This window comes from Shewanella sp. CAL98-MNA-CIBAN-0140 (assembly GCF_040309905.1).
In the GTDB taxonomy this organism is placed as follows: Bacteria; Pseudomonadota; Gammaproteobacteria; order Enterobacterales; family Shewanellaceae; genus Shewanella; species Shewanella psychromarinicola.
Genome location: NZ_JBEOPI010000015.1, coordinates 57,672 through 105,736 on the forward strand (window position 1 = coordinate 57,672; position 48,065 = coordinate 105,736).

Here is a 48,065-nt window from a genome sequence, read left to right on the forward strand (position 1 = left end):
TAATCAAACCATATGAGTTGCCCCAATAATGGTAACAGGGGGCTAAGGATAGTGCGCCTTTTGACAATATCAATCAAAAAATTGTAAATGAAGTTGATATTCTTCACTGACATCTTGGTTGATTTCGATAGATAAACATATTCGTTTGATAGGATTTATATGACAGTGCCAACAACGCTTCCCAAAAAAGCGGTTAATACCGTCACATTTAAACCTGCTGATGCAAGTCAGAAACCGCTGTCAGATCGTAAACAAACTCAAACTGATAGCGCTTCTTTGCCGGTGCAAACGTCAAATGAAAAATCCGTTTTATCAACGTCATCTTCCACAAAATCAGATTTAGCCCCAGTATTACTCGCGGTCAAGGTTTTGCAACCACCAGCAAGCGCACAAGTCAGCATCACCATTGAAAATCAACAATATCAACTAAACAAAACCGCTGAACTGCAAAAATTATTACAACAAACAGCCCAAGTCGTGATTGCAAGCGATCAAGCTAAACTTTTGGCACGCGCCGCGTCCAGCGTAAATCAGCCCCAGGGCAAAGTCGAAGTCATCAATAACCCAGTTCCTGCGTCAACACCTCTGACGGCTTCAGCGGGGTCAACCATCACATCGCCAGCCCAAACGGTCGCGACTCAATTAGTGCTTTTAGCACAACCCATTCAGCTTGCCTTACCACAAGCGCTTGAGGAACTAGCAAAACAAAATGGTGTTTCAACACAACAGCTTACAACGTTAGCAACAAGGCCTCAAGGTTATCCACTGCCTACAGCCGTAATAGACCAAGACCAAAATCAACTAACGTTTGCCGGTGGCACAAGCATCAAACTATCACCAAATACCGCCCTACATCCTGGCCAATATTTAGCCAAAGTCGTGGTGCAACAGCAGCAACTACAACTTGCTCTAACACCCGTCATTGCAGAAGTAAGCGTAAATTTAACTAAACTCACAACAACGCCGCAAGCAGCCATGTCGCCTCAAGCGACAAACATCATCATCACTAAAAATGAACCGGCACAAATCCTCAGCCAGTTTCTAAAAAAACTAGAATCTACACCATTGCCAAAAATTGATAATGCGATTAAAGGAAATGATAGCCAACAAAAAGTTCCCTATGGATTAACCGCGGCATCGGTAACACAGCAACAAACCCAATCCACACTATCGGCACAGCAAGCGAGTCTAACCAAAAACACTAGCAACATGGCACCGCAGGCTAATCTACCCAACACCACTACCGCCAATACGGTACAGCAAGCTAATCTAGCCAACACCACTTCCAACACGGCACAACATGTCACGCTACCGATAACATTATTAGCGCAACAGCACACAACCAAATCTAGCACCGCACCCGCCATCCTAAATAGCGCGAAAAATGAGCTACCCAACACGTTAAGTAGCGATCCAGCACCAATAGAAGTATTGAATAAAGCCTTATCAAAAGCAGGTGCGATGCCAATAAAACAGCAGCTAGCTCAACAAATTCCTCATAATCTCGCCAGCGAACTGTTTAAACACTTACCTCAAATAAGCCCTCACCCATTAAGTGCATTAAGCGATCCGGCATTACTCAGCAGTGAACTGCACAGTTTAGCGGCGCTAAACCTCGCCCACACCTCGCTGAGTCATTCAGGGAGCTCACACCCCTCACCACTCTTTTCTGGTAGTGCCATCACAACCCTATTCCAATTACTATTAGGGGTGAAATCAAAATCAACAGGGGCGGGGATCAGCGAAAAACTTCAGGCCCACTTTGCGCAATTGCAACAACGGACCTTGAGTAAACTCAGCGCTAATTCAGGATTATTAGCGGCATTAGACAAGCTAGGTGGCGCAGACTCAATGGCACAATTAGCAAGTAGTATTGCACTTTACCAACAGGCAAGCACCGATCCCAATCAGCCCATGACATGGTACTTTGCCCTGCCCTACTCAATTAACCAACGCGATGAGCAATTTGAAGGTAAGTTTGAACAAGAAAATGATCCAGACAAAGATAAAAAAGCAGGATGGAAACTGCAACTCAAATTTAACTTAGCTCAAGGGTCATTATTGATTTGTGCGCATAAACAAGCTGAAGTGCTGGATATTCAATTTAAAGGCAATAACCAAATGCTACTGGCGAAAGTAGAAAGCTTTAACCAAGCATTATCAGATAAAATCACTCAAATAGGTTTTACCCCCGGTAAACTCACTACTCAGTTGGCCCAAATTCCAGCAACCTTATTACCTGGCGATCACTATTTAGTCAAAACTAGAGCCTAATAGAGAATATGATGAAAGATGACCCCAAAAAAATCCAGCAAGCTGTTGCACTCAGTTTTGATGGTAAAAGTGCTCCTAAAATTACTGCTACAGGTAAGGATTTAGTTGCCGAAGAGATGATATTAATCGCCAAAGACGCGGGGATCCATATCCATCAAGATCCACACTTAAGTGAGTTTTTACAACTGTTAGAATTAGGTGACGAAGTGCCTAAAGAGCTGTATTTATTGATCGCAGAGCTGATTGCATTTGTATACATGCTGGAGGGGAAATTCCCTGAACAATGGAATACTCTTCATCAAAAAATTGTCGCTCAAGCTTAAAAGGTGCTGCCAAAATAGCCTGAGGTTAAATAGGTTAATGGTTTAAAGAGGTTAACCCAGTACCAATGGGTAAGTCAGATTCACAGTTTCCAGTTTGGACATTCAAATTCTGGTTTATACCATTATATATGGGTACAACTTCACCAGTTAGCAACCTAAGAAAGGGCTTAAATGAGTAATAAAATTCACCTTTTCAATTAATAAAATACTGATTTTAAGCCAAATTCAGATATTAACTGAAGCGTTAACACGAGAAATAGCCATGAAGACCCACCTTAAATTGATATCTGTACTGAGTATTTCGTCTATCTTTCCTGCATATGCTCAAGTGGTGAGTTTTGATGATTACGGACCTTTACAGGTATATGCACAATCACCAATGCAGTCTATCAATCTCAGTCCACTTTTGCGCTCTGGCTTTTCGTTGCCTCAAGGGCAAAAAGAATGGTACATCACAGCTAATGCAGCCAGCATCTGGTCAGAATCAGACGAACTATTAGCAGACTACTATCAAAATGCGATTCGCAGCGGCCTTAAATGGCAAATCACAGACGATTTACTGTTTGATGCCAATTACACTTGGCAGTTTAGCGGTGATAATCATCTAGACTCATTAACGATGTGGTTCCACGATGCTGCTGGTTTTGATCAAAATGGTCGTAACCAGCAAGCTAAACACCAAAATCAAATCCGATCTGAAAAATACGCTATCGATATTGATAATTTTAGTGGCGAAACCCTCAATAATGCTCTTAGTGCATATTTAGGTTATCAATTATTACAAAATGAGCATCATGGTATTTCCGTTGGGGGTACCTTGTACTACAAATATGTCGATTCGGGCCCATTTGCCGATGAAAGTTTTCAGCAAAGCGTACAAATTAATTACGGCTTCCATAATGGCAATCACCATGTTAATTCAACCCTAGGTGTAAGTTTCCAGCACAATAAATACCCACTCTCGCAAAACGCCTATGAATCACATTACTTAATGCTGGGACTGGGTTATGAATACCGTACAGGCCGTCATGGCTGGTTAGCTGAATACCATCGCTATGATGGGATGGTGAGCTGGGATGAAAACTTCTCCGAAGCGTCTAATGAAGCCTTACTGGGTTATCGTTATTATTTCAATCGTAGCGCACTCGAGATCACCATGGTTGAGAACTTTTTAAACATGGATAACAGTGCTGACATCGCTTATACATTTGGTTATCGCCATAAATTTTAACACCCTATTCTAGGGCGGACTGCGTCCTGCTAGGAACGCTTCGCTGCTAGAACGGACTTCGTCCTGCTAAGAACAGCTTCGCTGCTAAGATTGAGTCGCTGCGCGACTAGGCTGTTGATTTTATAGCCTCTAGCCGCGTAGCGTCCTAGCAGCCCAGCGCTCTAGGCTCTTGCTAAGATTTAATAGCCTCTAGCCCCATAGCGTTCTAGGCTCTTGGCTTGTCATCTAGAGTCTCTTCTATTTGACAACCTAACACTCTATTTCTGCCACGCTCTTTTGCTAAGTACAATTGTTTATCAGCGGCTTCAATCAAGGTTTTATTCGGCATATCATACATTGGCACCATGGTAGAAACCCCAGCACTAATAGTCACAAAACCTGATACATCGGAATTAGCATGAACAATGTTAAGTGACACAATACTGTCAACAATTTGCTGAGCGACATAGGTCCCCCCAGTTAAATCGGTATTCGGTAACACACAGATAAACTCTTCGCCACCAAAACGCGCGACCAAGTCATAAGGCCGATTGACAGTGTCTTGTATCTTCTGTGCAACAGCGCGTAAGCAAGCATCGCCTTCGGTGTGGCCATAGGTATCATTAAAGTGCTTAAAAAAATCGATATCCAATAAAATAATACTTAAGGGCTGTTTCTCACGCGCACATTGTAACCAGCTTACCGACAGTACTTGCTCAAACTTAAGTCGATTAGCAACACCGGTTAATCCATCTAACAAGGCAATAGAACGCAATAAATCAGTATTTAATTTCAATAGAATTTGATTTTTAATCCGCGCTTTAGTAATAACAGGATTAATCGGTTTATGAATAAAATCAACCGCCCCTAATTGAAATCCCCTAGCCTCTTTATCTTCATCAAAATGAGCTGTCACAAAAATAACCGCAACATCTTTAGTCTCGGGATCTTTTTTTAAATGCGCACACACATCAAATCCATTGATCATCGGCATTTCAATATCTAACAACACAATGTCTGGTTTAACTTTATTGCACATATCAATGGCTTGGTGACCATCGCGAGCCATATAAATGTCATAATCAGCTTGCAAGAGTTGATGCAATATTTTGATATTGACAACCTGATCATCAACTAACAGTATTTTACCTCTAACGGGCTCTACCCCAGAAATATACTCATCTATGAACACGCATTACTCCTTAATTATCGATTTTAATGTATCGATAGCATCCAGAAACTCTAGTTGGCTCACTTGGTTTTTTAATCTTAACCACAGCTTATCTGGCACCACTTTGTTTAACAGGCGCTCAAGGTACTCAATGGCATCTAAATTTTGCTCAAGCAATAATTCCATTAATCGATCGACTTTATCCGATCCGATAGATTGTATCGGCAATACTGCTTTATCAGCTAGGGTGCAGGGCCTTAATACCGCACTTTCGTCTGGAAATAAAGTATCTAACATCTGCAAACTATCATTAATCAGGTCGTGCATTTGGCTCAGATAATCAACTGAATCAACATTAACGGCATTGTTTATATTTTGCTCCAGCGAAGCGGCAAAAGCGGCCAGTCGCTTAGCACCAATATTGCTCGAGGTACCTTTAATAGTATGGGCAATACTACCGATAAGATTGTCATCATGTTGTGCAAACGCTTGAGTAAGCGACCGTAATTGATCTGACATTTCTGATGCAAAAAGATGTTTCACATCAATAACAAACCCACGCTCACCACCAAAACGACGTAAAATAGAGTCGGGATTTTCTATAATCAGATCATCGTCGCCCTCGTTAAACACTTCAGGTGACCTAATATGCAGATTATTGACCGGCAGATGATAGTAAGCGTTGTTTTCTTGGTTCAACAGGTTAAGCATACAAGGTAATAAACTCGTCATATCTATCGGCTTACCAATATGATCATTCATACCCGCCTCAAGGCATAATACTTTATCGGCAAGAGATGCGTTGGCCGTCATAGCTAAAATAGATAAATCATTAAATCGGCCATCAGCACGAATAAGACGAGTAGCCTCTAGCCCATCCATATCGGGCATCTGCATGTCCATGATCACAATATCAAATTGATTATTCGACTTAGTAACCCACTCTACGCCCTCAATACCGCCTTTAGCCAATGTCACAATCGCACCTTGTAGTCGCAATAATTCATCAATAACTTGACGGTTAAGCTGGTTATCTTCAACCACTAATACCCTGACACCTTTTAATGCCACATGGGTTATTTTTTTAGATTGTATAGGTCGATCTAAACCATTAATGGCTTGGTAAACCGTCTCAAGCATTAAATTAGCCGTTACTGGCTTAACCAACAAACTCACAAACGGCTGTTGATGATATAGCTTGGTTTGTTCTATCACCTCAGCGCCATAAGCCGTCAACATAATAATGGCAGGAGCTTTACCGGCAGCAAACATCGTGTGAATATGATTGGCAGTGTCTAAGCCATTCTTATCTGGCATGCGCCAATCCATAATAATGACATCATAATGGTTAGTGGCATTTACGCTTTGCTCAATAAGATTCATAGCTTGTTTACTGTTATGCGCTTCATTAACATAAGCGCCATGGGCCATTAAGGTTTTTGATAAAATTTTACGACTCATCTTACTGTCATCAACAAGCAGAATATTCTTACCCTGCAAATCGATATCAAAATCGTGGTTGTTTACTTCAACAATATTAAACGTCAAATCAAACCAAAATCGACTTCCCTCGCCAATATGACTCGTTAGGGCTAATTTACCGCCCATTAACTCCACTAGGCGTTTAGTAATCGCTAATCCCAACCCCGTACCGCCAAATCGTCTTGAGGTTGATGATTCTGCTTGAACAAAACCTTGAAAAATCTTATCCCTTTGTTCCGGAGTAATTCCGATACCAGTGTCTGTGATAGAAATGATTAAATTCACTTGGTTTGCATCAAATTTATTGCAGTGCACACTGACAATCACGTGACCTTCTGACGTAAATTTAATCGCATTACCGGCAAGATTTAACAACACTTGGCGTAAACGAAGCTCATCACCTTCAATCAAGTACGGAATGGCAGGGTCTAAATCAAAAATAACTTCTACATTTTTATTGTGTCCATTGGTCGCCAATATCACCGCTAATTCACGCATTAAGGTTTCGAGTTGAAACGAGTGCAAATAAAGTTCTAACTTACCGGCATTAATTTTGGAAAAGTCTAAAATATCATTTAATAGTCCCAATAATGACTTCGCAGCAATCTCTGCTTTAGTGACATAATCAACTTGTTGGCGACTCATATCAGAATGTTGAATAAGCTGTAGCATGCCTAACACGGCATTCATCGGGGTACGAATTTCATGGCTCATATTGGCTAAGAAAGCTGATTTTGCGGCACTGGCCGCATCTGCGGCTTGCTTGGCTAAACGCAAGGTTTGCTCTAATTCACGTTGATCAGTAATATCACGGTTAATCCCAATCACGCGCAACGGCTTACCTGATTTGTCGTAACTAATTTGGCCTCCCGCCTGTATATAGCGAATTTGATTCGAACGGGTAATAATTCTAAATGTCGGCTCATAAGGTTTATTTGAGTCAATGGTTTGCTGTAAAGCAAGTTCAGCCATATCAAAATCATCAGGATGAATTCGTTGTTGCCAATGCTGGTAACTTAACGCCTCTTCCTTAAGTGATAATGGATAATCGTACATTGCAAACATACGATTATTCCACTGCAAGATATTAGTATCTAACTCTAAATTCCAAATACCCAACTCTGCTACCTCAGCCGCTTTAATCAGTTGATTACTGGCAGACACCAACTCTTCTTGTTGCTTAAGCATCGTATCAATGTTCACTGCAACGCCTAAATAGCCAATAATCTCTCCGCTTTGATCACGCATAGCCGAAACCGACAACGATACTTGGCACTGAGACAAATCTTTACGAATATAGGTCCAAGTCCGCGTTTCAGGCCCTTGAGTTCTTGGTTTATACACAAACACATCAAAAGCGCTAACCTCTTCACCAAACTCTTCGCTTAACTCTATACTGCGTTGCTGAACTTCAGCAGCAAGATGTAATATCGCAGGGCTTTGTTTACCGACAACCTCTTTGGCATTATACCCGAGCAACAACTCTGCACCACGATTGAAAATGTTAATAATACCGCCATTATTAGTTGAAATAATGGCAATTTCTGTTGCTGCTGCAAGCACATTAGTGAGTAAAGAAGCGAGTTTATTCTTTTCAAGCTGGGCATTTTTACGTTCAGTAATATCAATCCTCAGAGCAATGCAGCGATCAAGATTACCGTTCTCATCCATAACTGGCGCAATCACCGTATCAAGCCATTTAACATTACCCTGGCGATCGCGGTTACAAATTTCATCATGCCAAGTCTGGCCAGCGTTAATGGTTTGCCACATGTTTTTCCAAAACGTATCATCATGTTCATTCGACTTTACAATAGAATGTTTCTGACCAATCATTTGTTCGCGAGTAAATCCAGATGTTTGGCAGAAATAATCATTTACCGCCAAAATAACGCCATTTTTATCCGTCTCAGAATAAAGTAGCTGCTGATTAATATTATCAAGTAAGGTTTTATTTTCTGACAGAGCGTGTTGTAACGCGTGAGTCCGTTCGGTGACTTTACGCTCAAGACTGGCATTAATGCTTAAAATTTGCTTTTCCGCATTCTGTTGTACTGTGATATCTCGAATAGTCTGGCTGACTCCGATGATTTTGCCGAACTCATTATAAATAGCCAGTGACGTCATCGAGGTTGACAGTAATACATTGTCTTTTCGTTTATGCTCGCAGACAAAATTTAACAATGATTTACCGTGAAGCACCTGATTAAACTCTTCAGCTTCTGCATCATAGCCCTCTTTAGGTACAATAACCGTGGTTTTCTTGAAACCAATCACCTCATGTTTTTCATAACCAAAAATAGATACCGCACCATCATTCCAACTGGTGATGATACCATCACAATCGAAACTTATAATCGCATCGAGCGAATGTTCTAGAATATTAGCACGCCTTTCATTATCCTTTAAAATTAGCTGCTTACGCCCTAAAGTATAGCCGTAAAAACTAAGCAACCCAGCCAGTAATACACTGACAATTAAGCCATAACTAAAAACAATATTAGGTGATGCTAAATGTAAACCACTAACAAATTCGGGATAAGCCACTAATGAAATGCTCCATTTACGCCCAAATATATCGCGATCTAATGCAGCAGAAAAAGACGATAACGGATTGGCATCACCAACATGGGTTTCATAAAACATGACACTGTTTTGAGTATCGGTCACATCATTAATCAATAACTTGGTCGTCTGGCGGGATAAATTGATCTTCTCAAAAACTTCATTAGCTACTAATGGTGCATAACTCCAACCAAAAGCTTCTGCCGCCCGTAACTCAGGGGTCGGTGGCGTAAAACCGGTACGGTAAATGGGCATTAAAATTAAAAAAGCTTGCAACGGATGACCTGTCGCCTGGACTAACGTGATCGGCCCCGTTAAGCGTACTTCCCCGGTTAAATATGCTTGTTGGGCGGCATTTTTACGGTTTTCCTCAGAGGCAATATCTAAACCGACGGCGGCAAGATTACGCTCAACGGGTTCGATATAGTCAATCAAATATCGTTCATCATCATGAGGGCTAAGCTGACGGACACTATACTTTGGCCAATCATCAATTTTAGCTCTGGCAACAAAATTCGCTTCATCGGCTGCAGGCACTCTCCGGATATAACCAAACCCTCGAGCACCGGGGAATTCACTTTTAAAATCACGTGTTAAGCTATATTTTTTAAAGAATTCACGTGAAATATTATCTTCACCAACCGTATAAATAATCCCTCGAGCACCTCGTAAACCATATTGATATAGTACGATACGATCAACAATATTATTGGCAACTTGCTCAATCACCGCTTCAAGAGAGCTAGTAATGATGGTTTTATTTTGATGATTAACACTTAGGGCTGTAACAAAACTAATGACTAAGCCAGAAGCAAATACTCCAATACCCAATTTAAACGCATTTTTATAACTTGATAGTCTAGTCATGTTTATTAGTTGTTAAGAGTCATGAACATTAACTGTGAACGACAAAAGAGTTTTTTACAAGCTAGACATTGAAAAACATAGTGTTTTCAAACCCTATGATGGTGACAGAGGTGACAAGCGATATTGAGAGAGAACAAGCGATAATGCAGCGCTCTTGGCTTGTCATCGCTCATCTAAATGCTAGGACGGACTACGTCCTGCTAGTGTCGCTACGCTGCTAGAGCGGACTTCGTCCTGCTAAGATCCTAGGGCGGACTACGTCCTGCTAAGAACAGCTTCGCTGCTAAGATTTTATAGCATCTAGCCGCGTAGCGTCCTAGCAGCGCAGCGTTCTAGGCTGTTGATTGTATAGCCCTAGCAGCCAAGCAGCCAAGAACCTAGAAGCGATTGACTAGAACGGGGCGTCTATATCAACCACGGCAATGAGTTTATGGTTAACAAACTCCTTGATGCCCAGACCCACAAGTTCACGGCCATAGCCTGAACGTTTAACGCCACCGAAGGGCAAGTCCGCCTTGGCCATGGTAGGGTGATTGACGAACACCATACCCGTGGTTATACGCTTAGCCACTTCTGCGCCATGCTTTGGATTGGCGGTAAAAACAGACCCGCCCAGACCAAACGGTGAATCATTTGCAATCTGCACTGCATCATCTTCATCCTTGGCACGAAACAACATAGAGACCGGACCGAAGAATTCCCAATAGCGCGCAGGGTTGTCTTGTGAAATATCAGTCAGAATGGTCGGCTGAACGAAATTGCCTGAATTGGGAACGATTGGCCCTACTTCCGTTGCCGTAGCACCAAAAGCAACCGCCTGGCGTATCTTGTCCTTAATTTCTTCTGCGGCCGCCTTGGAAGAAAGTGGCGCCAAGGTGGTGGTTGGTTCGAACGGATCACCCGCTTTGAGTTTCGCAACACCGGCGATATAGCCTTCAAGAAACGTATCATAGACGTCATCAACAATGATCATCCGCTTAGAGGACACACAAACCTGGCCACCATTCCAGTGCCGCCCTAAGACCGCCCAGTCAATGGTTTTTTCCATCTCAGCATCGGCGAGAACCACGAATGCATCTGCACCGCCAAGTTCAAGTGTCGATTTCTTCAACGCTTTGCCTGCCTGCGCGGCAACGACTGCACCGGCGCCTTCCGACCCAGTCAATGCCACGCCATGGACGCGCGGATCATTGATAATGGTTTCGAGTTGCGACCGTGTGGCATAAAGATTCTTAAACACACCCTCAGGCAGACCAGCGTCCAGCATCAATTTTTCGAACGCGGCAGCAGCCTGCGGAACATTAGACGCATGCTTGAGCAACAGGGTATTACCTGCCGACATTTGTGGTGCGGCAATGCGGACCACCTGATAGAACGGGAAATTCCATGGTTCTATCGCCAATAATACGCCCAGCGGTTCAGCGTAAATTACCGCTTCTCCTTCAGCCACTGGCAGCTTTTGAGGTGCCAACAGCGTCTGTGCATTCTCTGCATAGTAGTCGAAGATATCCGCCGACAGCGCAACTTCGGCTTTAGCTTCGGGCACAAGTTTGCCCATCTCAACAGTGAGCAGATTGGCGAAATAATCAACGTCACGGCGTAATATTTTAGCCGCAGCGTGCATCACGCGTGCGCGCTCAACAAACTCGCTTTCCTTCCACGATAAAAAAGCAGTGTGCGCTTTTTCAATCGCTTGGTTAACCTCAGAGTCGGTTGCGTCTGGGAATGTTTCCAGAAGATCGCCCGTGTAGGGGTTACGTGTTTCATAAGTCATAATAGTTACCTTTCTTGGGTATGTGTTAACGGGGGGACAGATGTTTCAAAACCGGCCCCCTGTCCTGTATTGCAAAGGCTAGTGCCTGCTACCCTTTCTGGTTCTGGTTCTGGGTCGAGGTCAGTACCATCAAGATTTTCATGTATTATCCTTTCAAGTTTGGCCAACGTGGATCACGCGCTTGCCGATGTTTTCACCTTTAACAAGATCGATGAATGCCTGGGAGGCATTTTCCAGCCCCTCAATTATCCTTTCTCGGTATTTTATTTTGCCGCTTTCAACCCAACCGTTCATTTCCTTGGCGAAGTCTGGATAGATATGACCAAAATCGTCAAAAATAATGTACCCGTGCACCTTGATCTTCTTGCGCAGCATCTGACCGATCAGCCAGTTCATCCGCTCCGGTCCCGCAGGCATGTTAGTGGCGTTGTATTGCGACACCAGTTTGCTGGGCGGGATCTGTGCATTTGGATTCAACAGTGGGGTAACCACATCAAGGATCTTGCCACCGAGATTATCGAAATACACATCGATGCCGTCAGGGATAGCCTTGGCAAGCTGGTCGGCAAAGTCAGGTGCCTTGTGGTCGATGCAGGCGGTGAAGCCCAGCACGTCCACCGCATAGGCGCATTTTTCAGCGCCGTCCGCAGTGCCAACAACACGGCAACCCAACAGCTTGCCGATCTGGGCAGCAGTGGCGCCGACCGGACCGATCGCAGCCGTCACGGCGATAGTCTCGCCAGCCCAAGCCGTAAAGCCTGCCATTCCCAAAATGCCCAGCGTCCAAGAAGGATGCAAGGGAGATTTACCGAGGTTAGTCAGCCCGGTGCCATCCGACAGGGCATAGTCCTGCCAACCATTGAAACTGAGCACGTAGTCGCCCGGTGCAAAGCCATCGATATTTGAATTGACGACCTGCGCAACCGTGCCGCCTACCATCACCTCACCGATCTCTACTGGGACGGCATGGGATGGCGTATCACTCATTCGATCTCGCATATAAGGGTTGAGCGAAAGATATTCCGTTCGCAGTAACATCTGATTGTCGCCAGCCGCAGGGATCGCGGCCTCAATCAAGGTCAACGTGTCTTTAGTGAGTTCACCCTTAAAACGTTCGGCCAAACCCCATTGCCGATTCGTTATCTTTCTCTGTTTCAACTTCATTGTCCTCTAAAGTGACGCCTCAAGAATACGACGTACATCGCTAGGGGTGATGTCATTGTGTTCGCCAAGGGCGGTCATACCATGTTCCTGCAAGGCCGTAACGATAAGCTCGATTTCGGCTGCGGCAATGCCATAGTCACTCAACCGAGTCTTGATCCCGAGTTTCTCGAAGAACGCTCGCGTTGCGTCGATTGCAGCATCAATCCGCTGGTCATCGGATCCCTCATTGATACCCCAGACATTAGTGGCATATTGCAACAACTTTTCGTATTTGTGGCCGCGCTGATCGCTCAACAGAGACGGCAGCACAACCGCAAGGGTGCGCGCGTGGTCGGTATCATTGAGCGCAGTGATCTCATGTCCAATCATGTGAGTAGCCCAATCTTGCGGCACACCGGCACCAATTAATCCGTTCAGGGCCAGCGTTGCTGTCCACATCAGACTGGCGCGGATGTCGTAATCTTCAGGTGTCTCAAGCGATTTAGGGCCAAGATCGATCAGCGTGCGCAGTAGGGATTCGGCAAAACCGTCCTGAACGTGTGAGGCACTTGGGTAAGTAAGATACTGTTCGACAATGTGTACAAAGGCATCGGCCGCACCGTTGGCAATCTGACGAGCAGGCAGCGTATAAGTAAGCTCAGGATCGAGCACAGAAAAGACGGGGTAGCAATGTGGGCTTCTAAAAGGAAGCTTCGCTATCTTCTCAGGGTTGGTGATCACACCGCCATTGTTCATCTCTGAACCTGTCGCAGGTAGCGTCAGCACAGATCCTAATGGCATCGCTGCCGTCACCTTCGAGCTGCCGGAAGTAAGGATCTCCCAAGGGTCGCCTTCATACAACGCCGCCATTGCAATAAATTTGGTCGCATCGATAACAGACCCGCCGCCAACGGCAAGTAGGAAAGTGATGTCGTTATCCTTGATCGCTTGGACAGCATTAAGCGTAGTGGCATAACGCGGGTTCGGCTCTATACCGCCAAACTCAATGAATGTGCGATCACAAAGTGCTGCACGGACTTGCCCTAGGACGCCGGTTCGTTCCGCGCTGCCGCCGCCATAGATAATCAACACTTTTGCGTCTGCTGGGACATGATCGTTCAGGTCCGCAATGCGGCCTTTACCAAAAAGAATTTTTGTCGGGTTGTGAAAGTCAAAATTTTTCATTCTCTAAATTTCCTTCTGTTTCAATGTACAGGTGTACGTCTGTGCAGGCGTACATCAATGTTTTTGCGCCTAGCGTTCAAATATGGGGCTAGACCTGATGCGTTGCTTTAATTAGCGGCCGCATCTTCTTCGGCCATGCCCTGCTAACGAGGCGGTGATGACGAGTGATGTCGATTGGAAGCGGTTTGGCCGTCAGGTCCATCGCGCTGTCAAAATATGAATAGCCAAGCGCAAACAGCGCTTTGGTATGAGTGGCAAGTTTGCTGCTGCACGCTTGCTGATAAAGTTTGTGGCCTCAACCATACATAACGGCTCGTTCACAAGGTCATTGGCAGAACGTACGTAACCATAGTTCCGCGCAATGGCAATCATTTGGATGGCAGTGGCTTGGATGGCATACAACACGCTGCTGGTAGTCACTTGCTTCCTATTTTCACGTTATTCACTTGCTAATACTTTACTAGATAGTCAACTATAAAACTAGGTCAATCGTTTGTATAAATTCAACTTGAATATGTTAGACCTGATATTAAGTCCTGGACTGCGGTGTGAACAATTTATTATCACGAGAGTGCACAAGAGTGGATAAGTATCTTACTTGCCGCCCTCTTCTGCCGCTGCTTTTAGATTATCGAAAGCGCTGAATCGAAAGCGCTATTGGTGCTTTACGTTAAATGAGACTAATCATAGTTGACTGTTTAGCTATACTAACATACTGGTAATAGACTTTCCAATTTGGCACCGATAAAATCCACACACTGCTAGGGATTAGAATAAAAGGCCAGAGTCCAGAGTAAAGACCAGGCTCAGAGTAAATGCTAGGGATTGGAATAAAAGGCCAGGGATTAGAATAAAAGGCCAGGGTCCAGAGTAAATGCTAGGGATTGGAATAAAAGGCCAGGGTCCAGAGTAAAGACCAGGCTCAGAGTAAAGGCCAGGGATTGGAATAAAAGGCTAGGGTCCAGAGTAAAGACCAGGCTCAGAGTAAATACTAGGGATTGGAATAAAAGGCTAGGGTCCGGAGTAAAGACCAGGCTCAGAGTAAAGGGGGCGATCTATCACGTCGAGTTCACAACGCTTGCCGTTGAAATTCAGCTTTATCAAGACCAATTAGCTTTCACGTCCTACTCATTATCACTGCCTGCCAATAGTCTTGTTGTGATTAAAAAAGTTTGCGCTGCTTGACCATAGGTTTGCTAACTCATACTGGCGCTTTTCGTAAACCCTAACTGCGTATGTTATCGGTATCAACTAAATAGCACTGGCGTGATAACAGCAATAGATCGGCCAAGAACAAGGCAAATATACTAGTGTCTCGGTTAACGATTAACGATTAACGATTAACTGTTAACGATCAACGCCGAAGCGGCCCGCCGCGCGAACAAAGACCATAAACCCAAATTAACAAATAATCAGCTGCAGTTTCTAGGTGATAATACTTTGAAACCTTGTTTCAATAATAGTAGCCAGATGGTCAACTAGTAACCGAAAAAATAATTACACCCTAAGCGGCATCCGGCGCAATACCCAGCATTTGCAGGGTTCCTGGCCAAATGTCATCTAATAAAGTCGGATCGTTGCGGACTTGGGCATGGGTCAACACCCCTTCAAAAAAACCGAGTACGCAACGGGCACTCATCGCTGGATCGGCGACGTTAATCGTCCCTTCAGACTGGGCATCACGAATGGCAGATTCAATGTATTTGAGCAAATCGCTAAACGTATGCTGTAACTTCTTATCCAGTTCAGGCGCGGTACCGCTGATCTCAGCACCCACACTAAAATTGGGACAGCCAAGGACACGACCGTGTTTCTCGAGCGCCTCAAACTGTGTTTGTCGTATATCGTCAAAATAAGCTTTCAGTCGCTCTAAAGGCGGTCGAGTCGCCGAAAATAAGGTATTCATTTTCGGTTTCTTTGCCTCCCATCCCTCGCGGATCGACTCGGCGGCAAGGTCGGACTTAGAGGTGAAAAAATAGTAGAAACTGCCTTTCTTCACGCCGGCGCGCTCACAAATAACATCAATCGTGAGAGTGCCATAACTGCTCTCCCACATCAGATCGGATATTGCCTGTAGCAGGCGTTCTCTGCCATCGCTTTTACGGCCCATTCGCTAATACCTATCATTACGTTTGTGTTTATTGTAGTTGACTATATAGTTAAGTCAATACTTCGACTATTTTCTGGCCGTTACATCGCAGTCGATCACAGTATTAAGTCAATAATATTGGCAGCAAAAGTAATCTGCAGCTAAATCTTAGCTAATTTAGCCTAACTCGGAAATATTCATTGTTATTACACAGAGGCTCTTTGGGGCAAACTTCATTGATCATAATCTTAAGTTATTACCAGATCTCAATGCTGGATAGTGCGAGGTTAGCCTCCCCCATCACCAGATGACTTTTATTGGCTATCACTGGCTACCACTGACTACCATTGGCTACCATTGACATACCTTGTGCCCACTCAGTAAAAAACAGCCCCGCAATGCGAGGCTGGTTCAAATTAATATTTACTGCTGCTCTGTTGTCTCAGGGTAAAGACTATTCCACCACTCAGGCTGGTCTTTTAACTTTAAATCAAACCAGGCCATAGTGGTATCCCACCAGTCGAATCGTGCTTGGCGAGTATTGATATGATGGTTTTGGCCGTTAAACTCAACCAACTCCACTTCTTTACCTAATAATTTAAGCGCGGTGTACATGTAATGGCTTTCACCCACTGGCACATTAGTATCGGCGTTGCCGTGAATTAACAATAACGGGGTGGTGATTTTATCTGCATGATATAACGGGCTTTGTTCAACGTAGAGCTCAGGGTTATTCCACGGGAAACTGCCTCGACTGGCCACACCAGAATAGCCATAACCCCACCAGCCATGTCCCCAGTAAGAAGATAAATTGCTGATCCCAGCATGGGACATTGACGCGGCAAAAATATCGGTTTTGGTGGCTAAATACATGGTCATAAAGCCGCCATATGACGCGCCCATGTTACCCACTCGTTTAGGGTCAACAAAATCATGTGCATCCAAGAATGCGTTAGTCCCTTCAATAATGTCTTCAGCACTGTATTTACCCCATGCATTCACATGACGTCCACTAAATGCTTGGCCATAACCGGTTGCACCATTGGGTTGTAGTACATACACAACATAACCTTGGGCTGCCCATAAATTAAATGGCCAACGACCGGTAAAGTGACGCCCTACAGGAGAGGTGCCGCCATAGTAATATACCAATGCGGGATACTTTTTACTGGCATCAAAGTCTGCGGGTAAATACACCCGACCATCAATATTGTGGCCATGCTTATTGGTAAAATCAAAATCTTGAATATCACCGAAACGGGTATTGGCATAGCTTTGTTGCTGACTATCGAACAACAGCTGCTTACCACTGGAGTTCAATGTCATTTTGAAGGTTTTTTGCGGCGCGGTGGCCGACGTACCCGCAAACACAATCGTTGGCGTAGATTGCTCGATTGCCACACTAAAGTAGTCAACCATATCAATGCCCGTGTCTATTCTACTAAAACGTTTTTTGCTTTTATCAAATAAATACAGTGGTGAGCGGTCACCTTCGGTTACCGTTAATATTACATCATCATTTTCTAGCTTGGTCATGCTACCAATAGCAGGGGTAAAGTCTTTGCTTAACGCGCTCACATTGCCTTTGCCATCGCGCCAATATAACTGGCCATCATAATCATTCACTTCGATGGTTTTATCCTGGATCCCCACACCATCCATAAAGCGTGGCCCAGCGGTAATGTACATGCCGTCATCGGCATATAACGCACTGCTAAAGCTACGATATTGGCCAATAACAGTTTCAGTTAACGCGTTTAGATCCAATTCAACTAACTGAGTTAACCCATGTGCAGGCTGTGCATAATCGACCGGAGAGCGAGTCAGTAACAAGGTACCGTTATCGACACTAGCATCTAGAAATGAGCTGCTGATCTTGTTATCGGTTAGCTGACGAATAAAGCCTGAAGCCACATCTAATTGATAAATTTGGCTGTTGTTACGCCAGTCACTCCAGCGGTCTTCCAATGCGCGAAAACGCTTTGAGGTGGCTTTTTCATCGGCTTTAAAGGGTTTTTCCCAGTTAAATAACACGCTGTCACCGTACCAATGCAAACCAGACACATTGTCGATATCGCTCGCAACAACTTGGATAGTTAACTCCGCCACATTCAGTAATTGAATCTGTTTATTAGCCACAAACGCCAATTGTTTGCTATCACCCGACCACACGGCGCTGCTTGGTCGATTGTCTTGCCAGCGATACATCACACTGTTGTCCGACACCTTGCGTAACTCGGTCACTTCAATCGCGGTATCACCTTGGCTAGCCTGGTATTCAATCGTCGCTTGCAGCAGGTATTGACCATTAGGTGATAGGGTTAAGCTGTTAATTACTTTGGCATCAAATAGCTGCTGCGCAGACACACGTTGTGATTTTTGCTGGGTAAAATCGAGCTGATCAACATCGCTTTTCCCCTGCCAATCCAAGCTAAAAGGAACCTCTTTTTGCAGACCATCGGCCAATACTAAAACTTGGTAGTCGCCATTAGTTAAATTTAGCGAGACCTCATTAGCAGACTTCACTAATTGGCCATTCACATACACCTGTGGGTTATCAAGCCCTTTTACCGTCAACGTACCTTGGGTAAATCTATGGGTAGATACCGGCAGTTGATACGCTAACCAGCCCTCACCTTCAGCTGTTGATGAAGCCGCTTGCCAAGTCAGTTGTTGGTTAAATACTTGTATCGAATTAGACTTTTTAAGACCTGATCCCTCTACTACGTTAACCGCTAATTTGGCAACTAAGTTGGTCACTAAGTTGGCACGCAAAGCATCTGCTTGAGCACTTTTTGATAATGGTGTCGCAGTCAGTTGAATGACTGGGCCTAAGCGCTGAATGTGGCTAATATCAATTTCAGCCCCGTGAGCTATGCCTGAAATAGCCATGGCTAAACTGGTACAAACCAGTGTAAAAGCTTTCATGAAGCGTCCTTTTCTCGTTATTATTGCTGATTTCATATAACTTTTTATGCGCCACAGTGTGACAAAAATGGCATATAAATGCATCTGTTTTTACTTCGTCCTGCTAGGGTCTAGGGCGTGACTTCGTCACTGCTAGGATCGCTACGCTGCTAGAGCGGACTTCGTCCTGCTAGGGACAGCTGAGCTGCTAAGATTGAGTCGCTGCGCGACTAGGTGCTAGAACGTGACTTCGTCACTGCTAGGGACAGCTTCGCTGCTAAGATTGAGTCGCTGCGCGACTAGGTGCTAGGGCGTGACTTCGTCACTGCTAGGATCGCTACGCTGCTAAGATTTTATAGCCTCTAGCCGCGTAGCAGCGTAGCGTTCTAGGCTTTTGCTATAGATTGTATAGCATCTAGCCGCGTAGCGTCCTAGCAGCGTAGCGCTCTAGGCTCTTAGCTTGTCATCGCTCGTTACCGCTTGCCATCTCTGGTACAAGGACAGCTTCGCTGCTAAGATTTTATAGCGTCCTAGCAGCGTAGCGCTCTAGGCTTTTTCCTTGCATCCCGTCACAGCGATGTTGACTAGGCATCAAATTGATGCCATCTTGAGGTATCATTAAGGAGAGCAAATTATGAATAACTCACCGTTAGCTAGAGCTGGATTAAGTGAAGATTTATTCCAAGATCAGTTTAAGTACATTAATGCGATTAACATTGGGGTTGCGGGCACTGTGGTTAAGTCACTTATTGATAGAATGCCGCAGCAACGGGCATTCATCTGTAAAGCATTGGGGGTAACCAGTGGTAACGTCAGCAGACTTTATAAACTCAAAGCGCTAAACAAAACTCAATCAGAAGAAACGCTCGATATCATCAGTGTCTATGATGCTGCATATCATCTGTATGATGATATCGACTTAGCAAATGAGCTGCTACAAACGCCTATTCCGGCACTCAACAACCAGAAGCCGGTTGATCTACTCGATTCCTTTGCCGGACGTCGATTAGTAAAGGAAGTCCTCAATAAAATGAAATGGGGTGAGTTTTCATAAATGCGTATTTATCGGATCACCTCAGAAAAACACCTAGAGAGCTATAATGGCTTAGGCGCGAGTTACTTAGACGGCGCCAGATGGAATAACAAAGGCTATCCGGTTATGTACTTTGCCATGTCAGCATCAGTTGCTATGCTCGAAATGGCAAACTATTACCCGCTGCCAAAATTCATCCCAAAAAATTTCATGTTAGGTATTTACGAGATACCAGACCAGCTATTATCGCAATTTGATCTTTCGCTCTTGCCTGATGATTGGAACGTGTACCCTTATCCCAGCTCGACTCGCAAGCTTGGCAGTGAGTGGCTAGATTTAAACTTAAATGCCGGACTTATTGTGCCTAGCGCTGCGACGCCAGATGGACTTGAATCAATCATTGTTGTTAATGGGCGTCACCCAGGCGCTGAGCAGATAAAATTGATAGATAAGAAATTGAAACTGTTTAATGAAAGGGCATTCGTCGGACGTAAGGACTGAAACTGCTAGGATCGCTGCGCTCTAGAACGGACTTCGTCCTGCTAGGGACAGCTTCGCTGCTAAGATTTTATAGCATCTAGCCGCGTAGCGTTCTAGCAGCGCAGCGCTCTAGGCTGTTGCTGTTGCTGTTGCTATTGATTTTATAGCCTCTAGCCGCGTAGCGTCCTAGCAGCGAAGCGCTCTAGGCTCTTAGATTGTTATCGCTTGATATCGCTTGATATCGCTCGCCACCGCTTGTCATCTAAATTCTAGGCTATTGATTTTATAGCCTTCTAGCAGCAAATAACAAATCAAACGAATAAGGATTCAAAATGAGTAGTAATGTAGATATTAACAATCGCCCCGATTACGACCATGTCATCCAAGATATCGCTGATTATGTATTAACGTTTGAAGTCTGCAGCGAAGAAGCTCTCGACACCGCTCGTAACTGTTTAATGGACACAATAGGTTGTGGGCTGCTCGCGCTGCGCTTTCCTGAGTGCACCAAACACCTCGGACCTATCGTACAAGGCACACTGGTGCCAAATGGCGCCCGAGTGCCAGGAACATCGCTGACGCTCGATCCGGTAAAAGCCGCGTGGGACATTGGTTGTATCATTCGTTGGCTCGATTACAACGACACTTGGTTAGCTGCTGAATGGGGGCATCCATCGGATAATTTAGGCGCCATTCTGGCCGTGGCGGATCATTTATCTCAAGTTAGACTGTCTAATGGCGAGCCGCCTCTCATGATGCGAGAAGTACTTGAAGCCATGGTCATGGCACATGAAATTCAAGGCGTGATCGCGCTAGAAAACGCGTTTAATCGGGTTGGTTTATGCCACGTTTTATTAGTACGAGTGGCCTCCACTGCGGTTGTCACTAAAATGATGGGCGGCAACAGAGAGCAAATCATGGCGGCAATATCTCAAGCTTGGGCCGATGGTGGTGCACTGCGCACCTATCGTCACGCACCAAATGCGGGCTCTCGTAAATCTTGGGCTGCGGGCGATGCCACCTCACGAGCGGTTTGTTTGGCCAACATGTCAATGCGCGGAGAAATGGGCATACCAAGCGTGTTAACCGCGCCACAATGGGGGTTTTATGATGTCTCTTTCTCGAAAACTAATAAAGACCAAGCGCTCAAACCCCAGGCTGAACGCCAGTTTTCATTTTCCCAAGACTATGGCTCTTATGTGATGGAAAACATCTTGTTTAAGATTTCCTTTCCTGCCGAGTTTCACGCGCAAACCGCCGCAGAAGCGTCGGTTATACTACATCCTCAGGTAAAATCTCGTTTGGCGGAGATTAACAAGATAGTGATCCGCACCCACGAGTCGGCCATTCGCATTATTTCAAAAACGGGTTCACTTGCCAACGCTGCGGACCGCGACCATTGCTTGCAATACATGATTGCGGTTCCGTTGGTGTTCGGCAGTTTGACCGCCGACCATTATGAAGACGATTTTCACGGCACACATCCCATCATCGATGAGCTGCGTGATAAAATGGAAATTGTCGAAGATAAGCGCTTTACGGCAGAGTATTTAGAAGCGGATAAACGCTCTATCGCCAATGCTATTCAGGTTTTCTTTAACAATGGCAGCAGTACAGAAGACGTGGTAGTAGAATACCCAGTGGGTCATCGCCGCCGTCGTAAAGAAGGAATGCCGCTATTGGAGCTGAAATTCAAAGCGAACTTAGCATCACGTTTCCCAAACCAGCAGTGCCAAACGATCGTCACTGTATGTAAAGATCAAGCTACGCTTGAGGCCACGCCAGTAAACCGCTTTATGGACTTATTTGTTATCGGGTTCTAGGTTCTTCTAGGACGGACTTCGTCCTGCTAGAATCTAGGGCGTGACTTCGTCACTGCTAGGATCGCTGCGCTGCTAGAGCGGACTTCGTCCTGCTAGGGACAGCTTCGCTGCTAAGATTGAGTCGCTGCGCGACTAGGCTGTTGCTGTTGCTATTGATTTTATAGCATCTAGCCGCGTAGCTTCCTAGCAGCGCAGCGCTCTAGGCTTTTTTGCTCGCTGTCGCTCGTCACCTAGCTCTAGTCTTTCGCTTTTGGCATGTATATATTGCAACATACACGGTCATATTGTTAGTGTTAACAGCAAGCGATGACTTTAATAACCAACAATTGATGGAGCGCCACTCATGGGATCTAACAATACTGATCAGCATAAACACAGTATCGCCACTTTTGCGGCCTTAAAAACCGCCATAGCGAATGGTGAAGAGCAGTTAGTAAAAGAATTGTTGGCAGACCAACCGATGCAAGATCTTGAAAAAAGCTATCTCATTGACTTAGCCGAAGTCACCAACAACCGCACTATCATAAAGCTGCTTAATGATATTCCCGTAAAGAAATAGGTTCACTCATCAAACAGTATCGGCACTGGATATTGGATGTCAGCCGGGAGAAGATCAATGCCCATTTCATCACCCAAACCGTCCCGTGAAGTGAAGTGGAAAATGTTATCGCAACACTCGCTCAATATACTCAGATGCAATCCTTCAAAAGACAGCAACACTCAGAAACGATAGCTACAACGGCAATGTTCAGTCAACCTTGACTGGCATTGACGGTATGCTTAAAGTCTGGCTGGTAATGATGCTGAAGTGGTGTTGGATCCTGTCGATATTGATATGTATGCCCTCAAAAAAGAGCATAAAATCATAGACAGATCTGCAGGTCAATTATCTTATTTTAAACGGACTAAAAACGTTGTCGGTCTTGCCCAGATTGACCTATATTGGTGTCAATTAAAAATACTGATAGGGCTGCATTTGCGTTTTAGCATTGATCCCACTCAAGTTTAGCGAATGCCAGACATCACGAGAACACCATTGCCAGCGCAGATGCCGCGATGTACGTTCCCAAAACATGCGGTAAAAACAGAATTAAAGTAGCCCCCATGACGTGAACAGACAAGAACACTGTCGCCGCTTTGGGAGGGGAATTTTAGAACGATTGAACAGATTGACATGGTATGACTGTGCCAATAACGCCATAATCCAGAGCGTCAAGAATAACAAAAAGTAAAAATCACTAACCAAAAACAGCGCTCCACACTTAACAACTTGAAATCAATGACTTAATCGCTAAATAGTTCTGGGCTATTTTACCTATTTTCACGCCTCACCACTAACACACCGATTAATAAAAAATTATATTTTTCAAGCTAAATCGATTAGAGTAGAACCTAGTAAAAAACAATAGAATTTTAAGGAACACTATGAGCACCATGCAACAAGCTTCATATCAAGAACTACAAAAATCTCTAGAATGTTATTTTACTGTTGATGAACAAGAGTATCTATTCCCTATATTGCTTAGCAGGGCTGGTGATTCTAGAAAGGCAATATTTTGGTTTAATAACGAACCAATACCCGCATTCGGTAACATCACTGCCTTATCGGTTTGTGCTAGTGGTGATGGTAAACAGTTCATCGATTACATCAAATCAACTCAGTTGGGTGGTGACGCTTAAACTAGGGGTCATTGGGGTCAGAGTAAACTTTATAGGGGCGTTGATAGGAGCATGTTTAAATGGCGTGCTCGATGATTGTGTTCGTGGTTACCCAACTCTGTACTTGAGAGTTATATATTAATCTTTTTTGTAGATTTGTTTCAATACCTTACTGCAAAATCATCAACTTTTTTATCACTTGAGAATAACTGCCAGTATTTAATGTACGATCACCAGTACTCAACAAAAAAATATCAAACTATATTATAAATGATCAAACACTATTAAGAATTATCAAACTTTAATATAAACGCACACATGGGCTCATTATCTAGGATAGAAAAGCCATTTTACACACCCACAAAATGCCACGATAAGTCACCGCTATAGCACTTTTGCGATGATCATTAGCCGTGTTGAGTTGATGTCAAACACAGGTTTGGCTGAGCGTTCCTGAGCAACCACACCGAACAAACACCATCGCGCATTACAGTATTATGATGTCAACACGCCAAGCTCATGTTTAACGCTTAAGAAGAATGACGTTAATAAGTATTTCTGCGCTTGCTTGTAAACCTGTTATCGCCTCATATTCTGCGACTCGTTGATCCCTGACATCATTCGACAAATTTATGATCGCCAAGTCATCATATTCAAGTACGTCATAAACGATGAAAACAAAAAAAACAATAAGCATAAATATTGCAAGTGAGTCTTTTACCCTTTTTTTTTAAAGAATTAACTGACAGGCAAAACTCAACCTTTATAGCCTTGAATGGTTACCTTGTAAGCTTATCGCAAAAAAACGTTAATATTTATACCATCTTCCTCGCTAGCATTCGTCTAAATTTTAGACTAACGTTAAAACAATGTGAAAAACAATAGCACCATACTGGCCAATTTAACGGGGAGACCAAGATGAATACCTTAGGCCAATGCAAGCAACTATGGGTGCTAATAAGTTATATCTTTATACTGATGCCCATGGGCATAGTTAATGCTAAAGATTGGTCTGTACCAGAGACCCTCGTGGATAAAGTATCTGCACTAGAAACGGATCAACAAACCTTCATAACAAGTGGTGACGCTCTCAAATTCCTACCTGAACGACAGCTAGTGCATGAAATTAGAAGCCGAGATATCCCAAAGTTAAAAGTGCTTATAAACGACATAATGGCAGTTGCTGCGCAAATGACTTACGACCCAGCAAAAGATATGGGCGCTATTCCTTTAAATACTTCAAATACCGACTTTTACCGCAGTATTGTGACACCTGCTCCGCTAAGAAAAATGAAACGCGAAGACGGTCCCTTTAGTGTTAGCAGATATATGTTTCCAACATCGGGCATATCAACATTTGCTGGCGCGAAAGTAGCCATTTATCCAGAAGATTTAGTAGCAGGAAATGTAGACGTAGCCATTATTGGTATTCCTAGCGATATGAGTAGCGGTCGGCGTAATGCTGAATATGCCCCCCGATATATGCGTGCAATGAAGACAATAGATACTCGCGACATACAAACCTTATTAGACCCAATGGAAGTATTAAGTATTGTCGACTACGGTGACTTTCAGGTCGACAATATGAGTGGCGAAAGATCAGTTGATCATATTATCAAAATGGTCGCTGAAACCTCATCGACAAATGCTATCCCCATGATGGTCGGCGGCGACACTTCAATTTTATACCCTGCGGTAAAAGGAATTGCTCTGAATAAGGGGCAAAAGACCTTTGGTCTTGTGCATTTTAGCGCGCATCCAGATGCTGAGCGACAAATAGCGAATACCATTTCAGATACCCAAACTATATTTAGGCTCATTAATGAAAAAATTGTTGATGGTAATGATGTCGTTCAAATAGGCTTGCGCGGACAATCTGTCGATATTGATACGCTGCAATGGCTCCGAGAACAAGGCGTAAAATATCACACCATGGCAGAAATAAATAAGCGCGGTATATCAAGCGTAATTAAAAAAGTGAAAAAGGAAATAACCCGAGGCCCTGATCAAATATTTGTATCGATAGATGTCAGTGTTATTGAGCCAACGCAAATGATATCTGCAGGTCGTATTGCTTCGAATGGCCTAACGTTGAAAGATGTGACAGAAGCAATAAGGTACTTATGCGCGGCTAAAGATATAGTAGGTTTTGAAATTACGGATATGTCGCCTATGTTAGATTATTCGCGCCTTTCTGCCGTAAATGCTAATGCCGTTTTAAATGCTTGTCTAGTGGGGGTAGCGGTTCGCGAAGCCGGACTAAAACCTGATTATGTGCATCCTTTGGCGCTTAGCCATGGGAATTAATACAACAGGTAAATCATTTTCACAAGCCCATAAACAAGGAAGTGTAATTATGCGTGTATCCAACACTAGCGCCCTAATGTGTAAAGTCCTCGCACTGGCGGGATTATTTAGTATCTCTCTTTTTGCGCTTGCACAGGACACCTCCGGGCATGTTACAGGCACTAATCCTTATCCATATAATACTGTGGACCCGCGTGAAGAAGTACCAGAACCAATTGAGCTTCCCGACGACGTGTTACCTATGTTAGAAAGTCTTTCACCCGAAGATATAGAGTTATTGAAAAGCGGCAGAGCCAAAAAATACACAGGCGGTGCTGATGGAATTAAAGAGAGCATTTCAGCGTTTACACCCGACGAATTGCAAGCTTGGGTAGATGCCATAAGAACAGTACTTGAAGCTAGTGTATATATAGAAGGAAGAGATTCACCTAACATACCACTTAATACAGAATCGGAAGAATTCAACGCTTGGCGTGTGCTTCGTCCGCGCTCTCTCGATCCAGAGCGCGATGCAGGACCACTTAATCTTGGTCGTTACAATGGTTTTGGCGGCCCACAAACTTTTGGTGGTTTCCCATTAGCACTAACTAAAGAAGATTTAATCGCCGGTGAAGTAGACGTAGCTATTCTTGGCGCGCCACTGAATATGGGCAGCGGATGGCGAGACTCTGGTCCACGTGCAACCGCTGAACTGCGCATTCATGGGCGAGGCATGGGAAGCCTTGATCAGTATGTTTTAGTAAAAGGTTCATCGGTCCTTAAGATTGTAGACTATGGCGATGTAGCGGTAGATAACTTAAGTACCGAGCGCTCTATGGAACATATTCGCTCACTAGTGCGTGAAATAGCCGAGACCGGCGCTGTTCCTATTATTGTGGGCGGTGACCATTCACTTTCATACCCCAATATAGCCGGTATTGCAGACGTGTATGGTAAAGAGAAAGTGTCGGTTATCCACTTCGATTCGCACTATGATGCATGGTGGGGCGGTGCTCATCTTATTAGCCATGGATTACCCGTATACCGACTGTTAATTGAAGGTCACGTCAGGGCCGCAGATTATATTCAAATGGGCTTAAGGGCATCAGGTCCAGATAAGGTTGCTTTTAAGTGGATGCGCGAACAAGGAATGCGTTATCACACTATGGCGGAAATTGAACGCCGTGGTTGGGAAGCCGTAATTGATCGCGTGGTAGCTGAGGCAAGTGAAGAAGGGCGAAAACTGTTTATCTCCTTTGATATAGACGTGATTGACCCTGCATTCACTGTCGCGACGGGAACACCTGTTCCTGGTGGATTGAATATGCGAGAATCCATCTCGATTGTAAGACGATTATGTTCAGAATCAAATGTGGTTGGGTTTGATCTTGTAGAATTGCATCCTGCATTAGACCCCACCTATCGCACTACCCAAAATAGCGTTCATATTATCAAAGCCTGTATAACCGGCCTTGCTATGCGTAAAGAAGGTCTTACCGACAAACATTATCTTAGCCCTGTTTCTAGTGAACATGCGATTGACAATTATTATGGCGACCAGCAAAAATATATTGATGCTACTGCCGCTGAAGTTGCTAAAGAAAAAGAGAAAGAGGAGGAGGATAAAAAAAGAAGTGAAGAAGAGCAGTAGAGCTAGAGTATAAGTAAAACAAAACATGATATTTTTCTATGCAACAGGTGCCGTTGTTATTGTTTTAGGCGTTGCTAGCTGGCAGTCGGATCAGGGCTATTTTTTCCACGTTGTGATGTCGTCACTTGTGCTCCAAGGTTACTGTTAGGCGCAAACATCACGAACTAGGGAGTAATCCAAAACGCGTAAGGTTGAGTCTAGGAGGCGGAATTAACGCCGCTAATTTGCCAATGAAGTCGATTGGGTCAAAAAAACGTGAGTTGTACCATCACGATATGGCGTCTTCAATTCATAACGCACTTTTACATGTGGCGTCACTACATAGCCCCCGTAAGAAACCATTTCCAAGCCGACCGCAGCGCAAGAATTCATCAAACTCTCCTTCCACATATTTGGGTAATCCTTTTCCTTACTCGAAAAGTTTGCTGTAAAGTCAGGGTATTATCGTTCGACCAACTGATTAAGCAAGGTAGTTTCTGGCCGATGGCGCTTATATTTCTCACTTTGTTGTAATGGCAGCACATTCGTTCGTCCTTGAATTCTGTGCAGATAAGTGTGGCAAAAAAAGGCGCAATTAACAACTGCACTATGAGCCGGATCGGGTGTACTAAATGACCGATTTAGTACCGTGTTATTAATACTTAGAAGTGAACTTTGAATGTCCGCCATGGAACAAAACAAATGAAAGCCAAGCGCAATCCCAACTACCTTGAAACGATTATATTTGGCAGGTGAGTTTTCATACTCTTGCCCTTCCCACCAGCCCCTATTACAGGCGCTACCACAATATCCAGTTTTGGTTACTTAAATCTATTATTCACCATATAATGTAACCATTTTTGCACTTTAACAAGAGTCATCAACAGTAGCGTTGACAAGGTAAGCTTAAAGTCCTAAATTAAATACATTAGGTGGATTTATTTCATTTAAGGTAACCATTTAAGGACTTTAAAAATGAGCAACATGACCGCCTCAGCTTTTGCTGAAGAGATCGGTGAGCGCTTGAAGCAAGCGCGTCTTAATCGAGATCTCACTCAATCAGAGGTTGCCGTTCTTGCTGGTGTAGCACGTAAAACGGTACTGAATGCTGAAAAAGGTAAAGTGCAACTAGAGATTTTGATCGCCATTATGATGGCACTAGATCTGACAGATCAGATAGACCGGTTTCTTCCTAAACAAGAAATTTCCCCGTTACAATTGGCGAAATTACAAGGAAAGAAAAGGCAAAGAGCATCTGGACAACGCCGCGACACAGATGAGGAAACGCCCGAATGGTAATGGAAGTCATCAAGATCACATACCAAGAACATGAGGTTGGTGCGGTGAGTTTTGATACCGACAAAGGCATGGGCGCATTTGAATATGACCCTAGCTTTGTGAAAAAAGGAATCGAACTGTCCCCTATCAAAATGCCATTATCCAAGCGCATTTATAGCTTCCCTGAACTAGATTTCAATACGTTCAAAGGGCTACCCGGACTAATTGCAGATTCATTACCCGACGACTTTGGTAATGCAGTTCTCAACGCATGGGTTGCTGGGCAAGGTCGTTCACCCAATGACATCACACCACTGCAACGGCTTCAATATACTGGTAAGCGAGGCATGGGAGCATTGGAGTATGCGCCAGCAACACAATTACGCAGTCTCAATGCTTCGCAGCAAGTAGAAATCAAGTCGCTAGTATCGATCGCACAAGAAATCTTGGATTCCCGTGGCCATTTCGACGTTGAGTTAAAACAACATGGCCAAGAAGAACGAGAAGCAATGATGTCTTTACTCTCGGTAGGCATGAGCGCAGGAGGAGCCAGACCCAAAGCGGTATTGGCCTTCAATGAGGATTTTACTCAGGTTCGTTCTGGCCAGGCCACCGTCCCTGATGGTTTTACTCATTACCTAATGAAATTTGATGGTGTAAGTGAACATAATAAAAACCAAGAAACCTTTGGCGACCCTCTTGGCTATGGGGCTATGGAGTTTGTCTATCACTTAATGGCTAAAAAGTGCGGTGTCGATATGATGCCATGTCGCTTGCTTCAAGAAGGCAATCGAAGACATTTTATTACTCAACGATTTGATCGAATGAAAAATAAAAAGGTACACGTACAAACGCTTAATGGCATAGCACACGTGGACTATAAAAAGCCTGGCTCATTCTCTTATGCTGAATTATTTGGTATAGCCAGACAGTTAAAACTCTCTGCACCTGAAGCTGAACAACTACTAAAACGCATGACCTTTAACATAATTGCCCGAAATCATGACGATCACTCAAAAAACGTCGCCTTTATTCTAAAAAATGACAAATGGTCACTTGCTCCAGCTTATGATCTTGCATACAGCTATAAGCCCGGCAGCAAATGGGTCAATAGCCACTGGATGAGCTTAAATGGGAAAAGAGATAATTTTAGTCGTTCTGATTTCTACAGCTTAGAAAAACTAAGCCCACTCTTTAGCAAAAGAAAGATTGACGACATCCTTGATGAAACTATCGAGCATGTATCAAGTTGGCGTAATCTTGCCGAAGCGTGGGATGTTCCAAAAACACTCATAAATGAAATAAACACAAATTTGCGTCTGGAAATTTAGCAATAGGACGGACTGCGTCCTGCTAGGATCTAGGGCGTGACTTCGTCACTGCTAGGATCGCTTCGCTGCTAAGATTGAGTCGCTCCGCGACTAGGCTGTTGATTGTATAGCCTCTAGCCGCGAAGCGTCCTAGCAGCGCAGCGTTCTAGGCTATTGATCTTATAGCCTCTAGCCGCGTAGCGTCCTAGCAGCGAAGCGCTCTAGGCTGTTGCTATTGATTTTATAGCATCTAGCCGCGTAGCGTCCTCGAAGACCGAAGGTCGTCCTAGCAGCCGCAGCGCTCTAGGCTTTTTTGTTCGCTACCGCTTGTCATCGCTCGTTACCGCTCGTTACCGCTCGCCATCATTCTCTAGTCTTTTGTCAGCAAAATATGCAGCAAATTATCCTGAAAAGTAATATTGCCCGGCAACCGGCTATGTTGCTCGCAAATCATGACCGCGTATTGCAACGGGAAGTAACTGTATTGGTGTCTTGGCTGCAGCGGATCCAGCGCGGTTTTGGCCAGTAATGATTGCTTACTTACCGCACCATCGCCCGGTTCCAGCATTAGCGCCTCATAATCAATATTCTTCAGCGGCGCTTTTATTTCTTTTGGCCATAACCTAACAAAAGATTCGTTATCAATATCTTCAATCAAAATTCGGGCAGGTGTTTGATGACAATCACCGCCGAACACAATAAGTTGCTCCGCCGGATCGTCATTTTTAACACTCAACGACCACACAAAACGCCGCGCTCTCTCCAGCTGCTTATACAGGTCGTCGGTTGACACAAGCGCAATGTTATCTGACTGAGTAGACTCCTTGTCCAGGCTAAAAGGCCCCCATTGCAACGCTTGCCAAACATCAATATCAAAGATATCTCGGTGCAAAACCTGACCTTTACCGCCAACAACAGCATTTCTCAATGGATGGGGTAATAACTGATAGCTACTGGGGAAAGTTTGTAATACTTCGGCGGGGATATGATTAAAACCGACAGGGGCACCGGTGAGTAATTGCTGCAATGCCGATACCGAACCAAAATTGGGCGTACCGAGCAAAATGACCTTACGGGTTTTGTTGAGTCCGCTATTATTAATGGCAAATTCATTGCTGTTTAGCACGTCTTGTTGGCCATACCTTAGCCAGTAACGTGTGATTAACCCGCCCATGCTATGAGCAACAATATCAACACGAAGCTTTGGGTTAGCATAGTCCAGCCTTATTTGCTCAACAAACTGGTCCAGTTTGGCTGCAGTGTGCTGTAAATCCTCACGCCAGTCGTACTCAAAGCGGTAATAGTGCCGTTTATTGGCAACCGCCGCATCACCAACCTGGCTAAAATGATAACCACCAGCGGTGAGCAAAGTGTCTTCGATAGTGCCGTAATAATCAAATCCAGCAACCCTATCGGTAATACCACAAACATAAAGTGGCACATCACCTGTCAACGCCAAATCGGCATAACTGCCAAACAGCAGTGTACTAATTGCCCCCGGCCATTTTTCGGTACCAGAGGCATCGCACAACCTAGCACCAAAAGCACCATGAATTAAAATTACCGGCGGCACATCGCTATTAACAGAACTCTGATAAATACGCTGCAGATCAGGAGCAATAATGTTGCACCCTGCAATTGACAGCACACAGCACATCAACACAAAATATTTTAAAATCACTGTAATCTCTCCATCTCCTGCTAGGATCTAGGAACTCGCAGGCTCGCCAGAGGGCGGACTTCGTCCTGCTAGTGTCGCTGCGCTGCTAGAACGGACTTCGTCCTGCTAGGATCTAGGGCGTGACTCCGTCACTGCTAGGATCGCTACGCTGCTAGAGCGGACTGCGTCCTGCTAGGGACAGCTTCGCTGCTAAGATTTTATAGCCTCTAGCCGCGTAGCGTCCTAGCAGCGTAGCGTTCTAGGCTGTTGCTATTGATTGTATAGCCTCTAGCCGCGTAGCGTCCTAGCAGCGCAGCGTTCTAGGCTGTCGCTATTGATTTTATAGCCTCTAGCCGCGAAGCGTCCTAGCAGCGCAGCGCTCTAGGCACTTGCTTTAGCTTTTATTGGCCAAACATCAAATCCACTGCTAAGTTAACTAACCGTATTACATACAATTAAAGGACTAACATGCAGATCATTCACCATGGAGCGGTAAACGGAGTCACAGGGTCATGCCATCAACTGGAGGTGAACAATTACAGTCATAACCACAACAATAATATCAGCAGTTATCTTATCGATTGCGGCCTGTTTCAAGGCGCTGAAACCGCCGGACAAAGTTCAGCTGAACAGCTGCAAATAAGCTTTGATATCAACAATATCAAAGCCCTCATTGTGACTCATTGCCACATCGACCACGTCGGGCGTATTCCCTACTTGCTGGCAGCAGGATTTGACCAACCTATCTATGCCACCACCGCCACAGCAGCGCTATTACCTCTGGTCATAGAAGACGCCTTAAAAGTCGGCGTCACCCGCGATAAAAAACTCATTCAAGCCTGCATCAATCGACTCAACAAACTGCTTGTTGCGGTCGATTACGGCCAGTGGATAACACTGCCAATCAACCTCCCCACAGCAACAAAAACAGCAAGCGAAACTGAAACAAAGCCACTAACGTATACCAAAGCCAAACTCAAGTTTAAGCCTGCCGGACATATACTCGGCTCGGCGTATGTTGAAATAGACTTAACCGGCCCTAAAAGCAGCCACCGAGTGGTATTTTCGGGCGACTTAGGAGCAAGCTACGCGCCGTTACTTGCTAGCCCTAAAAGCCCATACAAAGCCGATACCTTAGTGATTGAATCCACCTATGGCGATAAAAATCATCAAGGCCGCAAGGATCGCAGCAAACAGCTCAAAAACATCATCGAGAAAGCCGTAAAAGATAATGGAGTGGTACTCATCCCCGCATTTAGCATCGGCAGAACCCAAGAGCTACTGTACGAATTTGAACAGATTATTTACCGTAATAAGCACAACCCAATGTGGCAAAACATCGACATTATCGTCGACTCCCCCATGGCGGCTAACTTCACCCAAAAGTATAGTCAATTCAAAAAATTATGGGACAACGAAGCCAAAAGAAAACTGGCCCAAGGACGCCATCCGCTCGACTTTAATCAATTAATCACCATCGACAGCCATCAAGACCATCTCGCCGTGATCAACTATTTAGACTCAGTCAATAAACCCGCCATCATCATTGCCGCATCAGGCATGTGCACTGGCGGGCGGATCAGCAACTACCTCGCCCGCTTTTTATCCAAGCCTACCACCGACATCCTTTTTGTCGGTTACCAAGCCAGAGGCACTACCGGCCGAGACATTCAAACCTACGGCCCCCAAGGCGGATACGTCTATATTGACGATATAAAGATAGACATCAAAGCCTCCATCCACACCATCAGCGGCTACTCCGCCCACGCCGATCAACACAACCTCATCAATTTTGTTAAACGCATGCACCACAAACCTAAACATATTCGTATTGTTCATGGCGATGATGAGGCTAAACAAGCGTTGGCCTCAGCATATCAAGCATTGTTACCCATGGCAGAGATTGAGATCGGTAAAGCGTAACAACACCAAACGGCAATCAAAAACAGTTCACCGGTGAGATGACAAGTTAATGACCAAATTTAACTCTGACACCTGCGTTAGTAATAAACCCATCATTACGAGACCAGATATCAGTAGTCCACTGGCCGCCTGGCGATCTATTAGGCAGTAACATAGGATGTTCATCGGTTTGTTTTACATCGAGTAAGTTTTCTAAGTTAATAAACCAACTGACTCTGCCAACAGTAATTTCGCCCATTAAACCAAGATGCCAATAAGGATTGGTTTCATCAATATAAGGGTTATCGTTAACGTTTTGAGTGCCGGTATAATAAGCTTCAAAGCCCGCTCTAAAATTGCCATGTTGCTCCCACATAGCGACAAAACCACCAGAATGACGTGGTGTTAAGGCAATGGCTCTTCTGCCGTCCCCGTCGGGTGACACTTCAGTTGCATCTAGATACAAGTAACTTGCGGTCAACTTAACATCGCCTAAATAGTAACGCAGCAACACTTCAGAACCACGGATCTGACTTTCGCCGGGTGCATTAACCAACCTAACAGCGTCTAAGGAACCATCGTTATTGACAGAGAAAGCCTGTAAACCCGTGACGTTATCTACATTCGAGCCAAACAAGGTCAAACTAGTTTCCACATCATCAAAGGTATAACTAACATCAAGCGATGCCGTTTTAGCGCGCTCTTCTTGTAAGTTGTCAATTGGTGCTAACCTTGATAATCCTGCAGCCTCAATCTCTTCAACAAACGGTGTAGGAGCAAAGTACCCTTCCCCATAAGAGCCTCTTATGGTTAAGTCACTTGGGCGATAAAGCACCGACACTCTTGGGCTAAATTGAGTACCATATTCACTGTGATCATCAATACGCGCACTGTAAGAAGTGGTGATTTGGTCTGTCAGCTCATAATCAAGTTGAGCAAATGCACCCGGCACTTTATAAGAATAATCAAACTCAGGAAAAGTCTCAGAGGCAAAGATTTCAGACTGATAGGCTAAACCAACAACCCAATCACTGTTATCGGTATAACCTGCGATGCTATTTTCAAGCAAATAACTCTCGTGTTGATCTTCTTCTATATCGGCACCATAAACATGCACATGATCTTGTACCATCGCCGATGCGCGAGTATTAAACGTCAATGACTCTAATAACGGCATACTAAACACAAGGCCGCCATCAAGCCTGTCTGAATCTTGCGATTGCTCAAACGAAGTTCCATCAGCGACCGTATTATCACCTAAAGTACCGCCAGTACGCTGCTCGGTCATAAACCCGCTAGTCACATACAGTGTTTGTCCTTCTTGTCCTTCCCAAAATAATCGAGGACGTACAGTGTATCGCTCATAACCTGCCAGATCGATCCAGCCGTCATTATCTATATCTTGCTTGTCTTGATAATGAGCACCTGCCGTCACCGACCCTTTTACATTCTCGCTCAATGGTGACTCAAAATAGGTGGTCACATCCTGACCATCGCGCGTGGTTGCATTGACCAACACTTCACCGCTTAATTCATCACTAGGCGTTCGAGACACAAGGTTAATTACCCCGCCGAGTGCTGAACCACCATAAAGTGATGACGCCGAGCCTTTAATAATTTCAACGCGACTTAAATCAGTCGGCGGCACTTGCAACAAACCAATCGATCCTGCTTGATTACCGTACAGCGGTAGACCATCGGCCAGTAATTGGGTATAACGACCATACAAGCCTTGTAGGCGAATATTAGCACTGCCTAACGCAGGTGAAGTTGTTTGTAATCTTACCCCACCCGTTTCTGCCACCAGCATAGAAATATTACCCGGTCTCATCGCTGCTTTTTCTTCAATCTCTTCGCGGTTAATGACCTCAACTCGAATAGGTTGTTCATCGGCAATTCGCCCAGAGCGAGTGGCTTGTATGACAATGGTTTCCATTTCATCTTCGTGTTCAGGCTCGTGTTCATCGACATCCGCTTTTGGGGCATCATGCTCAGAATGTTCATGGTTTTCAGTGTGGCTCTTACTGTCATTCTCACTGTGATTTGCACTCTGTCCAGACGTATTTATCGACTCATCCACCACACTGGCTTCACTCACCCCAATAACACCTAGCGACAAAATTAATGACGCCGCGGAATAACTCAACATACAACTTCCTTTTAACAACACATTACCGAAAATGATATGCTTAAGCTTAAAGGTTACAGCCACTGGAAGGTCAATATGAAAATAAGTGAATTGGCATCAATTGCCCAGGTATCGGTTAAAACCATCCGATATTATGAGCAAATTGGTTTACTCTCTCCGCCAATCCGTACCAGTAATGGCTATCGTCATTACCAACAAAAAGACATTGAGACATTAGTGTTCATAAGACGATGCAGAGAATTAAACATCGGACTCGATGACATCAAGCGCTTGGTTGATACACAACAAGACCCAAAATCGTCGTGCGCACTAGTCGACAATATCATTGCCGAACAACTTGCCCGCATTCAACAAACCCAGCGAGAGTTGGCATTACTAGAACAATCATTAGCGGCACTCGCGAGCTGCTGTAAAAGCCATCAGATCAAAGATTGCAGTATTTTACAAACGCTGAAATCGGTTTAAGTGAATTAAAACAGTACCTTATCGATACCGTTAGCAAAGGCGATGGGGTAATCCAGTGAACATTTGCAATGAGTGTTCGCCTTTCGGGAGCTAACGATTTTCGATTTTCCAGCATGTGGAAAACGCTATTTTGTTAACTGAGTGAGGTGCTGAGATAACGATTTTCGATTTTCCACTATGTGGAAAAGGCTATTTTGTTAACTGAGAGGGTGTCGTGGGATAACGAATTTCGATTTTCCACTATGTGGAAAACGCTATTTTGTTAACTGAGTGAGGTGCTGAGATAACGATTTTCGATTTTCTGCTTTGGGCTTTTTGAGGACAATCTAGCGCGGAACTCATCGTGGAGCGGGTGGTGAAGCACCTAATGAAGACTCCGAATACATTAGCGCAAACCAACCTCGTTATCGACAATATCATTTGCAATAACGAGGCGGACCATACATTTTTGTGTCTGTTGTTTAAGTTAATTGCCAAGGTTCTCTAGGTATTTAACGAACGGAGCAAAATCACCTTTGTCAGCTTCCTTAAGGCAAGAGATATAAGCTTTGTGCTCTTCGCTCACTTTCTCTAGGTTGCCCTCTGCCCAGTTAAGCGGTGGCTCTTCTAGTAAAACCATGCGAACAACATCGGTAAATATACGCGAGTGCCTGCCGTTACCATTTGGGAAAGGGTGAATCTCAACAAGCTTGTGCTGTATGCCTTGGGTTCATATTGCCATTGGTAACTTAAAGGCATTTTTACTTGGGACATTTCATGGTGTTTCAGGAAAGTACCTACAAGAATACCTGAGCGAGTTCTGTTATCGGTTCAATCGTAGACAAATGGAAAGAGAAATACCTAACAGATTGTTAAATTTGGCAATAATTCACACGCCAATACATTCTTACTGAGCCAACTGCATAGGCATGATAATTTATTACTGATTTAGTTGATAGGTTTACTGGTATCAATAAGAACTGATTTATATGTACCAACAGGCAGTCGTCTATAAGGGAATGCTTTGCATTGGCCGTCAAAGTGGCGGAAGTGGTTATTCTTTACAACAGCAATAATTCGATAGTTCATTATCACATCGCCCTTAACGGCTTGATGTTCGAAAACGGGTATCCACACCAGTGACATTACAATTTTCCCTTAGATAAAAGTTTGTGGTGGAACGTTAAAGCGTTTTGATAACTTACGAATATGATTAAGATTCAACGGGCGTTTCTCATTTAGTATCAGAGAAACAAGACTTTTCTTACCAATTTCATTTTCAAAATCAGTCGTATTAAGTTTGTGCTGATCCATTAATACAGATAAGGCAGCAACGCCTGAGTTCAATTGTTTTAATCTATCGTTAAATCCTTTAAATTCTTTGGCTGTATCTTCATATTTTTCAATACTAATACATAACATATCAATCAACAGCTCATGTTGATCATAATCTTCAATAAGCTGCTCCATAAGCGCTAATGCTTGAGTATGTTCGGCTTCGTTGTTAATCCTTAAAATGAAACTCGCTTCCGCTGCAATGTGACTTAACCCTTGTTCAATTCGTTGTAAATTCATATTTCACCTTTTGCATATCGTTCACATAATTTATCGTAATCAGGGTGGTTAACAACATGCTTAACAAACATCTTTCCAGCCCTGAACTCAATGAATGCCATCAATCGAATGTTATTGCCTGAAATATCGATCACGTACCATTTATCTTTATATTTGAAATTATCTAAGCTACTAAAATACGCTTTTAATTCTTCTGGTGTTTTGCATTCAACCTTTCTTAATAGGTCATAAGCTTGCATGATTGCTTTTGCATATTTTGGGTATTTATTCGCGGCATCTTCAAACGGTTTTTTTGAAATAACGTGCATTAAATTTCTTATTAAGTTTACAATATGTAAACCATAACGCACCTTGCTATAGTTTGCAATGTGTAAACTATATGTTTTATAAGTTTTCGTAGAGACTCATTAAAGTTCTAGTAACGCCTGTAGATTCTTCCACATAATGATAAATAGTTTCGTTATCGTTATGCCTAAGTAACGTTGCAATTATATCTTCTTGGCTTGTATGCTTGTTCTTAGCTAATCTACTGCATAGCGCTTTTCTTCCGCAATGGCTCGAAAGTACCCCACCTAAACCCGCATTTTTACACCATATTGTAAAAGCCTCTTGAAGTGTATCAGCAGCCCAATAATCCACTGTCACACCATCTACGATAATTCTTCGTTTTACCTTTAGACTGTACCGTTTACCACCTTCCGCAAGAACTAAAGGCGAGTCAGGATTTAAACCACGGTAACTAGTTTTATCACTTGTGATCATGTGTTTTCGTTTTAATCTTATTTCAATATATTGATCAGCAGCTTTCTTCAATCGCTTATTAACGAATCAAGCATGATTAGCCTTATTGTTTTTACAGAGTTTTGCAGGAATTATTATTTCATCACGCCAAACGCCACTAGGCCACATAAAGCATTTAACGGGAATCGTAGCCGTTTCAGTTATCCTGAATCCATTTAGCTGCATGAAAACAATTAACTCATTACGTTCAGGATTTCGGCCCTCTTTAGCCCAATAAATAATGCGTTTAAGTTCTTTGTCCGTTGGTGCCCGAGAGCCTGAATTACCAATTACTCGCTTGCGTATTTGTGATTTTTTATAGTCATTAGGTAACTTTTTCCCTGATGTTTAACTAAAACACAGTAGAAAGCTTACAGAGTGCAGTGAATTACCCCGCGACTTCGCTTCGCTCTGATCACGGGGCTTCTGCAATCTAGCTTTTAACGGCTAAGCTGCTTCTTTTTTCTCAGTTCCCACACCAAACTTTGACGACTCAAAGACTTTCGTTTTAGTAGATGATTTCTTCTGAGATTTGGGGGTTACCCTGGCGACTATCCCAGCCGCCATTAAATCATTTTCGCCTGTGCTTTCGATAGATTTAGCTGCTGCTAAATCTCTACACTGGACTAAGTCGCAGTTTTCGCAGGCAAATTCTCGCACGTTAAGGCCAAACTTGTGCGTGTGTTTGCATTCATAACAAATGCCTGATGATTTCACATAACGACCTATTTCATGGTAAATACCGCTATTCAATTCAACTTTGTATTGAGTCAGCGAAGTGATCATACCCATCACATTATCGTTCACCATATGTCCGTTAAATTGCTGCATACCTTTCACGTTTAAATTCTCAAACACTATGATATCACTGGTCTTGGCTATCGAACATGATACTTCGTGAGCGAACGCTAGGCGTTGGCGTGAGATTTTTCCGTGAAGTGTATTTAAGCGTGATTTGGTTTTATGCCAGCGACGAGAGCCCTTTTCCCTTCGGCTCAACTGGACTTGAATTTGCTTTAGCTTTGTTGATGAACGTTTAAGAGCTTTTGGGTTTTTAACGTACCAACCGTTCGAACCTACAACCGTATGCCGACTGTTAATATCGTAGCCTACAATTGATGACAAGACCCGCTTAGCTGTCTTGCATTCAACCTCTTGAGTGAACGATACACTCCATTTACCATGTGATAGTTGGACAGTAACCGTCTTGATTTCACTGACTAATTTACGGTGTAAAACAATCGGCACTTTGCCCACTTTCGGAATGCTGACAGCCCCATTTTCGATGCGAATGCAGTTCGAGTTATTCACACACCTAAAACTGTCATTGTGCAGTCTTTTCTGTTTAAAACTGACTTTAAACGTCGGGAACTTTTGCAACCGACTCTTAGAAAAAGAATTTTTCAAAGCAGTATCCAGATCCCTTGCCACTTGCTGTGCCGCCGCAGAATCAAAGGATTTTAACCAAGAGAACTCTTCGTAGACCTTTAACTCTTTAATCAATTTTGCCATTTCTGGATAGAACAAAAACGTTTTGTCGTATCGATAACGACGCAGATTTTCTGACAGCAACAAGTTCCACAACCCACGAGCATAGGAGCCAAACTCAATGAGTTTGGCTCCTTGTTCTGCTGTCGGTTTGAGCCGAAAATTGTATCTGAGCACTTTTTTCATATACTGTACAGACTACTGTATGGACTAAGGTTGTCAAGTGGAATATTAAACTAATTAACACTGTAAGCATCTCATTGTGCTGCACTTAATACTGGTTGTTAAATATCGAAAGCAACTACTACATGGTGAAGTTGGTGAGTTTATGAAGAAAGCTGTTCTAAATATTTCGCAGAAGTCTGATTTTTCAGTTGAAGAGATAGGAATAGATAGGGATCACATACACATTCTTTTGAGGATTTCGCCAAGATATGCTGTTGGACAGCATGTTAGAAGAATTAAGCAGCAAACCAACAGATTGATTTGGATTAGATATCCGAATCTTAAAAAGCAATTTTGGCAGGAGAATACTTTTTGGTCTGATGGTTATTTTGTTTGCTCAGTCGGCGATGCCTCCGCAGATACAATTCGAAAATATATTCAAGAACAAGGTTAGTTTATCGATTCATCCCCGCGACTTTCGCTACGCTCGGATCACGGGGTTTTCTCGACATATTAGATAAATAACAACTTCGGGGAAATCCGTTAGAAATGAACCGCTGAGCAACCAGTATGATACTTTAATACTTGGTATGGCACTTTATTACTCGACCACAGTTAGTCGATACCCACCTGCCGCCTCAATAAAAAGTGAGAAATTTTTAGCGTGACCATCGGTTGCCGCTAATAGCCAAAACAGCACCTGAGACTTCATGAAGTTAACTCGATCTTGCTCTGAATTGGTGGAGCCTAATAAAGATGACATAATCTGCTCAATATCGGGACCGCCGTGGCTTTCATATTTTCTCGCTAGCGGAATGTTTAATGCTTGGCAAAAGTCCTCTTGGGGCAAACGCATAATCCATTTACAGTAGATGATGCCCGTGGCGTTGAGTCTAGTAAAGACAGGATGCTCAGCAAAGAGGAAATTCACCGTTGGCCTCTCTCTTTGTATAAACAGGGGCATAATATGGTACTGCGGCCAAAACCAGTTTTTACCTTCACCTCGGGCAAACGCAAAACCCGCTGCTGACGAGGTGGGTGTATTGCTGCTTAGGGTGATTGACGCTAACTAGGCGAGTTTGGCTATCACATGTTTGTACTACAGAAAGGGGCGAAACGGGACGCCCTATTAAAGTAGATCTTTGAGCCGGTTTAACAGCGCTTTACGGCTACTATTAGCCACAATGAAGCATTTGAAACGCTGTTCAAAAGCAGGACGATCCCCTTTGAACTGATAGGCTTCGTTCAGCTGATGCAAATCGCGTGATGCCGCATCGTAACCACTGGCGCAAGTTCGATCCGCTTGCTCTTGTGCTTGCTGCCAGCAGCGCTCACGCTGATTGTAGAGATCCGTCAACATCTTCTCTTTTTCCGCTTTTTCAATCGCCATTTTTTTTGCGAGCGCTGCGGCTTGCTCCTGCTGTAATTGGCTTTGAGCTTGTTCAAAGTAAGAAGAAATCACGTCGGGGGTTAACCAATACTGATAGGTTTCGTCTTTGTTGGCAGATTCTTTTCGCGTCATCGCTAAGGCTTGATGACGGGTTAGCTGGCCTTGTTCAAAAAGCGTGCTTAATAGCGTGTTTTTCTCCGCTTCCGTGAGATTATGCAGCCACACATCATACTGAAATTGGGCTTGTTTTGCTTGGTGACGTGGTTGATCGTTCAGTACCATCGCAAGTGCTTTAACCCAAGCTAAGGAAATATCATACAACGCAGAAAAAGCCTGTAATTCCTCACTAAGATGCTCAAAATCGAATTGAATTAAAGGTATTTCCTCAAGTTCGTCATTACAATCTAACGCTTTGAGCCACATAAAGTACACAAGGCGCCAATTACCTTGGATTAACTCGCTGCGTAAACCAGCTAAATACTGGAAAAAGTCGTTAGCATTTTCATCGTCAAAATATTCATAATACTCCTCGAGGGAAAAAATCAGCAATTGCCATTCTTCACTTTCGTGTACATGAAACCCATCACGTGAAAAACCAAGTAACGCATCAGGAAGAGTTCCCGCTGGTAGCTTGATGTAAGCATCGATTGTGCCCCAATCGGCATAGTAAAAACCAATGTCGAAGTATGTTAACATCAGCTCAGCGGGTTCTGCCTTTAAGTCACTGTAGGTTTAATACACCTGAAAGGACGTCGCGCTGATCTCAGCGCGGCTTGAAACGGTTCTGAGTGATTGGCGTGCCTTAGCATCCAAGTACCCATCCAATAGCTCGAATTTATAGTATTGATATTCGCTCACGATGACCTTGCTATGCGTTAATGGTGAATTGAAAGGTGTGTTTTAACAAAGGCTGTACCTGAACCACTCTGGCGACGGGTTCAGCGTTTAAATAACGTCTTGGGTCAATGGTCACAAATCCCCAAAACTGTAAAAATCGCTCAATAAAACGTGATTCAATGAGTATGCTTAAACTTCTTTCTGGCGAGAAGTCATCTTCCGTAGGGAAAGACTGTCGTAAATCGGGGAAAGCCGTCATAACCTCTTCAACCAGCTGATCCACACTGTTGTGGCTTTGAATACGCCACAGCATGAACAACCAAAAGGGTCGCAAGTCGATATCGTATTCAAAACCGTCCAAATACTCCCAGTTATATTTGCTGATTGCAGCTTCTAACATAGGTTTGAAAAATGCTTGTATACCTTCGGCCTGATACTGTTTTTGCGCTGATTTTTTCACATGGTAGCGGCCGCTGCGTCGATAAATAATGCCACTAATTTCGGCTAGCACTCTGGTGTAGTGCAAAGCATTAAACTTATCTTCGTTACTACCTGCAAACTCACTGATACTAATGTGACGCTCGAATTGAGCAACGGCAAACTCAGGCAATAACTCACTGGCCTGTTTGACCAATTTAGCCGGTAAGTTGCCTTTGCTCGTGGCTTTGAATGATCCATCTTGCGCCATGGCCTCATCAAGAATGAGAGCTAGATAACGCATCACAGGGCTGGCCAACAGCTCATATGGTGTGCTGATTGTCACCCACTGTAATTCATCGAAAGGCGCATAAAGCCAATTGGCCATTTGCGTTGGTGTCACACCACAAAAATCGGGATGAGGTTGATTATTGCGATCCTGGACTTTGTGCTGTAAAGCAGCGTTGAGTTCATCAAGGCTCAAATTTGGGTTCATTGCCAGCATGGCGTCGACATCACCAAATACTTGGGCATGTTGTTTGGAGAGGCTGCTCATACAACAACGTTTAAATTTTTTACCGCTGCCACAATGGCAAAGATCGTTACGACCAAGCTTCATTGTTGTGTCCCTTCTTATTATTGTAGAAAAAGCACTGCGTTTTCCTGTTTGCGCTGATCCAATGTCTTAGCAATCGCAGATACTGTCGTTTTACTGGTCCCTTGTTGCTGTGCAAGAAAAGTAAATTTGCTGAGTGCTTCAGCAACTTCTTCAATAACTTGCCTTGCATCACTCCAATTCGAAAAGCCTGCACTGCTCGCAAGTTTTTGCATCACCTTAATCGGTGGCGCTTTGCCATAACCTCCGAATGCAGTGGCGTGTTCGTTAAATGGATGTGGGCTGTACGTAACATCGTAAAAAGGTGCAGGATTCCATTGGCCATCATCAGCTTGCAAAAACGCCCAGTTTTTACTGTGGTCGTCTTGGTTAGACGACAGTAGATTAAAAATGGCGCGGCGAAATTGCAGTTGCCCAGCGGCTGGAGATTTACACAGCTGACGGCTGGCTTTGATCAAGTCAATGTAATCTAAACTTGGCGTTCGAAAGTCTGTATCCAGCAGCCCGCAGGCGCTGTGCATATGCAAGCGGCCTGAACTGCGCTTGCTGCTTAAATGGGTCTGTTCAGTGACGTAATCAAAACGCTTGAGCGCCAACCAAGCAGGCGCACCGCTTGTATTTGGTGCTTCAATAAGTTGCCAAATTGGCGGTTGGCACTTTGCTTGCTCGGCCATTTGCAAATAGACCGCCTCACACAAGCCTTCTTCATGACCGAGCGCTAGATTTTTCGAGGTAAACTTAATCAGCCAAGCTTCATCACCGGATTGGGCTACGGTTCGACAATGCTGAGTTTCCCCGGCAGGCATATAAATCTGCGCCTTTGGTCTTGCTCCACCCGAACTCCCCCCAGCGACTAATGCGGCCAACACTTGTTGAGTATGCCCATCTAAATCATCGTTGTTGTCATCCATATAACCTGACATTGAAGAATCGAACAGCGTTTGTGCTTCTAAGCCCAAGGTTGCTAAATCAATATCAGCGTGCGTCGAGGTTGAAAACTCAGACTCCGGAGAAAAAGACAGCGCCCCCATGCCTTTATCACCAACAAAGGCCAGCCTGTCCATCGCTGTTAATTGATTAGGCAGAATCCCTTTTTGCCGAAAAATACGATCTTGTAACAGCATGCCCCAACCATCGGGCAAACAATCCCCAAATACGCCATGCACACCTTGATGCGGTTGTTTAGGTGCTGCTTGAACTTGCGTATGAGCTTGTAAAGTAAAAGGCGATAAATTGCCAAACTGCTGCAAATAGCTGTCTGCATACTGAAAAAAAACGCCTTGCCGGTTCTGAGCCAAGACCCCTACCGATACCTGCTCACCTGAGCTTAACGTGCGGGTTACGGTGAGTTTTTGAATCGGTTTAAAACTCATCTTTTAGGACCTCATCAATGCTAATGGGGGTAGCAACGCGCTCTTTGTTAGGTTGCGTGAGCTGATAAAGCCTATCCAATGAGTCGAGAGTCTGCCAAAGCAACAGCAATTGGCGAAATGAAATTTGCCCTGTCAGCTCGAATTTCTTAATGGTGGACGCAGGCACGCAGCTGCGTTCTGCCAATGCCGTTCGTGATAGTTTTGCGCGTTGGCGTAACTCACGCAAATAAGCAGCATAGGCTTGGCTCACATCGGTATCATCAAGTAAGGTAAAATTCATCCGCAACGACTCAGTGGATACAGTTATATCCATTGTAGCGGTAAAGAAGCAAAAATAGCCACTATTGTATCCATTAATAGAAAAGGTATTGAAAATTTACTCGATAAAGCCTTTCAAAACGGCTATTTTTTAGCTCTAACAGCAAAGTGAAAACACCACTGTTTTTCGTACTCATAACCAAGAAGCTCCACTAAAATTGAGTAAAAGCCATAGGCAAGTGGTGGGCAAACAGGCATTTTTGAACAGTTTCTTTTCGATAAGCTAGTGACGCATTATTAGTGACGGTATAGCTTTTATTCTGGCAGCCTTACAGACTCCCCCCCAAGTCGGCTGGTTTAGCTGAACCCAGTTTTTCACACTCTAGGTCTACTGGAAAACAAAAAAGTGATCGTCTTCAATGTTATTGAGCGATCGGTTTCATGTTATTACGCAGCATAAAAGCATTGCTAGGACACCAAGCCATTATAGATACGCTTGGCTCTGATATTACAAGTAACCTGCAAGTGATCCTGTTAGATAAAATGTACGGAGATCTCAGAAACTAGCTATCTCATGGGTATATGCCTGCATCAAACTATTGGGGAACTGCTCCGAAGTATTTATGGTGGCTTGCTCTTCACATTTTAATGCTGCCTCTCGCGAGGCATTGGAAAGAAAACTACAAAGTAGAAGAGGCTGTTGAGTAATCTAATGCAGGCAGTGCAGCACAATGCTCTCCCTACTTTATTCAGGAAATATCCCCTATGTCTTGTCCTTGAAAAGCTCCAGCTCTCTACAAGCGATAAATCCTCTCTCGACAACTCATGATACCCAGCGCTTTCAACCTTTCCAGTAATGTCATAGCAAGTGTCATTTAGTAGAGTAACAACGTGATCTCGCCCCACATTAATCAGGGCTTTGGCTTCAGGAAACAGAGCGGCCAGAAACTGGTGAAATTGGTAACACCCACCTTCAAGAAATATGGTTTCAACATACCTATCAGTCGAGCGTAAAGAGCTAATTACCCCCTCAATTTCCATGTGCCTGTTTCCTTTGTCAGTGCTTGGCTTTCAATGGGTACTTATCAGGGTGTTTAATACCGTCCATAGATAAGTCCACATCAAGATCTGGCCAACAAAAACCATCTCGACCTTGCTCTTCAACATTAAAGACGGCGCTTACAGCCGCATCCTTAAACCAAGGAAAGGCTTCAAAACTTAAGAAGTGCTCCTCCCCTTTAGCAAACAGCCAAAGACCATGGGGAGTAACTCCCAAGACCTTAGCCAAAGTGTTTATTCCAAGCTGCTCTGATTTCATCTTCGTGATCCTTAACGCTGCGCTCAAGTTTAGAAAGCTCTTTAACTGAAAGGTGGTAGCTGCTGGCTAAGCCAATTTCAGGTTCTAACCAGAACTTTGCCTCGCCTTCATGCCCTACGACATGAACATGCATTCTTGCTTCTTCATTGGAAAAAAAGAAGAACTTAAACCCTCTTTCTAGGTAAATTGCTGGACTCATCTGTACGCCTTATCTGATTAACTTAAAACTATTATGAGCGATTGCCGCTCACATGCAACGTTATTTTGAGCGAATACTGCACACTATTTGCTATCACGTTCTATTTTCAAACCCAACACTATCAATTCAACGGCGCGGCGGCGGGTCTTCCACCAATCATAAAAGGTACGGCGTGGAACCTGGGCGAGATCTGCGACTTCTGTTGCATCTAGGCCACAATTAGCTTTGCAATACTTTGAAAATTCGCCTTGTTCTTTATTTGTCATATCATCCACTTTCTTCTCAACTTGAAGGATTCTAACCTTTTTTGTTTTGTTGCTTTTCTTTTGATAAACCACTCTGCAATCGGACTAAAAGCCGTATAATCCATTGCGAGGATCTTGCTAATAGAATTATCACTAAAGCCTGTTGTGATCATGATATCATTTGTGCTCATTCCTGCTTTATATGACTCAATAACGCACGTTCTAACAAGTGATAGACGCCTTACACCTGCATCCCAGAGCCCTGCATTTTTAATTAACTGATCTAACAGCCTGTTCATTGCGTGTGGGCTGATGCTTTCCCCTCTATGTTGCACAGTGAACGGCTTGAGATTGTCATCGACAAATAACGGGGCGTTTGGGTTTAGGCTCAGGTAATGCTTGTGAGGTATCGTATTGTTCCCCAATTCAACCAGCCATTTAATATACTTTTCGAACGCCCTTTTTAGCTCATCATTAGCCAGCACAATAGGCAATTCTGGTATTTTTACATTGGTCCTCTTGTATTCCATAACCAGAACAGGGTTTCCTCTGCGAACTAACTGTCATAACCGCTTCTTTCTTGTATTTAACCTGATACATAAAGGTTTAATAGATAAGAAATGTTAGATCACGCTGCTTTTTAACGATAATGCTACCATCCACTAAACTCGCTTTAGTATAGAGGTAAGCGGTCAATTAAGCGGTGGAGCCCGATATCATCAAGCTTTTAGATCGGCATGCCAAGGTAATAAATCACTTA

General features: G+C 43.9%; 37 protein-coding genes and 5 pseudogenes. 16 read left to right on the forward strand and 26 right to left on the reverse strand.

The genetic code is table 11. The annotated features are described in order from the left end of the window. Positions 1-159: 159 nt before the first annotated feature. The 3 genes from AAEY93_RS09725 (at position 160) to AAEY93_RS09735 (ending at position 3,828) form a co-directional block, all read left to right on the forward strand. Positions 160-2,274, forward strand: a complete 2,115-nt coding sequence (locus tag AAEY93_RS09725; RefSeq protein WP_351076478.1) for a flagellar hook-length control protein FliK — start codon at positions 160-162, stop codon at positions 2,272-2,274. Between the two features lie 8 nt (positions 2,275-2,282). Beyond that, positions 2,283-2,597: an EscU/YscU/HrcU family type III secretion system export apparatus switch protein gene (locus AAEY93_RS09730; RefSeq protein ID WP_435805878.1), complete on the forward strand. Its 315-nt coding sequence runs from the start codon at positions 2,283-2,285 to the stop codon at positions 2,595-2,597. A 262-nt stretch (positions 2,598-2,859) separates the two neighbouring features. Then, positions 2,860-3,828, forward strand: coding sequence for a DUF3187 family protein (locus tag AAEY93_RS09735; protein ID WP_351076481.1), 969 nt, complete (start codon positions 2,860-2,862; stop codon positions 3,826-3,828). Between the two features lie 205 nt (positions 3,829-4,033). Here the strand turns inward: AAEY93_RS09735 and AAEY93_RS09740 are convergent, their stop codons facing one another. The 7 genes from AAEY93_RS09740 to AAEY93_RS09770 form a co-directional block, all read right to left on the reverse strand. Further along, a complete protein-coding gene (locus tag AAEY93_RS09740) occupies positions 4,034-4,999 on the reverse strand; it encodes a diguanylate cyclase (protein ID WP_351076484.1) in 966 nt (321 codons plus the stop codon). Positions 5,000-5,002: 3 nt separating this feature from the next. Beyond that, positions 5,003-9,892 carry a PAS domain S-box protein gene (locus tag AAEY93_RS09745; protein ID WP_351076486.1) on the reverse strand — a complete coding sequence of 1,630 codons (4,890 nt, stop codon included), beginning with the start codon at positions 9,890-9,892 and terminating at the stop codon, positions 5,003-5,005. Positions 9,893-10,283: 391 nt separating this feature from the next. Continuing rightward, on the reverse strand, positions 10,284-11,666 hold the full coding sequence (locus tag AAEY93_RS09750; RefSeq protein ID WP_351076488.1) for an NAD-dependent succinate-semialdehyde dehydrogenase: 1,383 nt from the start codon (positions 11,664-11,666) through the stop codon (positions 10,284-10,286). Positions 11,667-11,819: 153 nt separating this feature from the next. Next, positions 11,820-12,824, reverse strand: coding sequence for an NADPH-dependent curcumin/dihydrocurcumin reductase (gene curA / locus AAEY93_RS09755; protein WP_351076490.1), 1,005 nt, complete (start codon positions 12,822-12,824; stop codon positions 11,820-11,822). A gap of 12 nt (positions 12,825-12,836) precedes the next feature. Next, on the reverse strand, positions 12,837-13,994 hold the full coding sequence (locus tag AAEY93_RS09760; RefSeq protein ID WP_124013977.1) for an iron-containing alcohol dehydrogenase: 1,158 nt from the start codon (positions 13,992-13,994) through the stop codon (positions 12,837-12,839). 1,504 nt (positions 13,995-15,498) lie between these two features. Continuing rightward, positions 15,499-16,104 (reverse strand): TetR/AcrR family transcriptional regulator, encoded by a 606-nt coding sequence (locus tag AAEY93_RS09765; RefSeq protein ID WP_124013979.1) that lies wholly within the window; start codon positions 16,102-16,104, stop codon positions 15,499-15,501. A gap of 402 nt (positions 16,105-16,506) precedes the next feature. Then, positions 16,507-19,011 carry an alpha/beta hydrolase family protein gene (locus AAEY93_RS09770; protein ID WP_351076493.1) on the reverse strand — a complete coding sequence of 835 codons (2,505 nt, stop codon included), beginning with the start codon at positions 19,009-19,011 and terminating at the stop codon, positions 16,507-16,509. 613 nt (positions 19,012-19,624) lie between these two features. On the opposite strand from AAEY93_RS09770, the gene AAEY93_RS09775 reads away from it, so the two are divergent. The 7 genes from AAEY93_RS09775 to AAEY93_RS09805 all read left to right on the forward strand — a co-directional run bounded on the left by AAEY93_RS09775 (position 19,625) and on the right by AAEY93_RS09805 (position 27,922). Next, entirely contained in the window at positions 19,625-20,044 is a 420-nt protein-coding gene (locus tag AAEY93_RS09775) for an Xre family toxin-antitoxin system antitoxin (RefSeq protein WP_124013981.1), read from the forward strand. Next, entirely contained in the window at positions 20,045-20,524 is a 480-nt protein-coding gene (locus AAEY93_RS09780; RefSeq protein ID WP_124013982.1) for an RES family NAD+ phosphorylase, read from the forward strand. A 311-nt stretch (positions 20,525-20,835) separates the two neighbouring features. Then, complete coding sequence (gene prpD / locus AAEY93_RS09785) at positions 20,836-22,326, forward strand: 2-methylcitrate dehydratase (protein WP_351076497.1); 1,491 nt, start codon at positions 20,836-20,838, stop codon at positions 22,324-22,326. A gap of 343 nt (positions 22,327-22,669) precedes the next feature. Then, on the forward strand, positions 22,670-22,885 hold the full coding sequence (locus AAEY93_RS09790) for a hypothetical protein (protein ID WP_351076500.1): 216 nt from the start codon (positions 22,670-22,672) through the stop codon (positions 22,883-22,885). An 866-nt stretch (positions 22,886-23,751) separates the two neighbouring features. Then, positions 23,752-24,006 carry a hypothetical protein gene (locus AAEY93_RS09795; RefSeq protein ID WP_351076503.1) on the forward strand — a complete coding sequence of 85 codons (255 nt, stop codon included), beginning with the start codon at positions 23,752-23,754 and terminating at the stop codon, positions 24,004-24,006. An 897-nt stretch (positions 24,007-24,903) separates the two neighbouring features. Next, complete coding sequence (locus AAEY93_RS09800; protein WP_351076505.1) at positions 24,904-26,292, forward strand: agmatinase family protein; 1,389 nt, start codon at positions 24,904-24,906, stop codon at positions 26,290-26,292. A gap of 49 nt (positions 26,293-26,341) precedes the next feature. After that, positions 26,342-27,922 (forward strand): agmatinase family protein, encoded by a 1,581-nt coding sequence (locus AAEY93_RS09805; protein ID WP_351076508.1) that lies wholly within the window; start codon positions 26,342-26,344, stop codon positions 27,920-27,922. A 101-nt stretch (positions 27,923-28,023) separates the two neighbouring features. On the opposite strand, the pseudogene AAEY93_RS09810 reads toward AAEY93_RS09805, so the two are convergent. Further along, positions 28,024-28,228, reverse strand: a pseudogene (locus AAEY93_RS09810) (transposase); the annotation flags it as partial. 648 nt (positions 28,229-28,876) lie between these two features. Here AAEY93_RS09810 and AAEY93_RS09815 point away from each other — a divergent pair. Together AAEY93_RS09815 and AAEY93_RS09820 are read left to right on the forward strand one after the other, a co-directional pair. Next, on the forward strand, positions 28,877-29,200 hold the full coding sequence (locus AAEY93_RS09815) for a helix-turn-helix transcriptional regulator (protein WP_351076511.1): 324 nt from the start codon (positions 28,877-28,879) through the stop codon (positions 29,198-29,200). Beyond that, complete coding sequence (locus tag AAEY93_RS09820; RefSeq protein WP_351076513.1) at positions 29,194-30,510, forward strand: type II toxin-antitoxin system HipA family toxin; 1,317 nt, start codon at positions 29,194-29,196, stop codon at positions 30,508-30,510. Before AAEY93_RS09815 ends, AAEY93_RS09820 begins: the two co-directional genes overlap by 7 nt. A 349-nt stretch (positions 30,511-30,859) precedes the next feature. Here AAEY93_RS09820 and AAEY93_RS09825 read toward each other — a convergent pair whose 3' ends face one another. Continuing rightward, positions 30,860-32,170 carry an esterase/lipase family protein gene (locus AAEY93_RS09825; protein WP_351076516.1) on the reverse strand — a complete coding sequence of 437 codons (1,311 nt, stop codon included), beginning with the start codon at positions 32,168-32,170 and terminating at the stop codon, positions 30,860-30,862. Positions 32,171-32,617: 447 nt separating this feature from the next. Here AAEY93_RS09825 and AAEY93_RS09830 point away from each other — a divergent pair, with 447 nt between their 5' ends. Beyond that, positions 32,618-34,072: an MBL fold metallo-hydrolase RNA specificity domain-containing protein gene (locus AAEY93_RS09830; RefSeq protein ID WP_351076519.1), complete on the forward strand. Its 1,455-nt coding sequence runs from the start codon at positions 32,618-32,620 to the stop codon at positions 34,070-34,072. 46 nt (positions 34,073-34,118) lie between these two features. On the opposite strand, the gene AAEY93_RS09835 is transcribed toward AAEY93_RS09830, so the two are convergent. Continuing rightward, complete coding sequence (locus AAEY93_RS09835; RefSeq protein ID WP_351076522.1) at positions 34,119-36,200, reverse strand: TonB-dependent receptor plug domain-containing protein; 2,082 nt, start codon at positions 36,198-36,200, stop codon at positions 34,119-34,121. A 75-nt stretch (positions 36,201-36,275) separates the two neighbouring features. On the opposite strand from AAEY93_RS09835, the gene AAEY93_RS09840 reads away from it, so the two are divergent. Then, positions 36,276-36,665, forward strand: a complete 390-nt coding sequence (locus AAEY93_RS09840) for a Cd(II)/Pb(II)-responsive transcriptional regulator (RefSeq protein ID WP_124731663.1) — start codon at positions 36,276-36,278, stop codon at positions 36,663-36,665. Between the two features lie 466 nt (positions 36,666-37,131). Here AAEY93_RS09840 and AAEY93_RS09845 read toward each other — a convergent pair whose 3' ends face one another. Next, positions 37,132-37,284: a hypothetical protein gene (locus AAEY93_RS09845; protein WP_351076525.1), complete on the reverse strand. Its 153-nt coding sequence runs from the start codon at positions 37,282-37,284 to the stop codon at positions 37,132-37,134. A gap of 79 nt (positions 37,285-37,363) precedes the next feature. Here AAEY93_RS09845 and AAEY93_RS09850 point away from each other — a divergent pair. Beyond that, positions 37,364-37,558 (forward strand): annotated as a pseudogene (locus AAEY93_RS09850) (transposase); the annotation flags it as partial. Positions 37,559-37,592: 34 nt separating this feature from the next. On the opposite strand, the gene AAEY93_RS09855 reads toward AAEY93_RS09850, so the two are convergent. From AAEY93_RS09855 to AAEY93_RS09875, 5 genes are all read right to left on the reverse strand, one after another. Then, positions 37,593-37,790 carry a hypothetical protein gene (locus tag AAEY93_RS09855; protein WP_351076528.1) on the reverse strand — a complete coding sequence of 66 codons (198 nt, stop codon included), beginning with the start codon at positions 37,788-37,790 and terminating at the stop codon, positions 37,593-37,595. A gap of 12 nt (positions 37,791-37,802) precedes the next feature. Further along, positions 37,803-38,219 (reverse strand): helix-turn-helix domain-containing protein, encoded by a 417-nt coding sequence (locus AAEY93_RS09860; protein ID WP_351076531.1) that lies wholly within the window; start codon positions 38,217-38,219, stop codon positions 37,803-37,805. Continuing rightward, on the reverse strand, positions 38,216-38,527 hold the full coding sequence (locus tag AAEY93_RS09865; RefSeq protein ID WP_351076533.1) for a type II toxin-antitoxin system HigB family toxin: 312 nt from the start codon (positions 38,525-38,527) through the stop codon (positions 38,216-38,218). Before AAEY93_RS09865 ends, AAEY93_RS09860 begins: the two co-directional genes overlap by 4 nt. Positions 38,528-38,603: 76 nt before the next feature. Continuing rightward, complete coding sequence (locus AAEY93_RS09870; protein ID WP_351076536.1) at positions 38,604-38,981, reverse strand: hypothetical protein; 378 nt, start codon at positions 38,979-38,981, stop codon at positions 38,604-38,606. A gap of 465 nt (positions 38,982-39,446) precedes the next feature. Further along, a complete protein-coding gene (locus AAEY93_RS09875; protein WP_351076538.1) occupies positions 39,447-40,673 on the reverse strand; it encodes an RNA-guided endonuclease InsQ/TnpB family protein in 1,227 nt (408 codons plus the stop codon). Positions 40,674-40,743: 70 nt separating this feature from the next. Between AAEY93_RS09875 and tnpA the strand changes: the two are divergent. Then, a pseudogene (gene tnpA, locus AAEY93_RS09880) lies at positions 40,744-41,106 on the forward strand (IS200/IS605 family transposase); the annotation flags it as partial. Between the two features lie 159 nt (positions 41,107-41,265). On the opposite strand, the pseudogene AAEY93_RS09885 reads toward tnpA, so the two are convergent. From AAEY93_RS09885 to AAEY93_RS09930, 10 genes and pseudogenes are all read right to left on the reverse strand, one after another. Continuing rightward, a pseudogene (locus AAEY93_RS09885) lies at positions 41,266-41,514 on the reverse strand (HipA domain-containing protein); the annotation flags it as partial. 267 nt (positions 41,515-41,781) lie between these two features. Next, positions 41,782-42,900: pseudogene (locus AAEY93_RS09895) on the reverse strand (hypothetical protein). Positions 42,901-42,910: 10 nt separating this feature from the next. Then, on the reverse strand, positions 42,911-43,915 hold the full coding sequence (locus AAEY93_RS09900) for a YecA family protein (protein WP_351076540.1): 1,005 nt from the start codon (positions 43,913-43,915) through the stop codon (positions 42,911-42,913). A gap of 17 nt (positions 43,916-43,932) precedes the next feature. Next, a complete protein-coding gene (locus AAEY93_RS09905) occupies positions 43,933-45,285 on the reverse strand; it encodes a type II toxin-antitoxin system HipA family toxin (protein WP_351076543.1) in 1,353 nt (450 codons plus the stop codon). Then, entirely contained in the window at positions 45,275-45,565 is a 291-nt protein-coding gene (locus AAEY93_RS09910; RefSeq protein ID WP_124013273.1) for a helix-turn-helix domain-containing protein, read from the reverse strand. The genes AAEY93_RS09905 and AAEY93_RS09910 overlap by 11 nt, the downstream gene beginning before the upstream one ends. A gap of 623 nt (positions 45,566-46,188) precedes the next feature. Further along, positions 46,189-46,584, reverse strand: a complete 396-nt coding sequence (locus tag AAEY93_RS21280; RefSeq protein ID WP_502959552.1) for a hypothetical protein — start codon at positions 46,582-46,584, stop codon at positions 46,189-46,191. 16 nt (positions 46,585-46,600) lie between these two features. Beyond that, positions 46,601-46,861, reverse strand: coding sequence for a DUF2442 domain-containing protein (locus AAEY93_RS09915; RefSeq protein WP_124013271.1), 261 nt, complete (start codon positions 46,859-46,861; stop codon positions 46,601-46,603). Further along, the gene (locus tag AAEY93_RS09920) at positions 46,824-47,060 is read right to left on the reverse strand and encodes a DUF4160 domain-containing protein (protein WP_124013270.1); all 237 of its coding nucleotides are present in this window, start codon (positions 47,058-47,060) and stop codon (positions 46,824-46,826) included. The genes AAEY93_RS09915 and AAEY93_RS09920 overlap by 38 nt, the downstream gene beginning before the upstream one ends. Before the next feature lie 83 nt (positions 47,061-47,143). Continuing rightward, positions 47,144-47,326 (reverse strand): hypothetical protein, encoded by a 183-nt coding sequence (locus tag AAEY93_RS09925; RefSeq protein WP_124013269.1) that lies wholly within the window; start codon positions 47,324-47,326, stop codon positions 47,144-47,146. Further along, positions 47,323-47,835 carry a hypothetical protein gene (locus AAEY93_RS09930; protein WP_351076546.1) on the reverse strand — a complete coding sequence of 171 codons (513 nt, stop codon included), beginning with the start codon at positions 47,833-47,835 and terminating at the stop codon, positions 47,323-47,325. Before AAEY93_RS09930 ends, AAEY93_RS09925 begins: the two co-directional genes overlap by 4 nt. Positions 47,836-48,065: the final 230 nt, after the last annotated feature.

Coding starts and splice junctions, on each gene's coding strand:
- AAEY93_RS09725 (WP_351076478.1), top strand. CDS start 160: ATGACAGTGCCAACAACGCTTCCCAAAAAAGCGGTTAATACCGTCACA.
- AAEY93_RS09730 (WP_435805878.1), top strand. CDS start 2,283: ATGATGAAAGATGACCCCAAAAAAATCCAGCAAGCTGTTGCACTCAGT.
- AAEY93_RS09735 (WP_351076481.1), top strand. CDS start 2,860: ATGAAGACCCACCTTAAATTGATATCTGTACTGAGTATTTCGTCTATC.
- AAEY93_RS09745 (WP_351076486.1), bottom strand. CDS start 9,892: ATGACTAGACTATCAAGTTATAAAAATGCGTTTAAATTGGGTATTGGA.
- AAEY93_RS09750 (WP_351076488.1), bottom strand. CDS start 11,666: ATGACTTATGAAACACGTAACCCCTACACGGGCGATCTTCTGGAAACA.
- AAEY93_RS09760 (WP_124013977.1), bottom strand. CDS start 13,994: ATGAAAAATTTTGACTTTCACAACCCGACAAAAATTCTTTTTGGTAAA.
- AAEY93_RS09765 (WP_124013979.1), bottom strand. CDS start 16,104: ATGGGCCGTAAAAGCGATGGCAGAGAACGCCTGCTACAGGCAATATCC.
- AAEY93_RS09770 (WP_351076493.1), bottom strand. CDS start 19,011: ATGAAAGCTTTTACACTGGTTTGTACCAGTTTAGCCATGGCTATTTCA.
- AAEY93_RS09775 (WP_124013981.1), top strand. CDS start 19,625: ATGAATAACTCACCGTTAGCTAGAGCTGGATTAAGTGAAGATTTATTC.
- AAEY93_RS09780 (WP_124013982.1), top strand. CDS start 20,045: ATGCGTATTTATCGGATCACCTCAGAAAAACACCTAGAGAGCTATAAT.
- prpD (WP_351076497.1), top strand. CDS start 20,836: ATGAGTAGTAATGTAGATATTAACAATCGCCCCGATTACGACCATGTC.
- AAEY93_RS09790 (WP_351076500.1), top strand. CDS start 22,670: ATGGGATCTAACAATACTGATCAGCATAAACACAGTATCGCCACTTTT.
- AAEY93_RS09795 (WP_351076503.1), top strand. CDS start 23,752: ATGAGCACCATGCAACAAGCTTCATATCAAGAACTACAAAAATCTCTA.
- AAEY93_RS09800 (WP_351076505.1), top strand. CDS start 24,904: ATGAATACCTTAGGCCAATGCAAGCAACTATGGGTGCTAATAAGTTAT.
- AAEY93_RS09805 (WP_351076508.1), top strand. CDS start 26,342: ATGCGTGTATCCAACACTAGCGCCCTAATGTGTAAAGTCCTCGCACTG.
- AAEY93_RS09815 (WP_351076511.1), top strand. CDS start 28,877: ATGAGCAACATGACCGCCTCAGCTTTTGCTGAAGAGATCGGTGAGCGC.
- AAEY93_RS09820 (WP_351076513.1), top strand. CDS start 29,194: ATGGTAATGGAAGTCATCAAGATCACATACCAAGAACATGAGGTTGGT.
- AAEY93_RS09830 (WP_351076519.1), top strand. CDS start 32,618: ATGCAGATCATTCACCATGGAGCGGTAAACGGAGTCACAGGGTCATGC.
- AAEY93_RS09835 (WP_351076522.1), bottom strand. CDS start 36,200: ATGTTGAGTTATTCCGCGGCGTCATTAATTTTGTCGCTAGGTGTTATT.
- AAEY93_RS09840 (WP_124731663.1), top strand. CDS start 36,276: ATGAAAATAAGTGAATTGGCATCAATTGCCCAGGTATCGGTTAAAACC.
- AAEY93_RS09845 (WP_351076525.1), bottom strand. CDS start 37,284: ATGGTTTTACTAGAAGAGCCACCGCTTAACTGGGCAGAGGGCAACCTA.
- AAEY93_RS09855 (WP_351076528.1), bottom strand. CDS start 37,790: ATGTCACTGGTGTGGATACCCGTTTTCGAACATCAAGCCGTTAAGGGC.
- AAEY93_RS09860 (WP_351076531.1), bottom strand. CDS start 38,219: ATGAATTTACAACGAATTGAACAAGGGTTAAGTCACATTGCAGCGGAA.
- AAEY93_RS09865 (WP_351076533.1), bottom strand. CDS start 38,527: ATGCACGTTATTTCAAAAAAACCGTTTGAAGATGCCGCGAATAAATAC.
- AAEY93_RS09870 (WP_351076536.1), bottom strand. CDS start 38,981: ATGATCACAAGTGATAAAACTAGTTACCGTGGTTTAAATCCTGACTCG.
- AAEY93_RS09875 (WP_351076538.1), bottom strand. CDS start 40,673: ATGAAAAAAGTGCTCAGATACAATTTTCGGCTCAAACCGACAGCAGAA.
- AAEY93_RS09900 (WP_351076540.1), bottom strand. CDS start 43,915: ATGAAGCTTGGTCGTAACGATCTTTGCCATTGTGGCAGCGGTAAAAAA.
- AAEY93_RS09905 (WP_351076543.1), bottom strand. CDS start 45,285: ATGAGTTTTAAACCGATTCAAAAACTCACCGTAACCCGCACGTTAAGC.
- AAEY93_RS09910 (WP_124013273.1), bottom strand. CDS start 45,565: ATGAATTTTACCTTACTTGATGATACCGATGTGAGCCAAGCCTATGCT.
- AAEY93_RS21280 (WP_502959552.1), bottom strand. CDS start 46,584: ATGGAAATTGAGGGGGTAATTAGCTCTTTACGCTCGACTGATAGGTAT.
- AAEY93_RS09915 (WP_124013271.1), bottom strand. CDS start 46,861: ATGAAATCAGAGCAGCTTGGAATAAACACTTTGGCTAAGGTCTTGGGA.
- AAEY93_RS09920 (WP_124013270.1), bottom strand. CDS start 47,060: ATGAGTCCAGCAATTTACCTAGAAAGAGGGTTTAAGTTCTTCTTTTTT.
- AAEY93_RS09925 (WP_124013269.1), bottom strand. CDS start 47,326: ATGACAAATAAAGAACAAGGCGAATTTTCAAAGTATTGCAAAGCTAAT.
- AAEY93_RS09930 (WP_351076546.1), bottom strand. CDS start 47,835: ATGGAATACAAGAGGACCAATGTAAAAATACCAGAATTGCCTATTGTG.